Source organism: Streptomyces sp. NPDC055506 (assembly GCF_053643595.1).
Genome location: NZ_JBSHKH010000043.1, coordinates 1 through 56860, shown reverse-complemented (window position 1 = coordinate 56860; position 56860 = coordinate 1). Strand labels below are relative to the sequence as shown.

The window sequence follows — 56860 nt, the reverse complement described above, 5'->3', positions numbered from 1 at the left end:
CGTCGCGTCCCAGGGCGACCATGCTGTCGGGACCCTGGGAGTGGTTCACACGGATGACGTCCTGCTCGATGATGGGCCCCTCGTCGAGGTCCGGGGTGACGTAGTGGGCCGTCGCCCCGACGAGTTTGACGCCGCGCTCGTGCGCCTGGAGATAGGGGCGGGCGCCCTTGAAGCTCGGCAGGAACGAGTGGTGGATGTTGATCGCCCGGCCTTCGAGCTGCTTGCACAGGTCGTTCGACAGGATCTGCATGTAGCGGGCGAGGACCACGAGGTCGATGTCCAGCTCGTCGACGAGCTCCAGCAGCCGGGCCTCCGCCTCGAGCTTCGTCTCCCGGGTCACGGGCACGTGGTGGAACGGGATCCCGTAGCTCTCGGCGAGCGGCTCGAAGTCCCGGTGGTTGGAGACGATCGCCGGCACCTCGATGTTCAGCGCGCCGGTGCGCCGGCGGAAGAGCAGGTCGTTCAGGCAGTGCCCGAACTTCGACACCATGATCAGGGTGCGCGTCGGGGTCGACGCGTCGTACAGCTGCCAGGAGATCCGGTACGCCTCCGCCACCGGGGCGAAGCCGGACTTCAGGTCCTCCAGTGAGGTGCCCGGGTCCGAGACGTCGAAGTGGACCCGCATGAAGAAGAGGTCCTGCAGCCGGTCGTCGAACTGCTGGCTCTCCTGGATGTTCCCGGAGTGCCGGACCAGGAAGCCGGTGACCGCGTGGACGAGACCCGAGCGGTCGGGGCACGACAGGGTGAGGACGAACTCGCGGCCGGTCGTGGGTCCAAGGGACATTGAGCCCTCCCTGAGGGGGTGCGCAATACGCAACAGTCGGACTGATACGCAACATGGTCCTGGCTGTGACGGCCTGTGGTCAAGGTCTTGACAGCGGTTCGGGCGGACTGCACTGTGAGTTGCGTAGCAAGAATCTCGTTGCGCATGAGGCAACCGTCCGCCCGCCAGGGGCGCTTCACTTCGAGGTGAACCATGACTACGACCGGCCTGCCGGAGAGCCTGATCGCGACCCTCCCCGGAGACCACTACACGGCCCCGGAGATCTTCCGCCTGGAGCAGGAGCACATCTTCGAGTCGATGTGGTTCTGCGCGGCACGCTCGTCGGAACTGGCGAAGCCGGGTGCGTTCCGGACGGTGGACGTCGGACGGGAGAGCGTGCTGCTGACCCGCTCGCGGGACGGCTCGGTCAAGGCCTTCTTCAACGTGTGCCGGCACCGGGGCGCGAAGCTGTGCACGCAGGAGTCCGGCGAGGTGAAGCGGGCTTTCCAGTGCCCGTACCACGCCTGGACGTACGACCTCAACGGCAAACTCGTCGCGGCCCCCAACCTCACCAAGATGCCGGACATCGGCCGGACCGAGTACGGACTGGCGAGCGTGGCGGTACGCGAGTGGCTCGGCTATGTGTGGGTGTGCCTGGCCGAGAACCCCCCGTCGTTCGAGGAGTCGGTGATCGCGGACGTGGTCGCGCGCCTGGGCGACGTGGAGTCCGTCGAACGGTACGACGTCGAGACCCTGGAGATCGGCAGGCGGATCGTCTACGACGTCAAGGCCAACTGGAAGCTGATCATCGAGAACTTCATGGAGTGCTACCACTGCGCGACCATCCACCCCGAGCTGACCGAGGTCCTGCCGGAGTTCGCCGACGGCTACGCGGCGCAGTACTACGTGGGACACGGCGCCGAGTTCGGCTCGGAGGTCCAGGGCTTCACCGTCGACGGCTCGGCGGGCCTGGACCGCATTCCGGGTGTCACCGAGGAACAGGACCGCCGGTACTACGCGATCACGGTGCGCCCGCAGGTGTTCATCAACCTCGTCCCGGACCATGTGATCTTCCACCGGATGTTCCCGGTGGCGGTGGACCGCACGATCGTGGAGTGCGACTGGCTGTATTTGAAGGGCGTGGTGGAGAGCGGCCGGGACGTCAGCCGGTCGGTGGAGCTGTTCGACCGCGTCAACCGGCAGGACTTCGACGCCTGTGAGCGCTGCCAGCCGGCGATGAGTTCCCGCCTGTACGCCAAGGGCGGCGTCCTGGTGCCCAGCGAGCACCACATCGGAGAGTTCCACGACTGGGTCCAGGACCGCATCGGCATCCGCGCCGACCTCGCGGCGGAGCACTAGGCGACCTCACAATTTGTGAAGCGCGCCTTGCAGCGCGGTGACGACCCGTCGGGTGTCGTTCTCGGTGGTGCGCCAGTTGCTGAACGCGGCCCGTAGCGCGGGCACACCGTCCAGAACGGTTGGGGTGAGGAAGACCTCGTCGGCGAGTTGACCGGTGAGTGCGGACAGGCGTTCGGCGGTGGGGTCTTCCGCAAGGGTGAAGCAGACGACGTTCAGGCGGACCGGTGCCAGGAGTCGAAGCTCTGGCGTGCTGTCGATGGCGTCGCCCAGAATGTGCGCACAGGCGATGCAGCGTTCGACGATCTCGCGGTGGCCGTCGCGCCCGTACGCGCGCAGGGTGAACCAGGCCGCGATGGCCCGCAGACGGTGGGAGTTCTCCGGAGTGAGGTGGACCGTGTCAGGGGTGTCGCCGAGAGGGCCGAGGTAGGCGGCCGAATTCTGGAAGACCGCTGTCTGCAGATCACGTCGGCGGGTGAACTGCACCGCGCTGTCGTACGGCACATTCAGCCACTTATGCAGGTCGACGCAGATCGAGTCGGCCAGATCGAGGCCGTCGACCAGATGCGAGTATCCCGGGCACAGGGCCGCGAAGGCGCCGAATGCGGCGTCCACGTGCAGCCAGAATCCGTAGCGCTCACGCAACGCGCCGATGGCGCGCAGATCATCGAAGTCAGCGGTGTTGACGGTGCCGGCATTGGCGACGACCACGCATGGCCCATCGGCCTCGTGCTCCCGCAGCGCACGCTCAAGAGCGGCCGGATCGACGGCTTCCCGGTGGGGGAGAGTGTCCACCGGGATCAGGGCCGTGCGCCCCAGGCCGAGAATCGACAGCCCCTTGGACACGCTCGAATGCGCGGCTCCCGACAGCACCCGTACCGCGCCGAGGCCGCCCACGCCGTCCTCGGCAGGTGACACGCCTCTGCGCTCGCCGAGCCATTCCCGTGCTGTGGCAAGGCCGATGGTGTTGGACATGGTGGCACCGCTGACGAACGTTCCGTGATGGTGGTCGGACAGCCCGAACAGGCCGCGCAGCCAGGCGATCGACTCACGCTCCAGGTGCTGTCCCGCTCCGTCCAGTGAGGAGAAGGCGTTCTGGTCCCAGGTCGCGGTCATCCAGTCGCCGGCCAAGGCCGCCGGGGTCGCGCCTCCCGTGACGAACCCGAGGTAGCGCGGCCCCGCACTCGCCGACAGTGCCGGTTCCCAGCGGGCGGCGAACTCGTCGAGCGTCGCCTCCAGACCCACACCCCGCGCGGGCAGCGGTGTGGGTGGCGGGACCGGCACCGAAGGGACGACGTCCCGCTCTTCCAGGTCTGAGAGAAGGGCGGCGGCGTGCCGCTGGACGGCCTCCAGCAGCCTCGGCAGCTCATTTCGGTCTGCGGCGAGTCGCAGGTACACGTTGTCTCCGTTCGTCTCGGCTGACGACGACGGTAGGCAGGCGGCGGGCCGGAGGGCATGGTCCAATCGTGGGAAACTGGACCAGTGCGGATGGGGGACGAGCAGCTGGTGCGGGCCTTGGGGCCCTGGCGAACGCCCGATGCGCCACTGAGCGCGGCGCTGGCCCAAGCAGTCCGGGAAGCGGTCCTCGACGGCCGCGTACGCACGGGCAGCGAGCTGCCCGCCGAACGCCGCCTCGCCACTGCTCTCGGGGTGAGCCGCGGCACGGTGACGGCCGCGCTGGACCGATTGCGTGACAGTGGATGGGTCCGCACCCGGCACGGCAGCGCCAGCACGGTGCGGCTGCCCCCGGCCGCCGCGGAACGCATCGCCCCCGTCTCGGCGACCGGGGAAACCGGCTCCGTCACCGACCTGCGCCGGGCGGTGCCCGCCGCACCGCAGGAGGCCTACCTGGCAGCGACCCGGCGAGCCGTGGAACGAGCAGCCCCGTTGCTGGCCGAGCACGGCGAACCCGGACCCGGTCTTCCCGAGCTGCGTGCCTTGATCGCCGCACGGTACAGCCGTGAGGGTCTGGCCACCCGGCCCGAGCAGATCCTCGTCACCAGCGGGGCACGCGCCGCGCTGACCCTGCTCACCGCACACCTCAAACCCCGCGTGGCCGCCGTCGAGATCCCCACGTTCTTCGACGCGCTGCGGATACTGCGCGGTCCCGGAACGAGGCTGGTCGGCTCGAGGGTCACCACCGACGGCTGGGACCTCGACCAGCTCGAGGCCGCCTTCACCGCCGCCCGAGGCCATCTCGCCTACCTGGTGCCCGACTTCCACAACCCCACCGGCGCGCTCATGCCTCAGCACATCCGGCGAGCCGTCGCCGACCTGGCCGCCCAAAGCCGGGTGACCATCGTCGCGGACGAGACCATGCGCGACCTCGACCTGCGCGACCGGCCGGAGCCCGTGCCTCGGATCCGCGGCGCCGTGCTGATCGGTTCGACCAGTAAGGCGATATGGGCCGGCCTGCGCATCGGCTGGATCCGAGCGACGACCCCACTCATCAGCAGCCTGCGGAGCCACCCCCTCGCCGGCCCACTGTCCGCGCCCCCCATGCAACAGCTCATCGCCGCCGAACTCCTGGGCGACCTGGAAACAGTGCTCCATCGACGGCGCGGCGAACTCCGGAGACAGCGCGACCGCCTCAGCAAGCTGCTCGCCGACGACAACCGTTGGCACTTCACCGTTCCACCCGGCGGACTCGCACTGTGGCTGCACCTCACCGCCACTCCCGCAGACACGATCGTCGAGCGAGTCGGCAAGGGCGGAGTCGAACTCGCACCCGGCCCGCGCTTCGCGGCCGATGCGACTCTCACCCACCACCTGCGCGTCCCCTACACCCCACCCCTCGACGTACTCAACCGGGTCGCCACGGTCCTCGACATGGCCTGCCGCGAGTGAACCGGCGGCCGACTGGCTCACGGAACGCGATCCGCGCGGAACGAGTGCCTTTTCCTACGTTCAACCGACGTTCCGGGAAAGGACGTTCGGGGTACACCGGCATCACCGACGATCCTGGCCCGGGCCCACGGGGGCGAACGCAGGTGTCACGGGGGGAGACGCAGGTGCCCGCGAACAGACCCGCTACCGAAGAGCCGCGGTTAACCGTCACCAGACCCCCGCGCCGACGCCTGCGCGGATTGCTGGCGTCGGCGCTGCCCGTCCCGGTCGTCGGGCTGGTCCTGCTCGTGGCCTCCGGGAACCTGCTGTTGCCGCTGCGGCAGGTGGTCACCATAGAGGCCAAGATGGCCTCGAAGAGGGATTTCTTCCAGGACCCCGTGGTCGAGCGGCTGCTGATGAAGCACGGCTTCCGCGTGCACATCACCAATATGGGCTCGCGTGAGATCGCCAAGCAGGACTACGAGGGATACGACGTCGTCTTCCCCTCCGGCCAGCCGGCCTCCGACCTGATCAGCCGGGAGCGCGCCCGGGCCAACCGCCCGGTGCTCCTGTACCGTCCGTTCGTCAGCCCCATCGTGCTGGCCACCTACCGGGACTACGCCGAGGTGCTCACGGCGGAAGGCGTCGCGAAACGCCTGCCGGGACCGGGCGGCCGGACGCTGTACTACACCCTCGACATGCGGCGGTTCCTCGATCTCGCGCGCGGCAAGAGGAAGGGCGTCCAGCGCGATCCCGAGGACGGCTACCGCTGGGACGAGATCGACCGCGACGACCACGTCCGCAACGGCAACAAGATCCTTGCCCAGACCTCGGACATCTGCGAGTCCAACTCCGCCGGCACCTACCTCGGGCTCGTGGCCTTCGTCGAGCACGGGAACGACGCACCGGACAGCGAGGCCGAGGCCGAGCAATTGGCCCGGAGGATCAAGCCGCTCCTCGTCGAGCAGGGCTTGCCGTCCTCCGAACGGGCCGAAACGTATCTGTCCCCCGACGGGCAGAGCATCGCCCCTGTCTCGGTGATCTACGAGCACCAGTTCCTCGCCCATCAGATCGGGTACGCGGCCGAAAAGGGCGCGACCGATGACGAGCGCGTCCTGCTCTACCCGTCCACACGCTTCGTCACCGAACCCCAGCTCGTCGCGCTGACCGGCGACGGCGCCCGGCTCGGTGAACTGGTCAGCGAGAACAGCGAACTCCAGCAACGCGCCACGGAGTTGGGCTTTCGGACCCGTAACTCCGCCGGCGGTTCGACCAGCGACGACCTCACCCGATTCCTCACCGAGCGGCAGATCCCGGTGCCCACCACCTCCTCCGACGACACCCGGGCGGTCCTGCCCAGCCTGCCCCTGCTGGAGAAGATGATCGAGATCGTCGGCGACTGCCCGGACCGGAAGGGCGGCAAGTGAGACGTGGTGCGGGCCTGCCCGCGCTCTGCCTGGCGCTCGTAGCCGCTTTGCTCACCGCTTGCTCGGGCGGCGACGGCGACGAAACGGTCCGGCTGCGCGTGCTCGCCAGTCCCGATCTCGCCGTACTGGCCCCGCTGCTGAGAGATCTGAAGGACGAGACCGGCATCGACCTGCGCCTGGACCACCGGGCCGACGCCGAGACGAAGACCCCGGACCGCGACAGGTACGACCTCGCGTGGCTGTCCTCCGACCGCTATCTGCGCCTCACGGACAAGAGCGCGATCCGGGGGGTGCAGCGCACCCCCACCATGACGTCCCCCGTCGTCATCGGCCTGAAGCCGGACGTGGCACGGAAGCTTCGCGCCCAGGTGCCAGGCGGCCGGCTCACCTGGGCGGACATCGCGGACGCAGCCGCCACCGGCACCGTCCGCTTCGGCATGGCCGACCCCCGGCACGCCGGCAGCGGGCTCGCCGCCCTCATCGGCGTAGCCACCGCCGCGGCAGGAACCGGAGCCGCGCTGCGCCCCGAGGACGTCTCCTGCGACCGGCTGCGCGGCTTCCGCTCCGGCCAGACCCTCACCGCCGACACCGGCCCCGCCCTCGTCGACTCCTACGCCGGCCACCAGGGCGAGACCAACGCTCTCATCACGTACGAGTCCGATCTGCTCGCCCTCAACGCCACCGACCACGTCGACGACCGACTGGAGGTCGTCCGCCCCGAAGACGGCATGGTCCTGGCGGACTTCCCGCTGCTCCTGCTCAACCCGGCCCACCGCACCGCCTACGACAAGGTCACGCAGTGGCTGCGGCGCGACCCGGTGCAGCGGCAGATCATGCGGCACACTCTGCGCCGCCCCGTGAACACCACGGTCACCCGGGACGCACGGCTGCGCGAACCGGTCGGCAACGCGCTCTTCTACCCCGACCAACCCGCCGTCATAGAAGCCCTGTTGGCGGACTACGGCGACCCCGACCGCCGTGCCACGACCCAGGTGGTCTTCCTGCTCGACTTCTCCGGCTCGATGCGCGGTGCCCGAATGGCCGCCCTGCGCGAGGCCTTCGCCGGACTCAGCGGCGCAGACCCCTCCGCCTCCGGCAAGTTCACCCGCTTCTACCGGGGCGAGCGGCTGACCATCGTCCGGTTCGGCGGCCGGGTACTGGAGGAGAAGACCGTCACCGTCACCGGCCCGAAAGACCTCACGGCCCTCGCCGACACCGTCGCCAGGGGCGGCTACGGCGATGCCACCGCCGTATGGTCCGCCCTCGACCGCGGATACCGCACCGCCGCCCGCGAACTGGCCGCCGACCCCGACCGCTCCGTCTCACTCGTCCTGATGACGGACGGCGAGAACAACGCGGGCCTGCCCCATGCGGAGTTCGTACGCCGTCACAAGGCGCTGCCCGCCGCCGTGCGCGCCGCCGTTCACACCTACCCCGTCCATCTCGGCGAGGCCGACGCAGACGAACTGCGGCGCGCGGCGGCGGGGACGGGCGGACGGATGGTGGAGGCCGCCGGCTCGTCCCTTTCCGAGGCATTCAAGGAGATCCGTGGCTGTCACTGACGCACTGTGGTGGAGCCTTTGGTGGCAGTGGATGACGGTCTGGCTGGTGACGGCCGCCGGCGCGGTGGTGCTCGCGGTGGTCCTGGTGCGCCATGCCCGGGAGCGGCGCAGGCACCTGCGGCGCTGGCAGTCGGCGTACAGCATATGTCTGTACCTTGACGAGCAGGCGGTGATGGACCTCTACGAGCTCGGCAACTACCGGTCCGCACTGGAAGAGGCCGTCGAGCTGCGGACGAAGGTCGACACGAGTGTCGGCTTCTGGAGCCGTGTGCTGACGTGGCTGTTCCGCTTCAGGCTGAAGCGGGACGTCAGCCAGGAGACCTTCCGCAAGTTCGTGCGCAAGGACAAACCGATCAACGTGATCGGCGTGGTCATGGAGGCCTTCGACCGGGCCGACGCCATCGTCCACGCCGACCTGACCACACTGACCGTCGTCCCCAACCGGAACCTCGCCGACAACCTGGCCGACGGCCGTGCCGTGACCCTGAGCCGCATCGGCGAATTCGTCTCGGTCAAAGGGGTGTTCACCGGCGTGCCCGACGTCGCGGAGGGATTCGTCCTGCGGGCCGAGTACGGCGCCGAGCGGCCCCCGGTGTACATGCGTGTCGTGGCCCCCGGGAACGCGCGCCGCTCGATCCCGGCCGGCACTTTCACGGCCCGTTGCCTCGGGAAGATGACCGGCTGGCGCGAGGACACCCGCGAGGTGACGCTGGAGGCGATCGCGATCTTCTGGTGACCGCCCCCGACCGCCCTCCCTATCGAGCGGGGGCCCAGACGCCGGTGGCGGCCGTATCGCGGACGTAGTCGGCGAAGTCCCGGGGCGGTCGGCCGACAGCGCGGTGGACGCCATCACCGAGTCGGGACCTGCGACCGTCGAAGACCTCGCCCATGAGATCGGCCAGCGGCTCCGCGAGCCGCGCCGGTGTCCCCTTCTCCTGGAGAGCGGCGGAGAATCGTTCCCGGCTGATCGCCTGGTAGCGGACCGTGCGCCCGATGGCGTTGCCGATCTCCGCGACGGCTTCGGCGAAGGTCATGAGCCGTGGACCGGTCACGTCGTATGTCTCATGGACGTGGCGGTCTTCGGAGAGAGCCGCGGCCGCGACGTCAGCGATGTCCTCGGCGTCGGTGAACGGCTCCGCCACCTCGCCCGCCGGCAGTGCGACCACGCCTGCCCGCACCGCGCCGGTGAGGACGTCCTCGCTGAAGTTCTGAGAGATGAACCCGGTGCGCACGACGGTCCACTCGGCGCCCGACGCGCGCACTGCCTGCTCGCAGCGCTCCGCCTCGCTCGCACCACGGTCGGCCAGCAGCACCAGCCGCGTAACACCGCAGCGCACCGCTTCGCCGGCGAACGCCCCCACCGCCTCCGCGGCCCCGGGAAACGCGGCATCCGGGTGATAGGCCACGTACACCGACTCCACCCCCTGCAGCGCGGGCGCCCAGGTGGCCCTCTCCTGCCAGTCGAAGGGTGGCGCCCCCTTGCGGGAGCCGACCCGAACCGGCAGATCCCGCGCGGCCAGGCGCTCGACCACACGCCGCCCGGTCTTGCCCGTCCCGGCCAGAACCAGCGTCTTCTTGGTGCTGTTCGTTGTCCTCATGCCGCCAGTACACGCCGTCGGCAGGCAGACGCTGAATAGCTGGAAAGCTCGATTTCGTGCTTGAGCGTCTAACCTGGGGTCCATGGACGCACTGTCCGGCCTCTTGGCCGGCCCCAGAGCCCAGGGCGCCTTCATCCTGCGTTCCGTCCTGAGCCCGCCCTGGTCGGTCCGGGTGGAGGACGCGGCCCCGCTGAGTGTCGTGGCCCTCGCTCACGGCGCGGCCTGGGTCATGCCCGAGGCCGGCGCGGCCAGGTGCCTCAGCCCCGGCAGCGTCGCGCTGATGCGCGGGCCGGCCCCCTACACCTTCGCCGACACTCCCTCCACGCCCGTCCGGACGGTCGTCCGACCGGGCCCCCATCGCACGACACCGTCGGGTCAACACCTGCGCGAGGTCGTTGATCTGGGCCCTCGCACCTGGGGAAACGACGTCCCCCGCGATGCGACCGTGATGGTGATCGGCAAGTACCGGATGACCGGCGAAGTCAGCAACAGACTCCTGCGCGCTCTGCCGCCGGTGCTGGTGCTGCCTCATGACCCTCAGAGCCCCATCGATCCGGTCGGGTTGCTCGCCGAGGAAGTCGTCCGGGAGGAACCTGGCCAGCAGGTCGTCCTGGACAGGCTGCTGGACCTGCTCCTTGTCACCTCGCTCCGAGCGTGGTTCGCGCAGGCCGAGACGGGAGCCCCGGCCTGGTATCGCGCCCTGTCCGACCCTGTCGTGGGCCGGGCGCTGCGCCACTTGCACAGCGATCCCGCGTCGCCCTGGACGGTGAGCGCTCTCGCGTCGCGAGTCGGGGTCTCTCGCGCGACTCTCGCCCGCCGCTTCACAGAACTCGTCGGCCAAGCGCCGATCGCCTACCTCGCCGACTGGCGGCTGGACTTGGCAGCCGACCTGCTCCGGGAACCGGACGTGACGATCGAGGCCGTGGCCCGACAGGTCGGCTACGCGAGCGCCTCCGCCCTCAGCACCGCGTTCAAACGAGAACGCGGGATCACCCCGCGACAGCACCGGGCCCGGTTCCGCACAGGAGGCGGGGGAGAGAAGCAGCCCCCATGAGCAGGACCCTGCTGCCGACTACCGCACCGGGCAGCGGTTCAGACCTTCTCCCGAGTCCACACCCTGCGCACCCGGCTGTCGGTGCCGGCGCGGACCGTGCGCGAGTCTCGGCCGACGTGCGCGTTCATCGCTGACCGCAGCCGGTGGCGCGAGGTGAACCCCGGGGCCGGACCTGCCTTCGCGGACCGCTCCCTTACGTCGGCCTTCCCGCACAGCACGTCCCACACCCGGTCCGGGCACTCCCCGCGCCGCCAGAGGAAGTCGCAGTACGGGATGTGCGCGATCTCCAGGTTCAGCCAGCCGCCCTTGTGCAGTACGCCCTGCCACTCGGACAGGCGGAGCTTCAGGTGGCCGCGCGGCCGGTCGGACTTGTCGACGCTGGTGATGCCGAGCACGCGGACGAAGCCGGGGGTGCGTTCCAGCACGACCACCGGACGCTCCTTGTAGGTGTTGTCGTCGTGGGTGAGCTCGGCTGTCCACACGTCGCCGACGGCCGGTGGCCAGGACGTCACTCCGGGGGGCGCGGGGCGGGCAGGAGGCCCGGTCCTCAGCCAGCGCACCAGGCGGACGACGGCGGCCACCGCGCAGCCGGCGGACAGCCCCACCAGCGACCACCACAGGACGGCGAGCAGCAGCGTCCCGGGGGTGGCGTCGTCCGGGTCGGGGAGGAGCGTGCCGCCGGTGTGGTGGATCCAGTACCCGGTCACGACGGCCAGGAGCGCCTTCCACAGCGCCGTCCGCAGCAGGACCAGCGGAAAGTAGCCGTGGTCCACGATCCGCATCAGACCCAGTACGGCGGCGTTCGTCGCGTAGACCACGGTCATCCCGGCCATGGGCTGCTTGTCGACCCCCGTTTCCAGCGGTGCCATGACGCCCGCCACCACACAGCAGAGGCCCACCGCGCGTGCCGCGACCAGTATTCGGCTCCCTTTGAGCCGCGCGGGCGCCACCATCCGGACCATCGGCCGGGCGACCAGTACGCACAGCACGAGCAACGCGACGCATATCCAGGTGTTCCGGGTATCGGTCAAGCCGACGCGGAGCACCGGGAACATCAGCACCCACATCACCCAGGAACCGAGCCCCACCGCAAGCGGCGCCCCCGCCGAGTATTCGGGTGTCAGCCGCTTCGACCTGAGCCGTGGCTGCTGCACCCCTCCCATCAGCGGTGTGCTCAGGCACACCAGAAGTACCGCCCCCGCCAGAATCGCCTGCACGTTCCCCCCGGCTCTCGTCGCTGGGAGCAGCGTGGCCCCGCGACCGGCGTGCCCGGGGTCGTTTCGCTCTTCCGGACCCGCGCGCGGGGCGGTCTGGTAAGGCGCCCAGCCACGGTCGGCATTCCGCACGGGTCATGGACCGTCGCCCCGCCGACACCTCGCTTCGCGTTCGATCGCCACCATGGCGGCGTCGTCACCCAGGTGCCTCATCGGTGTGTGGGCGAGGAGGTCTTCGCGGAGATGGTGCAGAAGACGTTGAGGCTCACCACAGGGGGCAGCGCGCATGCGCTCGGCCAGTGGATAGAAGGTCCCGGCCTTGTCGCGGGCCTCGCTGACGCCGTCCGTGTACAGCAGGAGGGTGTCGCCGGGTTCGAAGGGAAAGGTCTGTGCGGTGAAGGACGAGTCGGCGAACTCGGTGAGTCCCAGTGGCGGCAGCGGCCTGGCCACCTCGAGCGCGGTGATGCGGCCCTGGTGCAGCAGCAGGGGCGGCGGGTGGCCGCAGTTGATCAGGTGGACGACCGGAGAGTCGTCGGGGATGTCGAGGACTGCGGCGGTGATGAACCCTTCGCTGAGGGCCGTGGTGCCGAACTCGGCCGCTTCCGGGTCGTCCAGGTCCGAGGAGACGGTTCCCTCCAGATGGGCGACCAGGGCGGGAAGGCCGGCCTGCCGGTGGGCGGCGGCGCGGAAGGCGCCGAGGAGGAGGGCGGCGTCCCCGATCGCCTCCATTCCCTTGCCGCGGACGTCTCCGACGATGAACCGGGTCCCCTGTGAGGTGCGCGCCGCGGCGAAGAGGTCGCCGCCGATCTGTGCCTCGGCTTCGGCGGCCAGGTAGGCCGAGGCGATGCGCAGGGGGCCGATCCGGCGCGGCAGCGGTCGCAGCACGACCTGCTGCGCGGCCTCGGCCACCGAGCGCAGCTGGGTCAGTTCCTGCTCGTGCCGCTCGCGCCGGAGGGCGAAGAGCGTGACGAACACCGAGATCAGGACCAAGGCGGAGAGCTGGAGACTGTGATTGAGGTCGGTGAGGCTGGTGCGCACGATCGCGACGACAGCCTGGGCCAGCACCGCCAGGGCGCCGACGCACGCCGTGACCCTCGGTCCCGCGAAGGTCGCGGTGATCGCGGGGGCGGCGGCCAGGAAGGGGCCGAGGTGCACTTCGGGGGGAGCAAGGATGTCGCCCACCGTGACGATGACGATGAGCGCGAGTGGAACCGCCAGCAGAGCCTGAGGCGACTCTCGTGATCGGCGGGGGCTGCCGGGCAGCCGTCGAGGCCCCATGGAACCTGGATACACCTCTTTGCCGCCCGTGGCCGACTCGGCGAAATGTCCGAGTCGTGAGCTCTGCCCATCTGGTTCATAGTGGCCGAAGGGGGGATTGACGCGAGGATCGGGAGTCACGTGGAGATTCACACTTCGTTGCGCAGATCCGTGACCCCTGTGGCACTGATGGCCGCTGCCCTGCTGACAGCGAGTGCGTGTGGTGGTTCCGGCGATGACCTCAGTGCCGGCGAAGGTGCTGTCGAAGGCGACCTGTCCGGCACCATCCGGGTGGACGGCTCCAGCACGGTGGCCCCGCTGTCCACGGCCGCGGCCCAACTGTTCCAAGGGGAGAACCCCGACGTCAGGGTGACTGTGGGCACGTCGGGTACGGGCGGCGGATTCGAGAAGTTCTGTGCGGGCGAGACCGACATCTCCGATGCCTCGCGCCCGATCGAGAGCGACGAGAAGGCGGCCTGCGAGAAGAACGGCATTCAGTACGAGGAACTCCAGATCGCCAACGACGGGCTGTCGATCGTGGTGAACAAGGACAACGACTTCGCCGAGTGCCTGACCGTCGCCCAGTTGAAGAAGATCTGGGAGCCCGGCTCGAAGGTGAACAACTGGAACCAGGTCGACTCCAAGTTCCCGGACGAGAAGCTGGAGCTCTTCGGCCCGGGCACCGATTCGGGCACCTTCGACTACTTCACCGAGGCCGTCAACGGTGAGGAGGGCGCCTCCCGTACGGACTACTCGCCGAGCGAGGACGACAACGTCACCGTGCAGGGCGTGTCCGGCTCCAAGGGCGGCATGGGCTACTTCGGCCTGTCGTACTACGAGGAGAACCAGGACGAGCTGAAACTCGTCGAGGTCGACGACGGAGACGGCTGCGTCGCTCCCACCACCAAGACCGTGCAGAACGGCAGCTACAAGCCGCTCTCGCGGCCGCTGTTCATCTATCCGAAGGCGTCCTCGCTGGACAAGCCGGAGGTCGAGGCGTTTGTCGAGTACTACGTGCAGAACAGTGCGGAGATCGCGGAAAAGGCGCAGTTCGTACCGCTGAACCAAGAGCAGCAGGCCGAGCTGAACAAGAACTGGGACAGTCTGCGGGAGCAGCACGGGGCATGACCTTCACGCGCGGCAGGGGTGCGGCCGCTTCAGGGAGTCCCGGCTTCCTGAAGCGGTCCCAGCCGCGCTATGGCGAGAAGGCCATCAAGGTGCTGCTCGTCGCCGCCTCACTGGTGTCGGTGCTGACCACCGTCGGCATCGTCATCGCCCTCATCCCGCCCGCCACCGACTTCTTCGGCAAGGTGAGCTTCGGCGACTTCATCACCGGGACCACCTGGTCGCCGCTGTTCAAGCCGCCGCACTTCGGCGTACTGCCCCTGGTCACCGGCACTCTGATGGTCACGCTGATCGCGCTGCTGGTCGCCGTGCCGCTGGGCCTGGGCGCGGCGGTCTACCTGAGCGAGTACGCCAGACCCCGGGTCCGCCTGGTCTTCAAGCCGATCCTGGAGGTACTCGCCGGTATCCCCACCGTCGTGTACGGGTTCTTCGCACTGCAGGCCGTCACCCCGCTGTTGCAGGACATCTGGCCGGCCGGCGAGGGGCCCCAGGTCTTCAACGCGCTCTCGGCGGGCTTCGTCATGGGCATCATGATCATCCCGACGATCGCGTCGCTTTCCGAGGACGCCATGAACGCCGTACCGAACGACCTGCGCGATGGCGCCTTCGCCCTTGGATCGTCCCGAATGCAGGTCTCCACCCGGGTCGTCTTCCCAGCCGCACTGTCCGGCATCATCGCCGCGATCGTGCTCGGTGTCTCGCGCGCGATCGGCGAGACGCTGATCGTCGCCATCGCCGCGGGCGGCCGGCCCAACCTGTCCTTCAACCCGCTCGAAGGCATGCAGACGATGACCGCGTTCATCGCCGCGGCCGGCATCGGCGACCTGCCGACCGGCTCCATCGGCTACCAGACGATCTTCGCGGTGGGCTCGCTGCTGTTCGCGATGACGCTGGTGATGAATCTCGTCAGCATTCGCCTGGTGCGCAAGTACCGGGAGGTGTACGAGTGATGGACACGCGCGTCCTCGACGAGGGGCCGGAAGCCGACGTCCCGGAGGTGCGCCGGCTCAAGGGCGACGGCACTCCATGGCGGGAGCGGTTCTTCCAGCTGAGCCTGTGGGCCTCACTCGCCGTCGGTGTCGTCTTCCTCGGCTCCCTGCTCGTCTACGTCGTGGTGGAGGCGTGGCCCCGCCTGGACTCGCGGATCCTCACGAACTTCCCCGACATCATCGACCCGACACAGGCCGGCGCCCAGTCGGCGATCACGGGCACCATCTGGGTCATCGCCTTCACCGCGCTCTACTGCCTGCCCGTCGGCATCCTCACCGCCATCTACCTGGAGGAATACGCCGCCCCCGGACGTTGGTGGAACCGCGCGATCGAGATCAACATCCAGAACCTGGCAGCGGTACCGTCGATCGTCTACGGCATCCTCGGGCTCGGCATCATCTCCCGCGGACTCGGATTCGGGCAGACGGTGCTCACCGCCTCGCTCACGCTGTCGCTGCTGGTCCTGCCCACCGTGATCATCGCCGCCCGGGAGGCGATCCGCGCCGTACCGCAGTCCATCCGCGAGGCTTCCCTGGCGCTGGGTGCCACCCAGTGGCAGACCATCTGGCGCCAGGTACTGCCCGCCGCCGTGCCCGGCATGGCGACCGGTTCGATCCTCGCCCTGTCCCGCGCCATCGGTGAGGCGGCGCCGCTGCTGCTGCTCGGCGGGTTGACGTTCATCACCTTCAACCCCAGCGGCCCGGACAGCGCCTTCACGGTGCTGCCGATCCAGATCTTCAACTGGATCAGCCAGTCCCGTGCCGAATTCGTCTCCCTCGCGGCCGCGGCGATCGTGATCCTCCTGGTGATCCTGCTGGTCATGAACTCACTGGCCATCTGGCTCCGCAACCACTACTCCCACCGCTGGTGACGCGCCATGACCCCTCAGCCCCCTCGCCGCCTCCACCGCCTTCGGCGGCGGATCCGTCGGCCCGCGCAGCCCTCCGCGGCTTCCCGCCCCGACGCCCCCGACTCCTCCACGAGCGGCGGTCAGGTCTCCTTTCGCGATGTCCCGCCGCTGGCGACCCCGGTCTTCGAGGTGGGCAGCCTGTCGGTGTTCTACGGCGACCATGAGGCCGTCCGCGACGTCAACATGACCATCGTCGACCGTCAGATCACGGCGATGATCGGCCCCTCCGGCTGCGGAAAGTCCACCATGATCCGCTGCTTCAACCGGATGAACGACCTCATCCCCACGGCCCGGGTGACCGGCAAGATCCGCTACCACAACGAGAACCTGTACGGGAAGGACGTCGACCCCATCGAGGTGCGCCGCCGCATCGGCATGGTCTTCCAGAAACCGAACCCCTTCCCCAAGTCGATCTACGACAACATCGCGTACGGGCCGCGCGTGGGTGGCTTCAAGGGCAACCTCGACGATCTGGTCGAGGAGACCCTCACCCACGCGGCGCTGTGGGACGAGGTCAAGGACAAGCTCAAGACCTCCGCGCTGGCACTGTCCGGCGGCCAGCAGCAGCGGCTGTGCATCGCCCGCACCATCGCGGTCGAACCCGAGGTGATCCTCATGGACGAGCCCTGCTCGGCCCTGGACCCCATCGCCACCGCGAAGATCGAGGATCTCATGGAACACCTGGCCCAGGAGTTCACGATCGTCGTCGTCACGCACAACATGCAGCAGGCCGCCCGCGTCTCGGACCGCACCGCCTTCTTCACGGCGGAAGTCGACGACAACGGCGAACGGCACGGCCGGCTCGTCGAGTACGACGAGACAGAGCGGATCTTCTCCACCCCCTCCGACCAACGCACCGAGGACTACATCTCCGGGCGCTTCGGCTGATGCCCGCGGCCCGTTCCGACATCCGCCGTTCGGGCTTTGGCGCACATCACGTGAAGGAGTGCCCGTCAGCGCGGATAGATCGCTGCCTCGGCTGCCGCCTTGATCCGTGCACCGAAGTTCGCGGCGTCCTTGCGGGCGGCGGCTAGAGCCAGTCCGACGAGGAGCTTGCCGAAGCCGTGGCCCTCCAGGACGTTGAAAATACGCACCTGTGTCCTGTCACCGGCCAGAGGCTCCAGGTCGTAGCCGCCTTCGTCGGCCGTCACGCTGTTCTTCGACACCTCGGCCCACCGGATCCTCACCGGGGCTTCGAGCTCGGTGATGCGGAACTCCCTGGCTGTCTTCATCCCGGCATCCTTGACCGTGCTGCGGAAGACCGTCCCCACGGCGGTCGGGGTATCCGGAACCCGCTCGATCTTGAGCACGCGGGGGCTGAACTGCGGATCGTTGCGTCCGTCGGCGAGATAGTCGAAGACCGCCTCGACCGGTCGATCGATCTCGATGGTCGCTTCGAACTGTCCTGACATGAGCCCTCCTCGATCGCCTGAGCCGTAGCGTGCCCGCGACTCTCTCCGGAGGATGCCCGCCCGGCCGCCGGCCCGTGCGGTTCTGCTCCGTACACACCCGAAGGGCCCAACCGGGCTCACCTCACCGCGTCTTCCGGTAACGGACGACTCCGATTCCCACCGCCGGGCCGATGAGGATGGCCGCCGGTGTTCCCAGGGCTTGTGCGGCGTCGGAGCCGCCCAGGAACAGGACGACGGCGATCACGGCATAGAGGGCGACAAAGGCAAGGACAAAGCTGACCCAGGGGTTGGTTGTCCGTCCGCCTTCAGAATTCATGCTCCCGTCCTTTCTGAAAAGGTGGGCAGGCCCGGTCCCTGCCCACCTGGTGATATCGGATCGACCGTCTACGACAGCCACGCCTCCACAAGACCAGCGGTTGACGGGGTCGCCTTCGGCGTAGAGGTAGGGGTTCTTCTCCTGTTCGGAGGGGTCGGGGCTGGTGCAGCGGCCGATGTCGGGGTCGTAGTAGCGGGCGGAGCAGTGGTACAGGCCGGTGGGGTCCTGATAGCCGCCGGCGAACCGGTAGGGCTGCGGGGCCTTCTCGGTGGTCGGGCCGCGCTCGACGCCGCGGGGGCTGTAGGCGTAGGTGTTCACCTTGGTGCCGGTCTCGTCGGCGAGTGCGATGACGGAGCTGATGGCGTCGGTGAGTTAGTAGTACGACTTGCCCTCGGTCGTCATGGAGTTCAAGGTGCCCCCGGGTCCCCGGTTGAATCCCATGTCCACGCCCGCGGTGGTCCTGGCGGACAGGCCGAGAGGGCCGTTGTGGAAGAGGGTGTCGCCGAGCTTGATCCGCTCGCTCTGGTCGGTGGAGCCGTACTGTCCGGCGTAGGTCTTGCCGCCCGACGGTGATCGATGTCAGCTGGTTGTGGTCGGACCAGGTCCCGCCGGTGCGGGTGCCCTCGGGGGTCGATGCGCCGGCGGTCTCGTTGCCGTTCTTGTCGTAGGACCAGTTGGCGGTGGAGCCGTTCTTGGCGGTGATCTGCTGGGCGTCGTTGATGCTGTACGTGGTGCCGCGCGGGCGGCCCTGCTCGACGCCCTGGCTGGTGAGGTTGCCGGCTTGGTCGTAGCAGTACTGCCAGGAGAATCGCACTTTCATTCAAGCCGGAATGGGTCCAACCGCTTAGAGGGGGCGGAGGCATGCTCCCGGTTTCCGTCGCCCGGGTCGGGGCCCGCGTGCGGCGTGTGGTGCCAGGCGAGTCAGTTGCGCACAGCTATAGACATCCGATCTCTTCCCCAGTGACGATGTTCGCGCCCTCGAAGGGTGTCGATGTAGCTGTCACTTCCTCCGTGAAAGAGCCGATGAATGGGCCGGGAGATCTCGCCGTGATCAATGAATCCCAACCGCAGCGACGAAGCGTTCTCGAGGCCGGCGGTGGTCTGGCCCTCGCGCCTCTGTTTGCTCAAGTGGCCGGTGGAACGCCCGTGGGGCAGGCCGTTGCCGCCGGGGCCGAGGGGGCGGCGGCTGCCCGGTGGCCGGTTTTGTCGCGCGAGGCGCTGACCTATTCCGTACCCGCGCAGGACTGGCAGTCGCAGGCACTGCCGATCGGCAACGGCCGGCTCGGTGCCATGCTCTTCGCCGATCCCCACGAGGAGCGTATCCAGTTCAACGAACAGAGCCTGTGGGGCGGTGTCAACAACTACGACAACGCCCTCGCGGGCAAACCGGACAGCGAATTCGACACCGGCATGACCGGCTTCGGCTCGTACCGGAACTTCGGCGATGTCGTCGTCACCTTCGCTCGCCGTGCGAGCCCGAAGGTCACGGCCCCGGGCGGCCCGTACAGCAGTTCCTCCTCGGAGGGCGTCGACAAGACGTACGACGGTGACTCGAGCACCAAGTGGTGCATCGATGGGCCGGGTTCGAAGGTGCGGTGGCAGGTCGAGCTCCCCGACCCCGTCGTGGTCGCGTCCTACCGTCTGACGAGTGCCAATGACGTGCCGCAGCGCGACCCGCAGGAGTGGACGTTCTCCGGTTCCGCCGACGGCGTCACCTGGACCCCGCTCGACAGACGCACGCTGGAAGCGCCCTTCGAAAGCCGCTTCCAGACGAAGGAGTTCACCTGTGCCGACCCCGCGGCCTACCGGTTCTACCGGTTCGACTTCGTCCCGAGGGCAGGCGTCAGCCACTTCCAGGTGAGCGAGATCGGCCTGTCCGGTGTCGACCTCGGCGCGGGCGGCGTCCTGTACCTGTCGTCGCCGAGCGGGCACTCCGGGGGCTCCGGCGGCACCACGGACATCTCGAGTTCGGTGGACGGCGACCCGGCCACGGTCTGGCGGATCGACGCCCCCGCACCAGCGGTCGTATGGCAGGCCGAGTTGCCCCGCGCGGTCGTCGTCACCTCGTACGCGCTGACGGCGGCACCGGACCGTCCGAAGGACGACCCCCGGCGATGGCGGCTGGAGGGGTCGCAGGACGGGACCGCCTGGACGACCCTCGACACCCGGAACCCCGGAGCGCCCTTCGCCGGCCGCGGTGAGACCCGGACCTTCCGGATCGCCAACAGCACGGCCTACCGCGTCTACCGGCTCACCCTGACCCCCGGCGCGTCGTCCACCGGCTTCCAGATCGCCGAGATCGCGCTGGAAGGCAAGGGCTTCGACACGCGCACCCAGCGGACGGTCGTCGATTACCGGCGCACCCTCGACTTCGTCAAGGGACTGCACGTGACCCGCTTCGGCGCACCGGGACGGCGCGTCCTGCGGGAGGCTTTCGCCAGCCGGTCCGCGGACGTCATGGTCTTCCGCTACACGTCGGACCGCGCCCAGGGACTATCCGGAGCGATATCGCTGACGTCCGCACAGGACGACACTCCGACGACCGTCGACGCCGCCGCCCGCCGGATCGCCTTCAGCGGTGTCATGGGCAATGGCCTCAAGCACGCGTGCACCGTCCAGGCCGTGCACACCGACGGCGACCTCCGCGCGGACGGATCGGTACTCCGCTTCAGCGGCTGCACCACCCTGACCCTGCTCCTGGACGCCCGCACCGACTACAGGCTCGACGCCGCAGCCGGGTGGCGCGGACCCGATCCGGGGATCGGCATCGCCAGGGCGCTCGGCAAGGCCGCCTCCCGGCCCTACGGCGAGCTGCGCGAGAGGCACATCGCCGAGACGCGCACCCTCATGAAGCGTGTCTCGGTCGACTGGGGCAGCTCCGACGCCGCAGTCCTCGCTCTGCCGGCCGACGTCCGGCTGGCGCGCTATGCGGCGGGCCGTCAGGACCCCACACTCGAGCAGACGATGTTCGACTACGGCCGCTATCTGCTGGTCAGCTCCTCGCGCCCGGGCGGCCTGCCCGCCAACCTCCAGGGCCTCTGGAACGACAGCAATCAGCCGGCCTGGGCCTCCGACTACCACACCAACATCAACGTCCAGATGAACTACTGGGGAGCCGAGACGACGAACCTGCCGGAGTGCCATGAGGCACTCGTCCGGTTCATCGAACAGGTGGCGGTGCCCAGCCGCGTGGCGACCCGCAACGCCTTCGGCAAGGACACGCGTGGCTGGACCGCCCGCACCAGCCAGAGCGTCTTCGGCGGCAACGCGTGGGAGTGGAACACCGTCGCGAGTGCCTGGTACGCGCAACACCTGTACGAGCACTGGGCGTTCACCCAGGACCTGGACTACCTCCGTACCCTCGCCCACCCGATGATCAAGGAGATCTGCCAGTTCTGGGAGGACCATCTCAAGGAACGCGAGGACGGACTCCTCGTCGCCCCGAACGGCTGGTCACCCGAGCACGGGCCGCGCGAGGACGGCGTCATGTACGACCAGCAGATCATCTGGGACCTGTTCCAGAACTACCTCGACTGCGAGGCGGTGCTCAAGGCGGACCCCGCCTACCGGGACAAGGTCGCGGACCTGCAGGCACGCCTCGCCCCGAACAAGATAGGCAAATGGGGCCAGTTGCAGGAGTGGCAGGAGGACATCGACAGCCCCACCGACATCCACCGCCACACCTCGCACCTCTTCGCCGTCTACCCGGGCCGCCAGATCACCCCGAGAACGCCCGAGTTCGCGGCCGCCGCCCTCGTCTCCCTCAAGGCGCGATGCGGCGAGAAGGAAGGCGTGCCCTTCACGGCCGCGACGGTGTCGGGCGACAGCCGCCGCTCCTGGACCTGGCCCTGGCGGGCGGCTCTCTTCGCCCGCCTGGGCGACGGGCATCGCGCCCAGATCATGCTGCGCGGACTGCTGACCTACAACACGCTGCCCAACCTGTTCTGCGACCACCCGCCCTTCCAGATGGACGGAAACTTCGGCATCTCGGGCGCTGTGGCGGAGATGCTCCTGCAGAGCCACGACGGCGTCATCCACCTGCTGCCCGCCCTGCCGGACGACTGGAAGCCCAAGGGCTCCTTCACCGGACTCCGGGCCCGTGGCGGCTACGAGGTCAGCTGCGAGTGGCGCGACGGGAAGGTCACGTCGTACAGCGTCACGGCCGACCGAGCGCGGAACCAGAGGAAGGTCACCGTGCGGGTGAACGGCATCGACAGGAAGGTCAAGCCGGGCAAGCCCTGAGCGAACCGCGGGACGCGGGGGCCGTGAAATCCGGCCCCCGCTCCCCTTGTGCCCGGCCGCCGGTCAGGGAGTGCCGGGCGTTTCGCCTACGGCGCGTCCACCACCGTGCCGTCGAGCATCGGGCCCTCCACTTCGCCCCGCTCGTCCTCCCAGATGGACAGCCGCATCCGCAGTGCCTCCTCCGGCTCGCTCACCCCGTCCACGACGGTGGGTACGCTCAGCTCCGTGCTCAGCCCTCCCGCGGGTACGGTGATGTCCGGGTAGAAGACCTCCACCTCGGACAGCGGCCGGGCCGGGCTCGGTGACTCCCCGGTGTTCTGTTCGAACCATTGCGGGTCGACGTCGGTGCTGGACAGCTCCGCGCCGCCGTCGACCTTCGCGAACGCGGCCCCGAGCCAGAGATCCGTGTCGGCGACCGCGGACTGCTCGATCCGCCACTTCATGCTCTGGCCCTCGGTGACCCGCCCCGCGAGCGGTGTCGCCTTGAACGTGGGCATCGGGTCGTCGTCCCTCACGGTCAGGCCGCCGAGGTGGTTGCCGATCACGGCGCCCCGGACGGCCTTCGCGAACACGTTGTGCGTCGAGCCGTAGCTGAAGCGGGTGTTGCCGCGCACCTCGACAGGGACGTCGACACTGCTGCCGGCGCGCACCGTCACCAACCGTGACGTGACCTCACCGTTCCCGGGGTCCGCGACAAAGAGCCTGACCTGACCGCTGCCCTGCCCGGAGAGCCGCACCGGCACCTTGAGGGTCCGGACTCCGGAGTCGCCCTCGTCGGCCGTCAACACGCCGATGTCCACGCGGGGCAGCGCGACCGGCCGTACCGCCGCCATGCCGGGGCGCCAGCCCCAGGCGTCCATCAGCCACGCCCGTCCCGATCCGCTGCGCGGGGTCAGTACCAGGGACTTCACCCGCTTCAGGTCCAGCCCGGCCGCCGTCGCCGCGGTCAGCGGTACGCGGACCTCCTGCCCCCAGTACGAGGCCGTCCGGTCGGAGCCGGGCAGTCCGTCGAGGCGGACGGCACCCAGCTTCGCCTGCCGGCCCGCGGAGTCCGTGAGGGACACGTCCATACGGGTGCCGGTGGTGTTCGGCGGCACGATGACCCGCAGGGCCAGCGCCTCGGCTCCGCTCAGTGAGACCGGCCGCCCGGGCCGCACCTGTACCGCCGAACCCGGCGCCGACCAGTCGAACGCCACTGCGTCGCGGCCCGGTTCCCGCTCCGTCTCCCACTCGGCGAAGTGCGGTGACCTGCCGGGGCTCTCGGGGTCCAGGCAGGCGGTGGCGGGGTCGGTGTCCACCTGCGCGCAGAGCCGGCCGCCGTCCACCGTGACCGGGGCGTCCGGCAGGAACGCGGCGGTGCGCCGGGCACCGACGGCATGCGTCAGGACCCGCGCGGGGCCCGCGGACGCCGCGCGGACACCCGAGCCGTCCAGCAGCGGCCGGACCCGGTCGTCGCCCGCGACGAACAGCCGGGCCGCGGCGGCTATGTACGTCGAACCGGCGGCCTGCTGCCGCTCGGCCGTCAGCCGGGTCGCGGTGCCCGGCGTGCACACCGGGTCCGGCGGCGTCTCCTCGTCGTGCCAGAAGTCGTCGTTCGCCGGTGCCTCGGCCTGTCCCGGGGTCCACTCGGTGTTGAAGTAGTTGTGGTTGGCGCCGACCATGTAGACCGCGCTGTGCAGGGCGGCACCACGGCTCACGCCGCGAGTCCCGTCCACGTAGATCTCGCCCTGCAGGTCGGACACGTCACCGTCGCAGCCCGGCAGGATCGTCATGGACGGCACATCAGGAGCCGGGTTCTGCCCGAACACCGTGGGGCCGATGAGGACGGTCCCACGGATCTTCCAGCGCGCCGGACCCCGGTAGCCGTCCTTGTCCGCGGGGGGCTTGGCGAGGCTGTCCATCGCAGCCCGGTTCACGCCCTCGCCACCGCGCGAGTGACCGACCAGGAGCACGCGCGACAGGTCGGCCCGCGCGGCCTTCCGTACGATCTCCGGTGCCTTGGTCCGCCCGGCGCCCGACCAGTCGGCCCAGCGGGCGAGGTGCTGCCGTACCAGGGAGGAGCGGGCCTGGGCTCCGGCGTCCTGCGCCGCGTAGTCCTGCCCGTTGATGCCGTTGGCGGATATGGACACCGTCACATACCCCTGGGACGCCAGGAGTTTCTGGTCGTGCAGATAGCCGCGGTGGCTCGGTATCGGCTTCGAGCCGGTGGGGCAGGGCCACGCGCCGAGTGCCTCACCGTCCGCGCCCCCGGCGAAGCAGGTGGCGTGGCGGCCGTGCAGGAAGAGGGCCAGCGGCCGCATGCCCTGTGCCCCGGCGGGTGCGGTGACGGTGGCGCGCATCTCCACCGGGACGGGGAAGTCGGGCAGTTTCACCGACTTCAGCGTGTACTCGCCGCTGACCGTGCGGTACGGGCCGGGGACACCGGGGTCCACGGGGTTGGCCGGCGGCAGGGCCGACGGCTCCACCGGCTTCATCTGCTTCTTGGCGGACCGGCGCTTCGCCTCGGCCTTGACGCCGGCCTCGTCGAGACGCCGCCCCGCGGCCCGCACCTGCAGGTCCTTCGGGGCCCCGAGCGTGACACCTTCGAGGTCGAGGCGGAACGTGTGCCCGTCCTTGCCGGGCACGGGCCGGCCCAGGAGCCGGTCCCCGGAGTAGAACTCGACGGCGGCGTCACCCATGGGTACGGGTCTGTCCGAACGCCAGGTCAGCCGCTGACCGGATCTCTTACCGGTGATCTGCCAGCCGGCCGGAAGCCCGCGGCCGGCGCCGGGGCCGGAGTCGGCGGATGGGGTGGAAGGGGTGGACGGGGTGGGGTCGGCGGCCGGTTGGGCGTGCGCCAGTCCTGGCGACCCCACCACCACCGCGAACAAGGCCGCAGCGGCGACCCATGTGCGCCGGGCATGGTTCAACGTGCTTCTCCTCCGGATGGGCTCCTGCGCCCGGGACACCACAGGTGTTCCAGGTGTCCCGGGCGCCTCTTTCGTTCCTTAGGAGAAGATGAGAAAGAAGTGTTGCAAGGTTGCTCGGAATTGATCGTCTACGGCGTCAAAGCCAGCCATTGGCAAAGGAGTTGCCCGGGCTCGCAGGCCAGGTGAGGAACACCGGTCAGGACAGGAGCTCGATGTATCCGTCGGTTCCGTGCACACGGATCCGCTGCCCGTCCCGGATCAGCCGGATGGCCCGCTCCACGCCCACGACGGCAGGCAAGCCGTACTCCCGGGCGATCACCGCGCCATGGGTCATCAAGCCGCCCACCTCCGTCACCAGGCCCGCGATTCCGACGAACAGCGGCGACCAGCTGGGGTCGGTGAAGGCCGTGACCAGGATGTCGCCCGCTTCGAGATCGGCGTCCGCCATGTCGAGGACGACGCGAGCCCGCCCCTCGATGGTCCCGGCGGAAACCGGGAGGCCGATCAGGGCACCGTCCGGTACGTCGTCGCGCCGGTACGCCCCGGAGAGGGCCTCACCGTCCGAGGTGAGCACCCGGGGCGGTGTGAGCGCGTGGTACGACCGGAACGCCTCCTTGCGCCGCTGGACGAGCTGGTCGTCCACCCGCTGTGAGCGCACCACATCGTGGAGCTCCTGGAACGTGAGGTAGAAGATGTCCTCCTCCTCGGGAAGCACGCCGGCCCGCACAAGACGCCCGGCCTCCTCCAGCAGGGCCCGCTTGTAGACGAAGGAGCGGCTGACGATGCCGTACTTCGGGTACTCCCGGTACCCGATGAATGTTCTGACGCGGTCGATCATCCGCTTGGCCTCGTCGGCCTTCCGCTCCCCGTCCGGCAGGGCCCGCAGGCGCGACAGCACGTCCTGTTCCTTCTCCCAGGCCTTCCGCCGACCTTCCTCGAAACGCCGCTCGGCAGCGCCCGGCTCGAAGTTCCTGACGTTGTCGAGGATCACGGGCACGAGCGTGCTGGGGCGCTCGCGCCAGCGCGGCCTCGTGATGTCGATCTCGCCGACGCAGCGCATGCCGTACCGCTCGAGGTAGGCCTCGATGGCGTCGCGCGCTTCGGTCCCGCCCGCGAGCTTCGGCAGCTCGTCCAGGAAGTCCTCGTCCTCGACGTCCTTCAGGAACGCCACCAGCTCCGGATACGGGCGGATCACGTCCGCGACGTCGAGCAGCTCCAGTCCCATCTCCGAGGTGATGTTGTCGGGGGCGGACAGGGTGAGCGTGTCAGCCGCGTTCTTCTCGCCCAGCCACTCCCGCAGCGTGTCGTTGAGCCACCACGTGGCCTCCATCCCGGCCATGATCGCCTGCATGCTCAGCGGATCACTGAGGACTCGCTTGTGCTCCTCGAAGGCCTCCAGCAGGAAGTCGAACAGCGCCGGTCCGGTCTTCGTCCGAATGGCGTCCTCCAGGGCGGCTACGGATGCCTCGCTGCGCTCGATGAGCTCGGTGACGACGGCCGGATCGGTCTCGATCGGGGCGGGCGCCCCTCCGGCCGGCGGCGCGCCGGGAGTCGCGTCCGGGAGCGACGGGACGAAGTCGTCGCGGTCGAGGACGGTCTCCAGGGCGTCCCGGGTCAGCGGATCGCCTTTCCCGATGACGTCCAGGAGCCCGGCACGGCTCGCGGGCAAGGCCAGGCGCCGGGTGACGTCGACGAACAGCCTCCCGCCGGCCTCGTGCATCGGCACCATGGCCATCAGCTGCCACATGGAGAGCCCCAGGGGCTTCATGGGGTCGGTCATCATCTGCTGATGGCCGACGGACACATAGACGTGATTCTCCTGGTCGCCGGTCTCCGGGACGGGGAACAGCGTCGTGATCGGCCGGCTCTGCACGATCTGGAAGTCGTCGTCGACCAGGCACCATTCGATGTCCTGCGGGCGGCCGAAGTGCGCCTCGATCCGCCGCCCGAACTCCACGAGCCGCACGGCCTGCGCATCCGTCAGCGCCGGCTGCTCCTGCCGCCGCGAGTCGATCGCCACTTCCCGCGTGCCGCCGTCCGGCAGGGCGTGCACGGCCCGCTCCTTGGCGGCGATCGCCCTGGCGACGACTTCGCCGTCCCGCACCTTGAAGACGTCCGGGTTCACCACGCCGGAGACCAGGGCCTCGCCGAGGCCGAAGCCGGCGTCCACGGTGGCGACCTTCCGGTTGCCCGTGACGGGGTCGGCCGTGAACAGAATGCCGGCCGCGTCCGGGAAGACCATCCGCTGCACGACCACGGCCATGTGGACCGTACGGTGATCGATGCCGTTGCGCTGACGGTAGGTCACGGCCCGCTCGGTGAACAGCGAGGCCCAGCACCGGCTGATGTGCTGGAGGATCGCCGTCGGCCCCACGACATTCAGGTACGTGTCCTGCTGGCCGGCGAAGGAGGCCGTCGGCAGGTCCTCCGCCGTCGCGCTGGAGCGGACGGCGTAGGCGGCCTGCTCGCCGAGCCGGGTGAGCGGGCGGGTGATCGCCGCCGCGAGATCGTCCGGGAGGGCGATCCCTTCGATGGCCCGGCGAATCTCCGCGCTGAGTGTGCGGATCGCGTCCCGGTCGTCCGGGTTCAGACGCGACAGCTCGTCGATCCGATCGTCGATCGACGGGGCTTCCGCCATGATCCGCCGGAAGGCGTCCGTCGTCACGCAGTAGCCGGCCGGAACGCTGATGCCTTCGATCCGTGACAGCCCGCCCAGGTGTGCGCCCTTGCCTCCGACGACCGAGACCTGTGTCTCTTCGACCTCTTGAAGATCCCACACATACTGTCGAGCCTCATGCGTCGACAACACGCGCATACCGTGCCCCCATATCCCCAGGTTGTGGCCTCGGCCGGAGATTCTGCGCCATCACCCGGGTCTTGCCGCAAGCCCCCCGGTGCGCTATAAGTTGAGAGTGGCAAGGAGAGATCTCCTTGCCTTTGTTTGTTGTCGTGGAGAGCATCCAGAACGGCGAAGCCCCGCGCGCCGACCCATGGCCCGCACGCTTCGCCGACCGTGGGTACCCGAGGGTCCGCCGGATCGGCGCCGGCGTCGAGGGCGTCGTGTACCGGCTGGACGAGGGCCGGGTCGCCAAGGTGTGGAGCGGTCGGCCGCCGGCCGGATTCGAGCTCACCCGCCAGGTGTACGCGGACATCGCGCGGCACGCGCTGCCGTTCGCCACCCCGGAGATCTTCGACGTCGAGGAGCACGCGGGTGTCCTGGTGACGTACGAGCGTGAGCTGCCCGGTGTCGCGATGCGGGAGGACTCCGCGCACAGCGACTACGAGCGCGAGCTGCCCAGCCGGTACAGCGACGGGCTCCTTGCCGTTCTGCGTGGCCTGGCCTCCGTGCCCGGCACCGACGCCATGCGCCGGTTGACCGTCCAGGGCGACGACCGTCCGCTGTGGCGGGATCACGACCGCTTCCAGAACGCGCTCGCGGCCCTGGTCGCCCGGGCCGCAGCCCGGCACGGTGCCGCCCTGGCTGTCCACGTGCCGGACTTCGACGGGGGAGTCGAACGCACCCAAGAGGCACTGCGGTCGCTCCCCGACGCCCCGGTGAGCGCGATCCACGGCGACCTCGTCCCGCCCAACATCCACGTCGACGCGGCCGGCCGGCCCGTCGCCGTGCTGGACTTCGGCTTCTACACGACCGCGGGCGACCCGGCCTTCGAAGCCGCCGTCACCGCAGCCGTCTGGAACATGCACGGGCCGCACGCCGAGGAGCACACCGCGGAACTCACCCGGCTCTTCGCACACGAGCTCGGGCACGCGCCGGCGACCCTCACCGCCTACCAGGCCGCATACGCCCTCACCACGTACGACCTCTTCGGCCTTGACGACAGCGACGGGCACTTCCGGTGGTGCGCCGAACAGCTGCGCCGCAACGCCGTGTTCAGCGCGTAGCGCGGCGGCCCTCCTGCACGATGGGGGCCGCCTCTACCGCGCCTCCCCTGAGCCTCGACAGCTACGGCACGTCACCCATTCCGACCTGTAACCGTCCTTCATCACGGAGTACTCCCGGGTCAACGTCCTGCCCCTGCCCCGGCAGTCGAGACAGGCTCCGGCCGGGACCTCTCGCGTGTATTCATAGATCGTCCAGACGACGCCCACCACGATGATGAGAACGAGCCAACCATCCATGACTCCTGCGTAGGCGGGCCCGCGCCGGTCGCCAAGCTGCCGACCCACGGCGCCAGGCGCGTTTGACGGGCGCGCGGAAGCAGTCACCGCAAGATTTCACTGGGCGGCCACGCCGTCGGCCAGTACCGTGCGAGGCATGCCGGAGGGGGGTGGGCTGGTGCGTCCGGTGTTGTTGCTGGATGTGGACGGACCGCTGAATCCGTATGCCGCGAAGCCGCACCGACGGCCTGAGGGTTACGAGACGCACCGGCTGCTGACGCCTCGTTGGGTGGCCGCCGAGCGGCGCCGACTGACTGAGTGGGGGCTTCCGAACAGGCCGGTGAAACCGTTGCGTGTGTGGCTCAACCCGAGTCACGGCGCGGCCCTGGAGGCGCTTCCCTTCGACCTGGTGTGGGCGACGACGTGGGAGGAGGAGGCCAATGGTTTCATCGCCCCGGTGCTGGGACTGCCCGAGTTGCCCTTCATCGTTTGGTCCTCGGCGCGGGGCCGGTGCGGTGACGGTGTGTTCTGGAAGACGCCGGAGATCGTCGCGTGGGCGCGGGGCCGGGCGTTTGCCTGGATCGACGATGAGATCACGGAGGCGGATCGCGCCTGGGTGAAGGAGCACCACGACGGTCCCGCGCTGCTGCACCGGGTCGATCCCCGACGCGGCCTCGCCGAAGGCGACTTCGCCGTGGTGAGGACCTGGGGCGCCGGTTCGGATTGACGGATTCATCCTCGTCCCCACTGGGCAATGGGCCAGAGAATGTCATGAGCACGACTGCCTTTCCCCACAAGGAGGTCGATCATGCACGTCCGTTCGCTGACCGGCGGCCTGGCTGCCGCTTTGGTGATGTCCTTCTCCCTGGCCGGCGGCCAGGCCGTGGCCGCTTCACCCGACGCGGAGGGTGCTCCCCTCGCCGCCCGTGTCCTCCTCTACGACGCCAGCGGTTCCGCGGAGTTCAGGAGCGCGGTGGACCGGGGCGCGGCCATCTGGAACGAGAGTGTCGACACCGTCGAGCTGCGGCCGTCCGCCGCCGGGCAACGCGCGAACATACGGGTGCTCGCGGACAACGGCTGGCCGCGCGCCCTGCCCACCACCCTGGGCAACGGAACCGTCTACATCGGGCGGCAGGCCGTGAACCAGGGCTACAACACGATTCGCATCTCCGCCCATGAACTCGGGCACATCCTGGGCCTGCCCGATCGCAAGCCCGGACCGTGCTCGAGCCTGATGTCCGGCTCCACCGCGGGCACCGCGTGCACGAACCCGTATCCGAACGCGGCGGAGAAGACAGAGGTCGAGGGGAACTTCGGCGGCGCGCTCGTCGGGACCGCCCCGGCGGCACATGCCGAGGTGATCGTGGACTGACTCGTGCCGCACCACACCTGAGGAACGCCCGCCCGCGCACCGGGCGGGCGTTCGCGTCAGACGGTCAGTTCCAGTGCGCTGCCGATCGGCAGCCGGCGCAACCGTGCGCGGATGTCGGCGGGGGACCGTGCGAGTTCCCTCTCGACGGCCCGTCGGCCTCGTGGAAGTGTCCACAGTGCCCCGCGGCGCTGGCCTTCGCAGCGCAGGACGCGAGCCCCGGGCAGCAGGGCGCGCCCGGCGGTGGGAGCTCGGACGGCTGGACCGCCGGGCCCGACGTCTTGCGCGAGGACGTGCTCCAGCCGGAGGAGTAGCGGTGGCCTTCGGGGGCGCCCCTCGAAGGTGTCGTCTACCTGGCGTGCTCGAGCGCCCAGTCGAGTGCCTGGTCGGCGACCTCCTCCCAGCCGGGCGCCGCGGGCAGCAGATGGGGCATGCCCGGGAACTCCCGCACCTCGGTGACCGTGTTCGACTTGTAGTGCCGGGCGTTGGACTGCTGCACCTTGGGCGGCATCAGGTGGTCCTTCTCGCCCGAGATGAACAGCAGCGGCGCACGGGCGTCGTTGTGGTAGTCGACGTACGTGCTCTGGTGACCGGGGCGCAGGGTGGCCAGGGCGCTGTCCCAGAAGATGCCGCCGGAGGCGGGGATCGCGTACCGCTCGTACAGCGCCTTCGACTCCTCCTCGGAGAAGGTGTTGGCGAAGGCGTAGTGCCACTGCTCGGCGGTCAGACCGACCGCGCGATGCCGGTTGGCCGGGTTCTTCAGGACCGGGAAGGCCGCCTTGATCTGCGTCAGCGGCACGACGGCGACGCCCTCCGTGGGCGCCGAGCACATCGCCACCCCCGCCGCACCGAGGCCGCGGTCGAGCAGAAGCTGGACGAACACGCCGCCGGCGGAGTGGCCGATCAGAACGGGTGGCTTGTCCAGGGCCCGGACCTCCTGTTCCAGGCTCCCGAGGATCTCCTCGACCGTGACCTTCTCGATGGGCGTGGTGTCGGTGTTGAGGGACTCGACCTCCGCCTCGAAGCCGGGGTAGGCGGGCGCGAGGACACGAAAGCCGCGCTTCTTGTAATGCTCGATCCAGTGCTCCCAGCTGCGAGGGGTCACCCAGAAGCCGTGGATGAGGACGATTGTGTCCGGGGTGCTCATGACTGCTGTTCCTTCCTGGTGGGCTCAGCGGGTGGCGCGGTACGCGGCCTCGATCTGCCGCACGACCGCGTCCGGCCGGGACATCATCACGACGTGCGAGGCACCCTTCACTTCTACGGTCCTGCTCCCGGCCCGACCGGCCATGAACCGCTGAAGGGCGGGCGGAATGACACGATCGGCTCCGGCGACGATGTACGTGGGCGTGGCCCCGGGCGGCGTTGGTGGTGATCGCGCCGCCGTAGGAGTGGCCGACGAGGATCACCGGACCGGCTTTCCGGAATCATCGAGTGGTTCCTTCCGGAGTCAGGCGTGAGGAGCCGACAGTGAGGAGTGAGGAGCCGGAGGTGAGGAGTCAGGCGCCGAGGAAGTCGAGCAGGTCGGCGCCGAGTTGCTCCTTGTGCGTGTCCGTGATGCCGTGCGGAGCACCCGGGTAGACCTTGAGCGTCGCGTTCTTGATGCGCGCCGCCGACGCCTTGCCGCCCACCTCGAATGGCACCACCTGGTCGTCGTCGCCGTGGATGACGAGCGTGGGGACGTCGATGGCGTCCAGGTCCCCGCGGAAGTCGGTGGCGGAGAACGCGGCGACGCACTCGTAGGCGTTCCTGTGCCCGGCCTGCAGGCCCTGGCGCCAGAACGCGTCACGGATGCCCTGGGAGACATCGGCCCCGGGGCGGTTGTTGCCGAAGAACGGCCCGTCGGCCAGATCCCGGTACAGCTGTGACCGGTCGGCCAGCGAACCGGCCCGGATCGCGTCGAACACCTCGGCCGGCACCCCGCCCGGGTTGTCGTCGGTCTTGAGCATCAGCGGCGGTACGGCGGAGACCAGGACGACCTGGGCGACGCGGGCGGTGCCGTGCCGGCCGACGTAGCGGGCGACCTCGCCGCCGCCCGTCGAGAACCCGACCAGAGTGACGTCGCGCAGGTCGAGTGTGTCGATGAGGGCGGCCAGATCGTCGGCGTAGGTGTTCATCTCGTTGCCGTTCCAGGTCTGCTCGGAACGTCCGTGTCCGCGTCGGTCGTGCGCGATCGCGCGGTACCCGTGGGTGGCGAGGAGCAGCTGCTGGGCTTCCCAGCTGTCGGCGTTCAGCGGCCAGCCGTGGCTGAGCACGACCGGGCGGCCCTCACCCCAGTCCTTGTAGTGGATGTGCGCTCCGTCGGCTGCGGTGACGAACGGCATGGGAACACTCCCGGTGACAGGGGATCTTCCGGCTCATCGATCATTGGCTCTGCGGAACGTGAAGCAATGGTGAAGGGGAGCATCGCACGGGCGCCGGTCACCGGCTTTGCCCTGTGTGCCGGAGCCTTGTCCCTCTGTGCCACGACGCTCCCGGGCAGCGCGCCGCACTTCGGATCGCGTACCGGAGCCGCCGAGTCAGGTGTCCGATGAACACACCTTTGTCGCGAGTGGCCCGTACGCCGCAGACTGCTCCTCGGGGAGCAGCGGCGGCAGGCCGCTACCGCAGCCTGGGAGGCGCCGTGCTGGTTCTCGACACCGACGGCTTACCAGTCGCCGACCGCTACGAGGCTCTGCGCACCGTGGTGGCCCGGGAGGGCGGAGTCGACATGGTCGAGGAGAACGAGCCCGCGGCGACTATGCGGAAGAGGATCGAGGTCTGGCACATCGGTCCCCTCACCCTCTTCGACACCCGCGGCACGGGCGCGCGTTTCGTGCGCTCCTACCGGAAGGCACGCCGCGAACTGGTGGACACCGTCTCGATCATGACGCAGGCCGAAGGGTTCGGGACGGGCGACTTCGGCTGCGACGGATACCAGCGGCGGCTGGGGCCGGACGGCGTCGGCCTGACCCCCCACATGATCGCGTCACACGAGTACGGATGGTCGGGCACCGGCCGCTCCGTGGCCTTCACGGTCGACATCGCCCACCTCGCCCTGCCCGTCGACACGGTGCGGGCCGCCATCCCCCTGCTGCACCACAGCCCCGTCGAACCGCTGCTGGTGCAGCACATCCGCGGGCTGCGCCGGCACGCGGACCGGTTCAGCGCCGGCCCCGAGGCGGAAGCCCTCGCCGCCGCGACCGTGCACCTCACCCGGGCGCTGATCGTCTCGGCCGCAGGCGACGACCCCACGCGCCGGGAGGTGGCGCAGGAGACCCTCTTCACGCGGGTCCTCGCCTACCTCCGCGCACACCTCACCGAGCCGGATCTCACGCCGCAGCGCGTCGCCCGGGCGCACGGCATCTCCGTGCGCACCCTCTACCGGCTGTGCGAGGAGGGCGGACTGAGCCTCGAGAAGTGGATCATCCGCCGTCGACTCGAGGGCGCACGCGAGGACCTGGCCGCAGCGGAACAGGCTCATCGCACCGTGGAAGCCATCGCCCGCTCCTGGGGGTTCACCCATCCCGCCCACTTCTCCCGCCGCTTTCGCGAGACCTACGGCACCAGCCCCAGCGCATGGCGAAGGCACTCCCTGGACGACCTGTCCCGCCGTGCGGCGCCTCCACCGTGATCAGCGTCCGGTAGGCGGCGGTGCCCGGGGGTTCGCCGACCGGGCGGTCCTCCGCCTCCACCCAGGCGTGGGCGGCGAAGGGCGAGGTGCGTACGCCGGAGCACCAGGTGGGCCAGTGGCCGTGCAGCCGGCACAGCAGGACGGTGGCCAGGGAGCGGGGGAGGCAGTAGCGGCCCGCGCACAGGACGCTGACGGCGGTCACGTCCTGCCGGGCCCGGAGGGCTTCGTCGTAGCGGGCGGGCCGGGCGCCGCGGCGGGCCAGCCGCAGGGCGGTGCGGATGCGGCGGGGCGGCAGCAGCGCGATGAGCCGGGCGGCCGCGACGGCGGTGCGGGCGGCGATGCGGCGGCCCACCGGCGGCCGGACCCCGCCGGTGTCCAGGACCTGGCTCACCGGGCGGTCACCAGCGCTTCCTTGAGGAGGTGGCCGAGGAGGGCGGTGACGTCGGCGGCGGCCCGCTCGCGGGTCACCGGGCGGGTCGCGGCCAGGCGGTCGGCCACCTGATCCGGTGCGGCGCCGTCGAGGAGTGCCTTGACGACGAGTGCGCCGGTGCCGTTGAGCTGCCAGTATCGGCCGGTGCGCTCGTCGAGCAGCACCATGCCGTCGCCGGTGGCGCAGGCGGTGACATCAGGGCGAAGTCGGTGCAACGTCCTTCTCCTGTGCGTCGTGTCGGGCATCGTGGTGTTCCAGGTCGCGCAGCCAGCCCTCCGCGCCGAGGGTGGCCTCCAGCTCCGGGGCCCCGCCGGTGAGCAGTTGGGGCGAGAGCAGGGCCCGGCGCAGCTGATCGGCGTCGGCCACTCCCGCGGCCACCAGCCGGGAGTCCTCGGCCCAGGCGGCCAGGGTGGGCCGGTGCCGCCGCAGGCCCTCCCGCCATTCTGGCCCGCAGTGATCCTTGCTGGTCCGGCGCAGGATGTGGTCGGGTACCAGGCCGTTCATGGCGGCGGCGAGCAGCGGCTTGTACGACCAGGGAGTCGCCGCCTCGTGCGGCCGGGCGGCCAGGGCGGCGTCGATGACGGCGTCGTCACAGAACGGCGCATCGGCCGGCAGGCCCGCGAGCGCGGCGCGGTGGGTGAGGTGCCCGGCGGCCTGGCCCGCCTGCCGCGCCGTCCGGATCCAGGCGTGCCGACCTCGGTCACGGTGCAGGGGCTCGGCCCGGTGCGCCGCCGCGCGCAGCTGCTCACGGCACAGCTCGACCGCCTGTGCGCTCGCCCACGCCGGGAGCCGCGGGCCCGGGCCCCAGCCCAGCGATGTCGGTGCCGTCGGCGAGAGCAACTGCTCCGCGGCCTGGGTGAGCCACGACGCGTACGAGCGGCCCTCCAGCAGAGCGCGCACGGTCGCCCCGAGCGGCCATCGGTGCCGCGCGCGACGCCCGGCGGCATGCCGAAGCCCGGCCGCCGGCGAGTGCCGCAGCAGCCCGTGCAGATAGGCGGGCGGCGGCTGGACGACATGGTCCCCGCCGTGTCCCGACAGCCGCCGTCCGGCGCCGTGCGCGAGCATGGCTTCGGCCAAGGCCTGCTGTTGTGCCCGGTCGCGGAGCGCGGCCGTCGGTTCGTCGGTGGGCTCGCCGCGCTCGTCGAGCCCGCTGAAGTGGCCCGGCAGACCGGCGGAGGGGAACACCAGATGCTCGAGGCCGGGCAGCCGGCCCGCGGCATGCTCCGCGTAGGCGCGGTCCTGGTTGGTGGGCGCGCTCCAGTCCAGGGTGACCGCGACCAGCCGCGCGCCCGCCTCGGCGGCCAGGAAGCACAGCGAGGTGGAGTCCATGCCGCCGGACAGATCCGCGCCCACCACCTCACCGGGGCGGACCCGCAGCGCGACCGCCCGGCGCAGTGCCTCCCCGAGACCGGCAGCGGCCTCGGCCAGCGGCAGCTCGGCCACGGGCGGCTGCCACCAACTGCGCGTACGCACCCGGCCGTCCGGTCCCGACTCCAGGGCCTGTCCCGGCTGTACGCCGTGGACGCCGCGCCACAGAGCGCCCCCGGCGAGCGGGTGCGGGACGCTTCCACCGGCCAGGCGCAGGGCCAGCTGCGCGGTGTCCAGTTCGGCTCCGGTCAGCCGGGCGAGTGTCAGGGAGCGGTCGGCACACACCGTGCCGCCTTCCACCTCCGCCCGGTACACCCTCCGCTGCCCCGAGTGACTGCCCCTCACGTAGGTGTGCCCGGCGACCGAGGCGATGACATGGAAACAGCCGTGGCCGCCCGCCAGCGCCGCCTCGATGTGTGCCGGATCGCCGATCCGCCGGGCCCGTACGGCCAGCTGCGCGGGGTCGAGCGAGCAGGTCCCGGCCACGGCCAGCCGTACCGCGCCGGCGGTGCAGACGGTCATCTCCTCGCCGGTCCAGCGGCCGGCCAGCCACGGTCGGCCGGAGGGATGCGGCACGAACCGGAGCACGTCCGGGCGGGCGCTGTCCCGCAGTCGGGCCATGACGCGGGGGTGGAGGTCCCGGTCGGGGAGAACGACGAACCAGCAGCCCTGGGCGGAGCGCATGGGCCTCTCCAAGAGGGGGTGGGTGACTACGGAGGGGTGGGTGACGGGGCGGACCGGGTACCGGCCCGCGGCGTGAGGGCCGCGGGCCGGTAGCAGGGTGTGGTCACTCGTCGTGGTAGAAGAACTCGCCTTCGGGCTCCCCGCCTCCCTCGCCCTGGGTGAGGTCGGCGTAGGCCCCGGCCTCGGCCAGCAGCGGCGGCTCGTAGAAGTCCACGGTCTCCAGGGTCATGAGCACTTCGTTCACAGCGGTCACCTCCGGTCGCGGGGCGGAATTCCCGCCCCCGGACAAGCAGTTACGCATTCCGGAACCGGGCGAGGCCAGGGGAACCCGGACAAACCCGTCGTGTGAGGGATGAGAGACCGACGCCTGGCGTGTGCCGGGGAGGTGCACCGGCGCGCGGCTGAACTCCCGAACGCGCCGCCGCCCTTCACTCGGCCCGGAGGTGTCAGGAGAGGCCCGACGCCCGGAACACCGCGTTGCCCGTCTCGTCGTCGATGCGGTGGCCGAGCCGGTCCAGGACATCCGCGCCATGGCGCAGCGTGCCACGCTCCAGGGAGCGGCGGACGCCCGTGTCGAGCTCGTGCCAGAGCATGGGGTTGGCCGCGAGGATCCGGGGGTCGAGTTCCAGGCGGTGGCCGTAGACGTCCCGCAGGACCAGGTGGGACGAGACGCCGTCGTACTGACGTACGGATGTCAGCGCGTCCGTACGGACGACGATCCGGCGCCAAGGGGTGCGTACCGCCAGCCAGCCGGGACCCGCGCTGACCTGCGGCGGCAGCAGGACGCCCAACACCGTGGCCGACAGGACGCCCCAGAGCAGGGCACGGAGAAGTGTCAGGCTTCCCCCGTCCCAGTCGACGAGAAGGCACATGGCGCAGAACACCAGGGCGCAGCTCACCGCGAGCCACGCACCGTCACGCCAGTGCCGGTCGCCGACCGGGGCTGCCGGTGAGCTCCGTTCCATGCCCTGAAGGTAGGCGCCCGTAGGGGCTCTGGGGTCCCTGCTGACGGGGTTCTGGCGCCGCCCGGGCGAAGATTGACGGATTTCTGACGCGCCCGGCGTGGTCTGTCGATCCGCCGACCGGCTGCCTATGCTTCATGACGTTCCGGAACTCAGACCTCCGTACCGTCGATCGGAAGGGCTCCATGGAGAGGCTCCGCAGCGCGCAGTGGTACGAGGGACAGGACCGCAACGCCCACATACACCGGGCCTGGATGCGACGCGGAGTGCCGGACGACGCCTTCACCGGCCGGCCTCAGATCGCGATCGCCAACACCGCCTCGGACCTGACTCCCTGCAACGCGCACCTGAACGAGGTCGCGGCGTCGGTCCGCAACGGCGTGTACGAGGCGGGTGGCATCCCGCTGGACCTGCCCGTGGTGTCGCTGGGGGAGACGCAGGTGCGGCCCACCGCCATGCTGTGGCGGAACATGGCGGCGATGGCCACGGAGGAGATGCTCAGGGCCAACCCCATCGACGGCGTGGTCCTGCTCGGCGGCTGCGACAAGACGATCCCGTCGCTGCTGATGGCCGCGGCCTCGGTGGACCTGCCCGCGGTCGTGGTGCCCGGCGGCCCGATGCTCAACGGCACCTTCCGCGGCGGCCTGCTGGGCTGCGGCACCGGTGTGTGGAAGCTGTCGGAGGAGGTCCGCGCGGGCACGCTGTCCCAGGAGCAGTTCACCCGCTCCGAGTCGGCGATGATCCGCAGCCGCGGCCACTGCAACACGATGGGCACGGCCTCGACGATGGCCCTGGTGGCGGAGGCGCTGGGCACGGTCGTGCCGGGTACCGCGGGCATCCCGGCCCCCGACAGCCGGCTGCTGGAGGCCGCGCACCACACCGGCCGGCTGGCGGTGGACATGGTGGGCGCCGACCGGCGACCCGCGACGTTCCTGACGGAGGCGTCCTTCCGGAACGCGATCGTGGCGCTGGCCGCGATCGGCGGCTCGACCAACGCCGTCGTCCATCTCCTTGCCATCGCGGGCCGGTTGGGTATCGACCTGACGCTCGACGACTTCGACCGCATCGGCTCCCGGGTGCCGGTCCTGGTGGACCTCCAGCCGGCCGGGCGTTTCCTCATGGAGGACTTCCACCGCGCCGGCGGGCTGCTCGCCGTCCTGCGCGAGGTGCGCGACCTGCTGGCTCCCGAGGCGCTGACCGTCACCGGCAGGCCCTTGGCCGACTTCCTCGACGACGCCGAGATCTGGGACGGCGAGGTCATCCGCACCCGCGCCGAACCACTGGTCGCCGAGGGCGGCATCGCCGTCCTGCGCGGCAACCTCGCCCCCGACGGCGCCCTCGTCAAACCGGCCGCCGCCTCCCCGCACCTGCTCAGGCACCGGGGCCGGGCCGTCGTCTTCGACAGCGTCGAGGACTTCCATGCCCGGATCGACGACCCCGGGCTCGACGTCGACGCCGACTCCGTCCTCGTCCTGCGCGGCTGCGGCCCCAAGGGCTACCCGGGCATGCCCGAGGTGTCGAACATGCCCCTGCCGAAGAAGCTGCTGGAACAGGGAGTTCGTGACATGGTCCGTGTCTGCGACGGCCGGATGAGCGGCACGGCGTACGGCACGGTCGTCCTGCACGTGGCCCCCGAGGCCGCGGCCGGCGGCCCGCTCGCCCTCGTGCGGACCGGCGACTTCATCACCCTCGACGTCGCGGCCCGCCGTATCGACGTCGACGTCCCCGCGGACGAACTCGCCGGCAGAAGCCCCGGCAAGGCCACCGTCACCGGCTTCGCCAACCCCCGGCGCGGCTGGGAACGCCTCTACGTCGACCACGTCCTGCAGGCCGACACCGGCGCCGATCTCGACTTCCTCGTGGGCTCCAGCGGCTCCGAGGTGACCCGCGAGTCGCACTGACACCGGGTCACCTCGGGAACATCACCAGGTCACGGGCAACTCGGTGACACCACCGGTGAGGGTCGTGCGCACCTCCAGCTCGTCCAGCTCCTTGGCGAGCCGCAGCCCGGGCAGCCGGCGCGCCAGGGTGGCGAACACGATGCGCAGTTCGACACGGGCCAGGCTCGCGCCGATGCAGAAGTGCACGCCGTGGCCGAAACCGAGGTGGTTGCGTTCGGGGCGGTCGGGGTCGAAGGTCTCGGCGTGGGTGTAGACGGAGGAGTCGCGGTTGGCGGCGTTGATCGACAGGACGACGGCGTCGCCGCGCCGGATGGTGACACCGGCGACGTCGACATCGGTGTGGGCGTACCGCAGCAGGCCGAGGTCGCCGGGCGCGCCCAGCCGCATGATCTCCTCGACGGTGGCGTTGACCCGGCCCTCGGGATCGGCGGTCAGCGTCCGCCACTGGTCGAGGCGTGTGAGCAGGAAGAGCGTGCCGAGGCCGATTCGGTTGACCGTGGTCTCGTGCCCGGCGAACAGCAGCCCGACGCAGAGCTGGATCATGTCGGCGTAGTCGTAGTCCGCGTCGGTGCTCTGCGCGTGGACCAGGTCCGAGATCACGTCCTCGCCCGGCTGCGCGCGCTTCGTCTCGGCGAGTCCCGTCATGTACTCGTTGAATTCGTCCCGCGCCTGGTGGGCCGCGTCTCCGATGGCGTAGTTGGACATGCGCTCCGACAGCGAGGCGAAGCGCTCGCGGTCGCTCTCCGGCACGCCCAGCAGCCGGCAGATGACCGCGACCGGCAGCGGGAAGGCCAGCCCGGACTGCAGGTCGACGACCCCGCCGGGGGCGGCGGCGTGCTCGGTGATCAGCCGGTCGACGCAGTCGTCGACCAGGCGCTGGACGTGATCGGTCAGCATCCGCATCCGCTTGGCCGAGAACGCCGGGGTCAGCAGCCGGCGCATCCGTGTGTGGTCGGCCTCCTCGGTGTCGTAGTTGCCGGTGGGTCCGTCCAGTACGGCGGCGGACGTCAGGCGTGAGGCACGTTCCGGTTCGGGGTGGGAGCGGCCGAGACGCTTGTCGCTGAGCAGGTCGCGGACCTCCTCGAAGCGGGTGACCAGCCAGGCGGGATCCCCGGCCGGGGTGGTGACCGGCGTGACGGGCGCCTCCCGGCGCAGCACGTCGTACAGCGGCGCGAGGTCGAGGACGTTCGGCCTGGGGAAGGGAAGTTGCTGACGCTCGGCGGTAACGCTCACGGCGCTCCTCCTGTGATCTCCGAATGCGATCTTCGAGCCGCCCCGACCGTAGCAGTTTGTTGGCAGTAACTGTCATTAAAGATTCGGTCAGTCCTCCCACGGCGCGGGACGTGTTTAGATCGCCTGATGGAGGACTTCGTGGCGGACAGCGGGCGGGTGCCCCGCCGGGGGCGGCCGCCGGTGAGCGACGAGCAGCGCGGGCGGCAACGCCTGGACATCTCCCGCCACGCCGTCCGGCTGTTCGCCGAGCAGGGTGTGGCCGCCACGTCCGGCGAGCAGATCGCCAAAGCCGCCGGGGTCTCCGAGCGCACGCTGTGGCGCTGCTTTCCCACCAAGGAGAGCTGCGTCGAGCCGCTGCTCACACAGATGATCGACGCCTTCCGGACGGTGCTGCACGCCTGGCCGCCCGAACTCGGCCTGATCGAGCATCTGCGTTCGGCCTACCAGCCCGTGATCGACTCGTCGTCCGGCGCGGATGTCGAGGCGGTTCTCGCGGTGGTCCGGATGACCCACGGCGAACCCGCGCTGCGTGCCGCCTATCTGGTGCTCCGGGAGCGTGCGGAGGAGACGTTCACCGAGGTGCTCGCCGAACGCATGGGCATGCGGCCCGACACGTTCGATGTCCGTGTGCAGGCCGGCGTGATGAGCGCCGTGCTCAAGGTCGCGGCCGACGATTTCGCCCGTGAGACAGCCGGCCGACGCATCACCCCGGAAGCGCTGGAACTCCATCGCGACCACCTCGCCGACGCACTCGGGTTGGTCACCCGGGGGCTCTCGGGGCGGTAGGGCCGCGTCCTAGCGAGCCGGGTCGCCGTCGTACTCGCGGCGGGCCCGGTCGACCTTGTCCAGATTGCCGGCCGCCCACTCGGAGAGATGCGCGAAGAGCGGGGCGAGGCTGCGGCCGAGTTCGCTGATCTCGTACTCGACGCGAGGGGGGACCTCCGGGTGGTACGTGCGCACGACCAGCCCGTCGCGCTCCAGTTGCCGCAGCCGCTGGGTCAGCACCTTCGGGGTGATGCGGGCGATGCGCCGTTGCAGTTCCACGAAGCGCTGCCGGCCGTGTGCGTGCAAAGTCCACAGGACAGGTGTGGTCCACCGGCTGAAGACGATGTCGACGACGGGCGAGATCGGGCAGGCGAGCACCGGTTCGGTCGTCTCGGACGCGGTCGGTGCGGCGTCGTCGGCCATGCGCTTCCCCCTCGGACAGTCACTTTCCTGTAGGTACCTACTTTACTTCTGGTGTTAGCGTCCCCGTGTCCCGCCCGGATTTCCTGTCGGGCGATGTCAACCACATGGAAAACAAGGGGAGTTACTCATGATCGTAGTGACGGGGGCGACCGGCAACGTGGGCGGTTCGCTCGTACGGACGCTCGTGGCGGCCGGTGAGCGGGTGACCGCGACGTCCCGGAACATCACCGGCGCGGACGTCCCGGAGGGCCTTCCGCATCGCAGGGCCGACCTGACCGATGCCGAGAGCCTTCGCCCGCTTCTCGACGGCGCCGACGCGCTGTTCCTGCAGAACGGCGGCGCCGGCGCCCACCTGCTGGATCCCCGGCACATCCTGGACGTCGCCAAGGCCGGGGGAGTCGAGCGGGTCGTGCTGCTGTCCTCGCAAGGAGTCGCCACGCGGCCGGAGTCGGCCTCGCACGGTGGAACGGCACGCGCCATCGAGGACGCCGTGCGGCAGTCGGGCCTGGACTGGACCGTCCTGCGCCCCGGCGGATTCCACTCCAACATGTTCGCCTGGGCCGAGTCGGTACGTACCCGAAGGACCGTCGCCGCGCCGTTCGCCGACGTCGGCCTGCCCACGGTCGATCCGGGCGACATCGCCGAGCTGGCCGTCGTGACGCTGCGCGAGAGCGGACACGCCGGCCAGACATACGAGTTGACCGGACCCGCGCTCAGCACGCCGAGGCAACGAGCCGAGGCGATCGCGGACGCGCTCGGCGAACCGGTCCGCTTCGTCGAGCAGACCCGTGCGGAAGCCCGGGCCCAGATGCTCCGGTTCATGCCCGAGTCCGTGATCGAGACGACGCTGGCCATCCTCGGCGAACCCACCCCCGCCGAACAGCGGATCAGCCCCGACATCGAACGGATCCTCGGCCGCGCACCCCGCACCTTCGAGGCGTGGGCCCGACAGTACGTCGCGGCTTTCCGGTAGAGCCGAGGGACCGCGCTCCGGCGCCGTCGCGGACCGAGAGTCCCTCTCAGGAGAGGGTCGTGACGACCGCGGCGGCGCCGGCGGTGGAGAAGGACGCGGCGGTCTGGATCACCGCGCTGTGCACCGCAGCGGCCCCCCAGTTGCCCTGTTCGATCTCCTTCGCGCGAGTCGCGACCGTACCCGACCACCTCGGCTCGCGCAGTTCGGCCTCGTGTCCGGCGTCCGCGGCAGGCAAGCTCGTCCAGAGGCCGGAACCGATCGTGACCAGCAGTGACTGGACCTGCCGGGGACGGGCGAGCTCGCGGCCACCATCGAACGCCTCCAGCGCGTCCGTGTCGAACTCGGCCTGATCCTGCGCCAGTCGCTGCCCACCGGCCTGCCGCCCGAGTTCGCCCCGGCCGCCCGGGCAGGGATGTCCGAGTCCGACCGGTCCCTGTTCATGGTGATGACGCGGGTCCTCGGCCCGGCCGCTCAGCAGGCTTGGGCGCAGATGATGGGGAACCAGACCGACGGCCCCGTGAGGGTCGGGAGGCCCTGAGAGACCTGTACACCCCCGCACAGCCCGGCACGGACGCCGAGGCCTGACAGCCGTCATCAGACAGGGAGGACGAAAGGAGGGTGCGCGCCGTTGAGGAAGTAGTCCCCGACGTCACGGAGCCGGTGGGCGACGGGCTCGTACAGGGTGTGGGTACGGGCATTGCGCCAGAAGCGGTCGAAGCCGAGTCGCGCGGACGCGGAGCGGACACCGATGATGTCGAGGGCGCGGGCGGTGGACTCCTGCACGGCCTTGGACGCGGCGGCTTCGGCCATGGCCACGAGGACGGAGATCTCCGCGTACTCCTCGTAGCCCAGGTCCTCGCCGCGGGCCAGCCCGTCGTGCAAGGCATCGCGCGCCTGGTCGGCGAGCGCGGACGCGGAGCGGGTGAGCACGGTGAGTTCCCCGTAGGCGGTCAGCACCTGCGGGTCCTGCGGCGAGCCGACCGGCCAGTCCGGGTGCCAGTGGGAGTGGCCGGTCCTGCTGTACTCACGGGCTTCGGCGAGCACGCCCTCGGCCATGCCGAGCCGGAGCTGCACCGAAAGAAGACGCCCGACCGGGGACACCAGAGCGGTGAGAGGCGACAGGACTTCCTCGTCGGCGGCCAGCGAGCCCAGCACATCGTCGGCGGAGACGGGTACGGCGTCGAACTCCGCGCTTCCGCCCGCCGCGAGCCGCTGCCCGAAGGGGTCGGCGTCGCCGTCGATCACCACGCCCTGAAGGGCGGGATCCACCACGACGGCGAGTGGCTCGCCGGTGTCGGCCCGTACGGCCCGCACGGCGAGGCGGTCGGCGACCAGGACGCCGGCGGCATAGCTCTGCCGGCCGTTCAGCACATACCCCTGCGCGTTCCGGGCGAGTGACAGAGCCGGTTCCTGCCGCGCCAGACCACCGCCCCAGCACCACTGCTCCGCCGCGGAGCGCCGCTCAAGCCGGGCGGCGAGAGCGGGGTCGGTGAAGAACCGGGCGCTCCACGACATGAAGTAGTGACAGCCGAGCAGTTGGCCGATCGCACCGTCGGCCGCCGCGACCTCCCGGACCACGGCGTACGCCGTCGGCCAGTCCGCGCCGCCGCCCCCGAGCCCTGCGGGTATCAGGAGCGTCAGCAGGCCCGACTCGCGCAGCCGGGACACCTCGTCGAACGGGGGCTTGCCGGCCTGGTCCCTGGCCACCGCGTCCGTGGCCAGGTCGTCCGCCGTCTCACGGGCCACATGCAACCAGTGCGTACGTCCGGGCCCGGTCTGCTCGGACTCCGAGCCCGGGCCGGTCGACGCAGGGGCTGGGCCCATGGCAGAGGTCTCCTCAACTTGTGTGGGGCATGCATCATCCTGCGCAGCGGCCCGAGGCGCCGTCAATACTTTCCTAGTAATTCTATAGGGAATGTAGGGAACGTGGGGAGCGGCGATATCCGGCCAGCCGGGCCCTCAGCCTCTGCACGGGTGTGGGCGGCAGGGCCCGCGCCGCGCCGCGCGCGTAGTGGCGCTCGACATAGAACTGCCCCACGCTGAGCACGGTGGTGGCGGCGATGTACCAGAGCGTGGCGACCATCAGCAGCGGGATGACCTGGTAGGTCTGGTTGTAGACCAGTTGCGCCGAGTACAGCAGGTCGTGCACGGCCAGCACGCTGACGATGCTCGTGCCCTTCAGGGTGCCGATCAGCATGTTGCCCGCGGTCGGCACGATGGAGCGCATCGCCTGCGGCACCACGATCCGGCGCAGTGTGCGGGCCCTGCCGATGCCGAGGGCCTGGGCCGCCTCCGTCTGGCCGGCGTCCACCGAGAGGATGCCGCCGCGCACCACCTCCGCGGCATAGGCGGCCTCGTGCAGCGTCAGGCCGATGACGGCGGTGAGCGCCGGGCCGAGCAGGTTCACCGTCTTGACGGTGACGAACTGCGGGCCGAACGGGATGCCGAGTCCGAGCGTCGGGTAGAGGGCGCCGATGTTGAACCAGAACAGCAACTGCACCAGCAGCGGGGTGGACCGGAAGACCCACACGAAGCCCCAGCTCAGCGTGGCCAGCACGGGGTTGTCGGACAGCCGCATCACGGCCAGCGGAATGCCGAGCAGAAAGCCCAGCACCATCACCACGCCGGTCAGCCACAGGGTGAGGAGCAGCCCGTCGAGCACGGCACCACTGGTGAAGTACAGGCCGACCACGTCCCACTGGAAGGCGCGGTTGCGGACGACGGAGTTGACCACCATCGCGAAGAGCAGCAGCGCGACGGCCGCGGACAGCAGGCGGCCCACGCGCCGGCGCGGCACGATCCGTGGGAGATCGTCGTCGGGCTCCCGGCCCGGAATCCGGCCGGAGGACGCTGTCGGAGGCCCTGCGGACGCGGCAGGTGCGGAATCGGTGAGATCGGGCAGCGAGGCCATCGGAGGGATCTCCAGGGAGGGAGGCGCGGCATGGGTACGGGACCGGAGTCCGGCTTCGGCGTCATCACGCTCGCCGCGTCCCTCAACGCGGTGCGCCCGATCGTATGGGTCCGGCACACACAGGTGTCAACCACACACAGGAACCGTTCAACTCCCGTCCGACATCCGAGCCGTGGTTGACGAAAAGCAATGTGTCCTGCTCAAGTAGTCGCATGAATGCCGGACAGCGCCTGGTCAGCCGGGTCCACATCGACTTCGGTCGAGTGTGGTCCGCGGCGTGTTGCGCCTGACACGGCAGCGGGCCGTCTGACCGGCCCTTCCCTCCCTCGGTGTCCCCGTCGCGGGCCGAGTCTCTCTTCTGACGCGCGCTGCCGTCGCCCCCACCCCGCCCGGGGCCCGTACCCCGGCGTCATCACACCTGTTCACCACCTGGTTCCCCACGCCCTGAGGCGCCGTCACACCCGGCCGCGCGGGGCTGCCCCGCCGTGCCTCCGTCCGAACTCGGCGCGGCAACAGAGGACTTGAGGAAAGGCCTTACCCATGCCCGTGGAGTTCCTCGGCATCGCCGCCACCAACGACGGTTCCGAAACCAACCCGCGCTCCGGCGCTGCCTTCGACAAGGAGTACACGCTCAGGCTCGCCCGAGCGCACGAGGACCACGACTGGGACCGGGTGCTGTTCGCCTACGGCTCCGGATCGCCCGACCCGGCTCCGGCCGCCGCCTACATCGCGAGCAGGCTGGACCGGCTCCAGATCCTCCTCGCGCACCGGCCCAACGTCTCGTATCCGACGTTCGCCGCGAAGACCTTCGCCACCCTCGACCAGATCAGCGACGGCCGGCTGACCGTGCACTTCATCACGGGCGGCAACGACCACGAGCAGGGCCGCGAGGGCGACACTCTCACCAAGGACGAGCGTTACGCCCGCACCCGCGAGTACATCCGGATCGTCAAGAAGATCTGGACCACGCACGAGCCCTTCGACCACGAGGGCGAGCACTACCGCTTCCACGACTTCGTCAGCGACGTCTTCCCGGTCCAGCAGCCGCGCCCGAACGTCTCCTTCGGCGGCTCGTCACCGGCCGCGTACGCCGCCGGCGGCGCCGAGGCCGACGTCTACTGCCTCTGGGGCGAGCCGCTGGCGAAGACCGCCGAGCAGATCGAGACGGTGAAGGCGGCGGCGAAGGCGGCGGGCCGCACCGATGTGCCGCGTATCCAGGTGGCCTTCCGCCCGATCATCGCCCCGACCGAGGAACTGGCCTGGGAGAAGGCCCACCGCACGGTCGGCGCGATCAAGGCCCGCAAGGAGCGGGGCGAGGCCATCACCAAGCGCCACAACGGACTCGCCCACCCCCAGGCTGCAACACCTCAAAACGTCGGCTCACAGCGGCTGATCGCCATCGCCGAGGTGGGGGAGCGCTACGACCGCGCCCTGTGGACCCCGACGGCCGCCGCGACCGGCGGCGCGGGCAACTCCAACGCCCTGGTCGGCACCCCGGAGACGGTCGCGCAGGCCCTCCTGGACTACTACGACCTCGGCGTCGACATCCTCTCCGCCCGCGGCTACGACCTGCTGGGCGACGCCATCGACTTCGGACGGCACGTGATCCCCATCGTCCGCGAGGAGGTCGCCAAGCGCGACGCCGAGCGAGCCGCCCGCGGGACACAGACCCTGACGGCGGTGAACGGATGACCTCCGCACCGGAACTGACGTTTATTCACGTCCCCGTCTCTGACTCCCGCGTCGAGCCACTCCTGCGCGAACTCGGCCACGAGTACTCCAGACGCTACGGCGGGGACGCGCACGCCGAGATGGCCCGCTATCCCGACGAGGAGTTCACCGAACCGCACGGCGGCCTGCTCATCCTGCTCCTGGAGCGCGGCGAGCCCGTCGCGGGCGGCGCCTTCCGCCGGTACGACACGACCACGGCCGAGCTGAAGCGGATCTGGAGCCACTCCGCCCACCGGCGGCGCGGTCTGGCCCGGCGCGTCGTCGCCGAGCTGGAGCGCGAGGCGGCCGTCCAGGGCTATCGCCGCATCTACCTCACCACGGGCCCGCGCCAGCCCGAGGCCCGCGACCTCTACCTGGCCACCGGCTACACACCGCTGTTCGACACCGAGGCCGACCCGGAGACCATCGGCCCGCTGCCGTTCGAGAAACACCTCGGAGAGGCCCTCAAGCCGTGACCATCCGCACGATCAGAACCCGTCTGCGCGGCACCGCCGCGCTCGCCCTGCTGCCCCTCCTGGCACTGACCGCCTGCGGCTCCGGCGGCACCCCCGGCACCAGCCCGGCGGGCGCACAGGCTTCCCCCGCGCCGTCCGACGACCCGGTCGCCGCCGTACGCAAGACGGACTCCGTCGCCGCCCTGCTGCCCGCCGACGTCCGCAAGGCGGGCACCCTGCGCATCGGCAGCTCCGTCGGGTTCCCGCCCGGGGCCTACTACCCGAACGGCCCCGACAAGGCCCCCGCGGGCCAGGACATCGACATCGCCGACGCGGTGGCCAAGGTCCTCGGCGTGAAAACGGCGCGGCAGGACGCCTCCTTCGAGACGATCCTGCCCGCCCTCGGCAGCGGCAAGTACGACGTCGGCACCGGCAACTTCGGTGTCACGACGGAGCGCCTGAAGACCGTCGACTTCGTCACCTACATCAACGACGGCCAGGGCTTCGCCGTGAAGAAGGGCAACACCACACTCAAGAAGAAGGTCACCGACCTGAAGCAGCTGTGCGGCCTGACCATCGGCACGGGCGCCGGCACCACCTTCGAGACGACCCTCACCGCGCAGAAGGACGTCTGCGCGAAGGCCGGCAAGAAGCCGTACGAGGTGAAGGTCTACTCGGAGAACGCCGCGACCCTCACCGCGCTCCAGCAGGGCCGCATCGACGTGATCATGTCGACCATCAACGGCCTGCGCTACCAGGCGGCCCAGCCCGCCGCGCAGACCACCTTCCTCGGCGAGTACCACCGCCTCGACGTCGGCTTCGCCTTCGCCAAGAACTCCCCGCTCACCAAGGCCTTCCAGGCCGCCGTCGACGCACTCATCAAGGACGGCACCTACGCCCGGATCCTCAAGAAGTGGGGCACCTCCGCCTCCGCGATCGACGCGTCGCAGATCAACCCGCCCGAGCACAGGTGACCCCATGAGCAGCGACACCATCACAGAACCGGCCCCCAGGCTGGTCGAAGACCCGGCCGAACTGAAGGTCGTCCCCACCCGCCACTACGCCCGCTGGGCCGCAGGCGCCGCCGTGATCGTGCTGATCGCCCAGTTCGTCCACGGCCTGGTCACGAACCCGGTCTGGGAGTGGAACGTCTTCCGCGACTACGTCTTCTCGGAGACGATCGTCGAGGCGGTGTGGGTCACCCTCCAGCTCACCGCCTACGCCACCGTCCTCGGCTTCCTCCTCGGCACCGTGATCGCCTTCATGCGACTGTCGCGCAGCCCGCTGCTCTCGACCGTCGCCTGGACCTACATCTGGATCTTCCGGTCGATCCCGATGATCGTCCAGCTGGTGTTCTGGTTCAACCTCAGCGCCCTGTACAAGGAGCTGGGCCTCGGCATCCCCTTCGGCCCGGTGTTCTGGTCCGTCGACAGCAACACCCTCATCGGTACCATCGGCGCCGCCGTCATCGGGCTGACCCTGCATCAGGCGGCCTACGCCGCCGAGATCGTCCGCGGCGGCGTCCTCGCCGTCGACCAGGGACAGCTCGAAGCGGCTGCCGCCCTCGGCATCCCCCGGCTGCGGCAGATCCGCCGGATCGTCCTGCCGCAGGCCATGCGCGCCATCCTGCCCACCGCCGGCAACGAGATCATCGGCCTGCTCAAAGGCACCTCGGTGGTCTACGTGATGTCCATCGGCGAGCTCTTCTACCAAGTGCAGGTGATCTACGGCCGCAACGGCCGGGTGATCCCGCTGCTGCTCGTCGCCACCGCCTGGTACGTCGTCCTGACCTCCCTGCTGTCGGTCGCCCAGTACTACATCGAGCGCCGCTATGCCCGGGGCGCCGACCGCACCCCGCCGCCCACCCCGATCCAGCGCGCCCGGCGCTTCGTGACGAAGGAGAGCTCATGACCGCCGTCATGGTCGACGTCCACGGCGTCCACAAGAGCTTCGGCCCCTTGGAGGTGCTGCGCGGCGTCGACCTCGAGGTCCGCGCCGGCGAGGTCACCGTGATCCTCGGCCCGTCCGGCTCCGGCAAGTCCACGCTGCTGCGCACCATCAACCATCTGGAGAAGGTCAACCGCGGCTGGGTCAGCATCGACGGCGAGCTCATCGGCTACCGCCGCTCCGGCAACAAGCTGCACGAGCTGAAGGAGAAGGAGGTTCTGAAGCAGCGGACCAACATCGGGTTCGTCTTCCAGAACTTCAACCTCTTCCCGCACTTGACCGTGCTGGAGAACCTCGTCGAGGCCCCCGTCTCCGCGCTCGGCCGCCCGCGCAAGGAGGCGGAGGAGACCGCCCGCCGGCTGCTGGAACGGGTCGGGCTCGCCGACAAGACCGATGCCTATCCACGGCAGTTGTCCGGCGGACAGCAGCAGCGCGTCGCCATCGCCCGCGCACTCGCCCTCGAACCCAAGGTGCTGCTCTTCGACGAACCCACCTCGGCGCTCGACCCCGAACTGGTCGGCGAGGTCCTCGACGTCATCAAGGACCTCGGCCGCACCGGCACCACCATGATCGTCGTGACCCATGAGATCGGCTTCGCCCGCGAGGTGGCCGACACGGTGGTCTTCATGGACGGCGGTGTCGTCGTGGAACAGGGCCCGCCCTCCGCCGTCCTCGACGCCCCGCAGCACGAGCGCACCCGCGCCTTCCTCTCCAAGGTCCTCTGACCACCAACCCGTTACCCACGCAAGGAGCACCACCGTGGCCACCCTCGCCGCCCGCCGCACCACCGCAGCAACGCTCGGACTCGCCACCGCCCTCGTCCTCGCCGGCTGCGCCAACCCCACCGACGGCGGCACCACCGAGGTCGCGGCCAAGCACGGCAGCAAGACGAAGATCAACATCAGCCCCGACCAGAAGCGCGTCACGACCGGAAAGGTCGACTCCATCGCGGCGGAAGTCCCGGAGAAGATCCGCAAGAGAGGCACGCTGGAACTCGTCTCCTCGTCCGGCTCCGCCGCGCCGCTGACCTTCTACGCCACCGACAACAAGACCGTCATCGGCGTCGAGCCCGACCTCGCCCATCTGGTCGCGAACGTGCTGGGCCTCAAGCCCCACATCAACACCGTGTCGTGGGAGAACATCTTCGTCGGCCTCGACAGCGCCAAGTACGACGCGGGCCTCAGCAACATCACCGTCACCGAGGAACGCAAGGAGAAGTACGACTTCGCCACCTACCGCGAGGACAACCTGGGGTTCGCGGCGAAGAAGGGCAGCGGCCTGAAGATCACCGGGCCGAAGGACGTGGCGGGCAAGACCGTCGCCGTCAGCAGTGGCACCAACCAGGAGAAGCTGCTGGTCGAGTGGTCGGCACAGAACAAGAAGGCCGGCCGAGAGCCGGTGGACATCAAGTACTACCAGAACGAGAGCGACACCTACCTCGCCCTCCAGTCCGGCCGGATCGACCTCTACCTCGGCCCCAACCCGACCGCCGCCTACCACGCGGCCACCAGCGGCAGGACGGAGGTCGTCGGCACCTACTCCGGGGCCGGGGCGGGCCTCCAGGGCCTCATCGCGGCCACCACCAAGAAGAACAGCGGGCTCGCCAAGCCGCTCGCCAACGCGATCAACCACATCATCGACAACGGCACCTACGCGAAGGTGCTGAAGCGCTGGGGCCTGTCCGACGAGGCCGTGACCAAGTCGGAGATCAACCCGCCCGGCCTGCCGAAGGACGGCAGCTAGCCGCCACGTCCCGAGACCGCCCGCGACCACCAGACCGCTGAGGAGCACCCGACCATGTCCGGCATCCCTCTCGGGGTCCTCGACCTCGTCCCGATCCCGTCCGGCTCCACCGCCGCCGAGGCGCTGCGGAACACCATCGACCTCGCCCGGCGGACCGAGCAGTTCGGCTACAGCCGCTACTGGTTCGCCGAGCACCACCTCAACCCGGGCGTGGCCGGGACCTCACCCGCCGTCGTACTGGCCCTGACCGCCTCCGCGACCTCCACCATCAGGATCGGCTCCGGGGCGGTGCAACTCGGCCACCGCACCGCCCTGTCCACCGTCGAGGAGTTCGGCCTGATCGACGCCCTGCACCCGGGGCGACTCGACCTGGGCCTCGGCCGCTCGGGCGGCCGTCCCCCCGGACAGACGGCAGAGGCCCGCCCGACCACGACCCCGGTGGTCGACGGGCGCACCCCCAACGGCCTGCAGATCCCGCCCCGGTTCTCCTTCGAGCACCTGCGCGGCTCACCGCGCCTCAAGCTCCAGCAGCGGTTGCTGCAGCAGCCGGGCGCCGGTCACCAGGACTACGGCGAACAGGTCGACGACATCCTCGCGCTGCTGCGCGGCGACTACCGCTCGCCGGACGGCCTCGAAGCACACGCCGTCCCCGGTGAGGGCGCCGACGTGCAGGTGTGGATCCTCGGCAGCAGCGGCGGGGAGAGCGCCGACGTGGCGGGCCGCAACGGCCTGCGCTTCGCGGCCAACTACCACGTCAGCCCCGCCACCGTGCTGGAGGCGGCCGAGGGCTACCGGGCCGCCTTCCAGCCGTCCGACCATCTCGACAAGCCCTTCGTCAGCGTCTCCGCCGATGTCGTCGTCGCCGATGACGACGAGACCGCCCGCGAACTGGCCGCCGGCTACGGCCCGTGGGTGCGCAGCATCCGTACCGCCGAGGGCGCGATCCCCTTCCCGACCCCCGAGGAGGCCCGCGCGCACGCCTGGACGGAGCAGGACCGGGCCCTGGTCGCCGACCGCGTCGACACCCAGTTCGTCGGCTCGCCGGGGCGCGTCGCCGACCAGCTCGAACAACTCCAGGAGGCCACCGGCGCCGACGAGCTGATCATCACCACGATCACGCACGACCACGCCGACCGCGTGCGTTCGTACCGACTCCTCGCGGAGGAATGGCAACGGCGGTGAGCAGGTCGCGACCCGGCCCTCGTCCTGCGTTTCCGCAGGACGAGGCACGGGCGCGAACCCGTGTTACAGCGTGTCCGCCGCGCCGTGCGGGCTCTTCGCGGCCAGGGCCAGGCCCTCGGTCCGCGAGTAGGCGGCGTGTAGGCGCCGACGTTCGTCAGGCCGCCCTCGTCGACGAGGCGCTTGAGGGTGACCGGGGAGAACACCACGTTGTGCGGGTGCATCCCGATGGCGACCCGGACGTCGTGCTCCCGGGCTCATCCGGGGCCGGAAGGCCGACGACTTCCGCCGGCGCGACACCTCGGCACGACGCCGGATGCGGTCACGACCTGACCGCATCCCGTGCGACGGTGACCGGGCAAACGGCCCGGACCTTCGAACCACGGGTCGGCACACGACTCGAAGGCCGAGGTGCTTCCTTGACCGTTCTCGACACCCGGGCGCTCAACCGCGCCACCCTCGCGCGGCAGTTGCTCCTCGACCGCGCCGATCTGCCGGTGCTCGACGCCGTCGCGCATCTGTGCGGTCTCCAGGCGCAGGAGCCACAGGAGCCGTACATCGGGCTCTGGTCCCGGCTGCGGGCCTTCGAGCCCACGGTGCTGTCGGATCTGCTGACCGGGCGGCGCGTGGTGCGGACCCACCTCATGCGCCGCACCGTCCACCTCGTCACCGCCGACGACGTCCTGGCCTGGCGGTCCCGGCACGACGGCATGCTGCGCCAGCGGGTGCTCGGCACCTACCGCAGGGAACTGGAGGGAGTGGACCTCGGCGAACTCGCGGAGGCCGGGCGGAAGGTCATGGCCGACGGTGAACCCCGCGCGATGGGCGAACTCGCGCGGGCCGTCGAGGGCCGCTGGCCGGCGGCGGGGCCCCGGCCGCTCGGCGAAATGCTGATCGCCGGCCTGCTCCCGACCGTGCAGCTGCCGCCACGCGGGCTGTGGCGCACCACCGGGGGAGCGCGCTACGAGCTGGTCTCCTCCTGGCTGGGACGCGAGATCGACCCACCGGCCCCCGACGGCTCCGACCCCGTGGGGCAGACACTGGTACGGCGCTATCTCGCCGCGTTCGGCCCCGCCGCCTCGGCCGACCTGCGCGCCTGGTGCGGCCTGGCCGGACTGCCCGCCGCCGTCTCCGCCGTGCGCGAGGAACTGGTCTCCTTCCGCGACGAGCGCGGCCGGGAACTGCTGGACCTCCCCGACGCTCCGCGCCCCGACCCCGACACCCCCGCACCGGTGCGGTTCCTGCCGGCCTTCGACAACGCCATCCTCGGCTACCACGACCGCGGCCGGATCATCGACGACGCCCATCGCGGCCTGTCGGTCGCCGGTGCCCGTGTCGTCCTGGTCGACGGCCGGGTCGCCGCGACCTGGAGCCTCGAGGCGGACACCGTCCTGATCACCCCGCTGGGACACTTCACCCGGGCCGAGCGCACCGCCGTCGACGAGGAGGGACGGGCGATGGCGTCCTTCCTCTCCGGCGGCGACAGTGACCGCGTGCGGATCGCCCCGTCCTCCGGCTGAGCCCCGCGCCGACAGGGGCACCGATCAGGCGCACACTGGAAGGGTGCTGCCGGTGCTCACGAGGGGGTGTCGGCCGATGGAAGCGTCAGAGCGTACGACCATGCGGTGGTGGCGGTGGCGACGCAACGCGCTCAAGCGGCGCGTCGATGTCGTCGAAGCCTGGGTCGTGCTCGCCGGCTGGGTGCTCGCCCTGTTGGGCGGGGTTCTCGCGGGGCTGATGGCGGCGGGTGCGGTCGAGCAGGCCGTCGAACGGCAACGGGCCGGTAGCCATCAGGTCTCGGCGGTCGTCGTCAAGGACGCGCCTGGCCCGTCACCGGCCCGCGCGGCGAGCGACCACCGGGTGTGGGGCGAGGTGCGGTGGACCACGCCGGACGGTTCGACACACAAGGACGAGGCACGGGTGCCGCCCCGGGCTCCCGCCGGGAGCACGGTCCCCGTGTGGGTGAACAACAGCGGTGACATCACGACCCCACCGGTGTCCGAAGGCGAGGCCTGGCTCCACACGACCATGGGCGGCGCGCTGGCCGGAGCCCTGGCGGGCGGGGCGGTGCTGGGAGCCTCCTGGCTGATCCGGCTCTCCCTGGACCGGCGGCGCATGGCGCAGTGGGACGCGGAGTGGGAGCGGATCGACGCGCGGCGGGGGTGGAAGACGGGCTGACCGGGCGGTGGCTGGCCGGGACTCACCGGGAGCAGCGGTGGCCTGCCGGCGCCACCGGGAGCCGGTGCGGACGAGGCCGTGAGGCTGACGGCGTGCCGGAGCCGCACGCGGCGTGCTGCCGGTGGGGACTGGCTGGGCCCATGCCCGGGGGAGCCGGACGGCGGCGTGCCCCCGGGCGGGCTGGATCAGGGCGGTATCGCGGACTCTCACCGCAGCACCGCCGGTGTGCCTCGCGCGGGTCGCGCGTCAGGTGCGGCCGACCGGGTCCTGGCCCTCGAGGCTCTCGTGAGCGCCGGGGGCTACAGGCGCCGTCCCGCCGCGTGACGCGGCCCTCCTCCGGCGCACCCGTCCGGTCAGCAGCGTGGCCACCGGCTCGGTCCAGCGGGCCGTCAGTGGGCCGAGGAGGACCAGGATGAGGACGTATGCCGTGGCCAGGGGGCCCAGGGACGGCTCGATGCCGGCCGTGACGGCGAGTCCCGCGATGACGATGGAGAACTCGCCGCGGGCCACGAGCGTGCCGCCGGCCCGCCAGCGGCCCTTGGGCCCGATCCCGGCCCGGCGCGCGGCCCAGTAGCCGGTGGCGATCTTCGTCACGGTGGTGACGGCCGCCAGGGCGAGGGCGGGCAGCAGGACGGGCGGGATGCTGGCGGGGTCGGTGTGCAGGCCGAAGAAGACGAAGAACACCGCGGCGAACAGATCCCGCAGCGGCGCGAGCAGGCTCGTCGCACCCTCGGCGACCTCGCCCGACAGCGCGATGCCGACCAGGAAGGCACCCACGGCCGCGGACACCTGGAGCTGCTGGGCGAGCCCGGCGACCACGAGGGTGACGCCGAGCACCACCAACAGCAGCTTCTCGGGGTCGTCGCTGGAGACGAAGCGGGAGACATGGCGGCCGTAGCGCACCGCCAGGACGAGGACGACCGTGGCCACGCCCAGGGCGATGGCCAGTGTGACGGCGCCCGCGGCCAGGCCCACCCCGGCCAGCAGGGCCGTGACGATGGGCAGGTAGACCGCCATGGAGAGGTCCTCGAGGACCAGGATGCTCAGGATGGCCGGGGTCTCCCGGTTGCCGAGCCGCCCCAGATCACCGAGCACCTTGGCGATGACACCGGAGGAGGACACCCAGGTGACGCCGGCCAGCACCACGGCGGCGACCGGGCCCCAGCCGAGCAGCAGGGCCAGTGCCGCCCCGGGCAGGGCGTTGAGGACGGCGTCGACGAACCCGGCCTGATAGTGGGTTCTGAGGTTGGAGACCAGGTCGGCGGCCGTGTACTCAAGGCCCAGCATGAGCAGCAGCAGGATGACGCCGATCTCCGCGCCGATGGCGACGAAGTCCTCGCTGGCGCCCAGCGGCAGCAGCCCGCCCTTGCCGAACGCGAGCCCGGCCAGCAGGTAGAGGGGGATCGGCGAGAAGCGCAGACGCCCGGCGAGCCGGCCGAGCAGCCCGAGCCCGAGGATGAGACAGCCGAACTCGATCAGGAAGACGGCGGAGGAGTGCATGGCGGGTCACTCCCGCCCGAGTATCTCGGCGGCCGCCTCCACGCCCTCGCGGGTCCCGATGACGATGAGGGTGTCCCCGCCGGCGAGCCGGAAGTCCGGCGCGGGGGAGGGGATCGCCTCGGCCCGGCGCAGCACCGCCACGATGGACGCGCCGGTGTCGGTGCGGATCCGGGACTCGCCCAGCAGCCGGCCGTTCCAGTGCGAGGAGCCGGACAGTTCGATGCGCTCGGCGACGAGCCCCAGGTCGGTGGTGGACAGCAGGTTCGGCGTGTGGTGCGCGGGCATCAGCGCGTCGATGAGTGTCGCCGCCTCCTCCGTCGTCAGGCGCACCGAGAGGTCGCAGGCGTCCGGGTCGTCCCTGCGATAGGCGCTGATCGTCCGGTGGCCGTCGCGGTGGGCGACCACCGAGAGCCGGCGGCTGTCCCGTGTCGTCAGG

Annotated in this window: 50 protein-coding genes and 1 pseudogene (1 of these 51 cut by a window edge); 27 read left to right on the top strand and 24 right to left on the bottom strand. The window is 70.4% G+C overall.

The window, feature by feature from the left end; genetic code table 11:
- A protein-coding gene (purU, locus tag ACWIF2_RS18545; protein WP_454361580.1) for a formyltetrahydrofolate deformylase crosses the window boundary here: on the bottom strand, positions 1-784 show its 5' portion. The gene continues 89 nt to the left of window position 1, outside the view; only the first 784 of its 873 coding nucleotides appear in the window; it begins with the start codon at positions 782-784; its stop codon lies off the left edge, out of view.
- Positions 785-976: 192 nt separating this feature from the next.
- Between purU and ACWIF2_RS18540 the strand changes: the two genes are divergently transcribed.
- Positions 977-2122 carry an aromatic ring-hydroxylating oxygenase subunit alpha gene (locus tag ACWIF2_RS18540; RefSeq protein ID WP_454361579.1) on the top strand — a complete coding sequence of 382 codons (1146 nt, stop codon included), beginning with the start codon at positions 977-979 and terminating at the stop codon, positions 2120-2122.
- A gap of 6 nt (positions 2123-2128) precedes the next feature.
- Here the strand turns inward: ACWIF2_RS18540 and ACWIF2_RS18535 are convergent, their stop codons facing one another.
- On the bottom strand, positions 2129-3517 hold the full coding sequence (locus tag ACWIF2_RS18535) for a pyridoxal phosphate-dependent decarboxylase family protein (protein ID WP_454361578.1): 1389 nt from the start codon (positions 3515-3517) through the stop codon (positions 2129-2131).
- A 90-nt stretch (positions 3518-3607) separates the two neighbouring features.
- Here ACWIF2_RS18535 and ACWIF2_RS18530 point away from each other — a divergent pair, with 90 nt between their 5' ends.
- From ACWIF2_RS18530 to ACWIF2_RS18515, 4 genes are all read left to right on the top strand, one after another.
- Positions 3608-4966 (top strand): aminotransferase-like domain-containing protein, encoded by a 1359-nt coding sequence (locus tag ACWIF2_RS18530; RefSeq protein WP_454361577.1) that lies wholly within the window; start codon positions 3608-3610, stop codon positions 4964-4966.
- Positions 4967-5205: 239 nt separating this feature from the next.
- Positions 5206-6372 carry a hypothetical protein gene (locus ACWIF2_RS18525; RefSeq protein WP_454361576.1) on the top strand — a complete coding sequence of 389 codons (1167 nt, stop codon included), beginning with the start codon at positions 5206-5208 and terminating at the stop codon, positions 6370-6372.
- Complete coding sequence (locus ACWIF2_RS18520) at positions 6369-7934, top strand: substrate-binding domain-containing protein (RefSeq protein ID WP_454361575.1); 1566 nt, start codon at positions 6369-6371, stop codon at positions 7932-7934. The genes ACWIF2_RS18525 and ACWIF2_RS18520 overlap by 4 nt, the downstream gene beginning before the upstream one ends.
- Positions 7921-8670, top strand: coding sequence for a hypothetical protein (locus tag ACWIF2_RS18515; RefSeq protein ID WP_454361574.1), 750 nt, complete (start codon positions 7921-7923; stop codon positions 8668-8670). The genes ACWIF2_RS18520 and ACWIF2_RS18515 overlap by 14 nt, the downstream gene beginning before the upstream one ends.
- Positions 8671-8689: 19 nt before the next feature.
- On the opposite strand, the gene ACWIF2_RS18510 is transcribed toward ACWIF2_RS18515, so the two are convergent.
- Entirely contained in the window at positions 8690-9532 is an 843-nt protein-coding gene (locus ACWIF2_RS18510) for an NmrA family NAD(P)-binding protein (protein ID WP_454361573.1), read from the bottom strand.
- A gap of 82 nt (positions 9533-9614) precedes the next feature.
- Here ACWIF2_RS18510 and ACWIF2_RS18505 point away from each other — a divergent pair, with 82 nt between their 5' ends.
- A complete protein-coding gene (locus tag ACWIF2_RS18505) occupies positions 9615-10586 on the top strand; it encodes a cupin domain-containing protein (RefSeq protein ID WP_454361572.1) in 972 nt (323 codons plus the stop codon).
- Positions 10587-10624: 38 nt separating this feature from the next.
- Here the strand turns inward: ACWIF2_RS18505 and ACWIF2_RS18500 are convergent, their stop codons facing one another.
- Positions 10625-11803, bottom strand: coding sequence for a hypothetical protein (locus tag ACWIF2_RS18500; protein ID WP_454361571.1), 1179 nt, complete (start codon positions 11801-11803; stop codon positions 10625-10627).
- A 132-nt stretch (positions 11804-11935) separates the two neighbouring features.
- The gene (locus ACWIF2_RS18495) at positions 11936-13078 is read right to left on the bottom strand and encodes a PP2C family protein-serine/threonine phosphatase (RefSeq protein WP_454361570.1); all 1143 of its coding nucleotides are present in this window, start codon (positions 13076-13078) and stop codon (positions 11936-11938) included.
- 150 nt (positions 13079-13228) lie between these two features.
- On the opposite strand from ACWIF2_RS18495, the gene ACWIF2_RS18490 reads away from it, so the two are divergent.
- Genes ACWIF2_RS18490 through pstB form a run of 4 tightly spaced genes read left to right on the top strand, consistent with a single transcriptional unit; the run spans position 13229 to position 16970 of the window.
- Positions 13229-14185 carry a PstS family phosphate ABC transporter substrate-binding protein gene (locus ACWIF2_RS18490; protein WP_454361569.1) on the top strand — a complete coding sequence of 319 codons (957 nt, stop codon included), beginning with the start codon at positions 13229-13231 and terminating at the stop codon, positions 14183-14185.
- Complete coding sequence (gene pstC / locus ACWIF2_RS18485) at positions 14182-15132, top strand: phosphate ABC transporter permease subunit PstC (RefSeq protein ID WP_454361568.1); 951 nt, start codon at positions 14182-14184, stop codon at positions 15130-15132. Before ACWIF2_RS18490 ends, pstC begins: the two co-directional genes overlap by 4 nt.
- Entirely contained in the window at positions 15132-16043 is a 912-nt protein-coding gene (gene pstA / locus ACWIF2_RS18480) for a phosphate ABC transporter permease PstA (RefSeq protein WP_454361567.1), read from the top strand. Before pstC ends, pstA begins: the two co-directional genes overlap by 1 nt.
- A gap of 6 nt (positions 16044-16049) precedes the next feature.
- The gene (gene pstB, locus ACWIF2_RS18475) at positions 16050-16970 is read left to right on the top strand and encodes a phosphate ABC transporter ATP-binding protein PstB (RefSeq protein WP_454361566.1); all 921 of its coding nucleotides are present in this window, start codon (positions 16050-16052) and stop codon (positions 16968-16970) included.
- Positions 16971-17035: 65 nt separating this feature from the next.
- Here the strand turns inward: pstB and ACWIF2_RS18470 are convergent, their stop codons facing one another.
- Together ACWIF2_RS18470 and ACWIF2_RS18465 are read right to left on the bottom strand one after the other, a co-directional pair.
- Complete coding sequence (locus ACWIF2_RS18470) at positions 17036-17494, bottom strand: SRPBCC family protein (RefSeq protein ID WP_454361565.1); 459 nt, start codon at positions 17492-17494, stop codon at positions 17036-17038.
- 121 nt (positions 17495-17615) lie between these two features.
- A pseudogene (locus ACWIF2_RS18465) lies at positions 17616-18615 on the bottom strand (RHS repeat-associated core domain-containing protein); the annotation flags it as partial.
- 341 nt (positions 18616-18956) lie between these two features.
- Between ACWIF2_RS18465 and ACWIF2_RS18460 the strand changes: the two are divergent.
- A complete protein-coding gene (locus ACWIF2_RS18460; protein ID WP_454361564.1) occupies positions 18957-22052 on the top strand; it encodes a glycosyl hydrolase family 95 catalytic domain-containing protein in 3096 nt (1031 codons plus the stop codon).
- Positions 22053-22138: 86 nt separating this feature from the next.
- On the opposite strand, the gene ACWIF2_RS18455 is transcribed toward ACWIF2_RS18460, so the two are convergent.
- Complete coding sequence (locus ACWIF2_RS18455; RefSeq protein ID WP_454361563.1) at positions 22139-24730, bottom strand: hypothetical protein; 2592 nt, start codon at positions 24728-24730, stop codon at positions 22139-22141.
- A 427-nt stretch (positions 24731-25157) separates the two neighbouring features.
- Positions 25158-27776 (bottom strand): rifamycin-inactivating phosphotransferase, encoded by a 2619-nt coding sequence (rph, locus tag ACWIF2_RS18450; RefSeq protein ID WP_454361562.1) that lies wholly within the window; start codon positions 27774-27776, stop codon positions 25158-25160.
- 116 nt (positions 27777-27892) lie between these two features.
- On the opposite strand from rph, the gene ACWIF2_RS18445 reads away from it, so the two are divergent.
- The 3 genes from ACWIF2_RS18445 to ACWIF2_RS18435 all read left to right on the top strand — a co-directional run bounded on the left by ACWIF2_RS18445 (position 27893) and on the right by ACWIF2_RS18435 (position 30452).
- The gene (locus tag ACWIF2_RS18445) at positions 27893-28864 is read left to right on the top strand and encodes a phosphotransferase family protein (RefSeq protein ID WP_454361561.1); all 972 of its coding nucleotides are present in this window, start codon (positions 27893-27895) and stop codon (positions 28862-28864) included.
- 373 nt (positions 28865-29237) lie between these two features.
- Positions 29238-29807: an HAD domain-containing protein gene (locus ACWIF2_RS18440; RefSeq protein WP_454361560.1), complete on the top strand. Its 570-nt coding sequence runs from the start codon at positions 29238-29240 to the stop codon at positions 29805-29807.
- 81 nt (positions 29808-29888) lie between these two features.
- Positions 29889-30452 (top strand): snapalysin family zinc-dependent metalloprotease, encoded by a 564-nt coding sequence (locus ACWIF2_RS18435; protein ID WP_454361559.1) that lies wholly within the window; start codon positions 29889-29891, stop codon positions 30450-30452.
- A 346-nt stretch (positions 30453-30798) separates the two neighbouring features.
- On the opposite strand, the gene ACWIF2_RS18430 is transcribed toward ACWIF2_RS18435, so the two are convergent.
- The 3 genes from ACWIF2_RS18430 to ACWIF2_RS18420 form a co-directional block, all read right to left on the bottom strand.
- Positions 30799-31596, bottom strand: a complete 798-nt coding sequence (locus tag ACWIF2_RS18430; RefSeq protein ID WP_454361558.1) for an alpha/beta hydrolase — start codon at positions 31594-31596, stop codon at positions 30799-30801.
- Between the two features lie 24 nt (positions 31597-31620).
- Complete coding sequence (locus ACWIF2_RS18425; RefSeq protein ID WP_454361586.1) at positions 31621-31788, bottom strand: alpha/beta fold hydrolase; 168 nt, start codon at positions 31786-31788, stop codon at positions 31621-31623.
- 160 nt (positions 31789-31948) lie between these two features.
- Positions 31949-32773: an alpha/beta fold hydrolase gene (locus ACWIF2_RS18420; RefSeq protein WP_454361557.1), complete on the bottom strand. Its 825-nt coding sequence runs from the start codon at positions 32771-32773 to the stop codon at positions 31949-31951.
- 299 nt (positions 32774-33072) lie between these two features.
- On the opposite strand from ACWIF2_RS18420, the gene ACWIF2_RS18415 reads away from it, so the two are divergent.
- Positions 33073-34062, top strand: coding sequence for a helix-turn-helix domain-containing protein (locus tag ACWIF2_RS18415; RefSeq protein ID WP_454361556.1), 990 nt, complete (start codon positions 33073-33075; stop codon positions 34060-34062).
- On the opposite strand, the gene ACWIF2_RS18410 is transcribed toward ACWIF2_RS18415, so the two are convergent.
- From ACWIF2_RS18410 to ACWIF2_RS18390, 5 genes are all read right to left on the bottom strand, one after another.
- Complete coding sequence (locus tag ACWIF2_RS18410; protein ID WP_454361555.1) at positions 33947-34453, bottom strand: lasso peptide biosynthesis B2 protein; 507 nt, start codon at positions 34451-34453, stop codon at positions 33947-33949. The two genes, ACWIF2_RS18415 and ACWIF2_RS18410, sit on opposite strands and share 116 nt — an antisense overlap.
- Positions 34450-34707 (bottom strand): lasso peptide biosynthesis PqqD family chaperone, encoded by a 258-nt coding sequence (locus ACWIF2_RS18405; RefSeq protein ID WP_454361554.1) that lies wholly within the window; start codon positions 34705-34707, stop codon positions 34450-34452. The genes ACWIF2_RS18410 and ACWIF2_RS18405 overlap by 4 nt, the downstream gene beginning before the upstream one ends.
- A complete protein-coding gene (locus ACWIF2_RS18400; RefSeq protein ID WP_454361553.1) occupies positions 34688-36544 on the bottom strand; it encodes an asparagine synthase-related protein in 1857 nt (618 codons plus the stop codon). Before ACWIF2_RS18400 ends, ACWIF2_RS18405 begins: the two co-directional genes overlap by 20 nt.
- A gap of 103 nt (positions 36545-36647) precedes the next feature.
- Complete coding sequence (locus ACWIF2_RS18395) at positions 36648-36788, bottom strand: lasso RiPP family leader peptide-containing protein (protein ID WP_454361552.1); 141 nt, start codon at positions 36786-36788, stop codon at positions 36648-36650.
- 202 nt (positions 36789-36990) lie between these two features.
- Positions 36991-37509 (bottom strand): hypothetical protein, encoded by a 519-nt coding sequence (locus tag ACWIF2_RS18390; RefSeq protein WP_454361551.1) that lies wholly within the window; start codon positions 37507-37509, stop codon positions 36991-36993.
- A 182-nt stretch (positions 37510-37691) separates the two neighbouring features.
- Between ACWIF2_RS18390 and ACWIF2_RS18385 the strand changes: the two genes are divergently transcribed.
- On the top strand, positions 37692-39407 hold the full coding sequence (locus tag ACWIF2_RS18385) for an IlvD/Edd family dehydratase (RefSeq protein WP_454361550.1): 1716 nt from the start codon (positions 37692-37694) through the stop codon (positions 39405-39407).
- Between the two features lie 21 nt (positions 39408-39428).
- Here ACWIF2_RS18385 and ACWIF2_RS18380 read toward each other — a convergent pair whose 3' ends face one another.
- Positions 39429-40640, bottom strand: coding sequence for a cytochrome P450 (locus tag ACWIF2_RS18380; RefSeq protein ID WP_454361549.1), 1212 nt, complete (start codon positions 40638-40640; stop codon positions 39429-39431).
- Positions 40641-40766: 126 nt separating this feature from the next.
- Here ACWIF2_RS18380 and ACWIF2_RS18375 point away from each other — a divergent pair, with 126 nt between their 5' ends.
- Positions 40767-41426, top strand: a complete 660-nt coding sequence (locus ACWIF2_RS18375; RefSeq protein WP_454361548.1) for a TetR/AcrR family transcriptional regulator — start codon at positions 40767-40769, stop codon at positions 41424-41426.
- 9 nt (positions 41427-41435) lie between these two features.
- On the opposite strand, the gene ACWIF2_RS18370 is transcribed toward ACWIF2_RS18375, so the two are convergent.
- Positions 41436-41828, bottom strand: a complete 393-nt coding sequence (locus ACWIF2_RS18370) for a winged helix-turn-helix transcriptional regulator (protein ID WP_382488391.1) — start codon at positions 41826-41828, stop codon at positions 41436-41438.
- A gap of 127 nt (positions 41829-41955) precedes the next feature.
- Between ACWIF2_RS18370 and ACWIF2_RS18365 the strand changes: the two genes are divergently transcribed.
- The gene (locus ACWIF2_RS18365) at positions 41956-42801 is read left to right on the top strand and encodes an SDR family oxidoreductase (RefSeq protein WP_454361547.1); all 846 of its coding nucleotides are present in this window, start codon (positions 41956-41958) and stop codon (positions 42799-42801) included.
- A 46-nt stretch (positions 42802-42847) separates the two neighbouring features.
- On the opposite strand, the gene ACWIF2_RS18360 is transcribed toward ACWIF2_RS18365, so the two are convergent.
- From ACWIF2_RS18360 to ACWIF2_RS18350, 3 genes are all read right to left on the bottom strand, one after another.
- A complete protein-coding gene (locus ACWIF2_RS18360; protein WP_454361546.1) occupies positions 42848-43036 on the bottom strand; it encodes a hypothetical protein in 189 nt (62 codons plus the stop codon).
- A gap of 359 nt (positions 43037-43395) precedes the next feature.
- A complete protein-coding gene (locus ACWIF2_RS18355; protein ID WP_454361545.1) occupies positions 43396-44625 on the bottom strand; it encodes an acyl-CoA dehydrogenase family protein in 1230 nt (409 codons plus the stop codon).
- A gap of 82 nt (positions 44626-44707) precedes the next feature.
- Positions 44708-45712, bottom strand: a complete 1005-nt coding sequence (locus tag ACWIF2_RS18350; protein ID WP_454361544.1) for an amino acid ABC transporter permease — start codon at positions 45710-45712, stop codon at positions 44708-44710.
- 540 nt (positions 45713-46252) lie between these two features.
- Between ACWIF2_RS18350 and ACWIF2_RS18345 the strand changes: the two genes are divergently transcribed.
- The 9 genes from ACWIF2_RS18345 (at position 46253) to ACWIF2_RS18305 (ending at position 54924) form a co-directional block, all read left to right on the top strand.
- On the top strand, positions 46253-47404 hold the full coding sequence (locus ACWIF2_RS18345; protein ID WP_454361543.1) for an LLM class flavin-dependent oxidoreductase: 1152 nt from the start codon (positions 46253-46255) through the stop codon (positions 47402-47404).
- Positions 47401-47898 (top strand): GNAT family N-acetyltransferase, encoded by a 498-nt coding sequence (locus tag ACWIF2_RS18340; RefSeq protein ID WP_454361542.1) that lies wholly within the window; start codon positions 47401-47403, stop codon positions 47896-47898. The genes ACWIF2_RS18345 and ACWIF2_RS18340 overlap by 4 nt, the downstream gene beginning before the upstream one ends.
- Positions 47899-47900: 2 nt before the next feature.
- A complete protein-coding gene (locus tag ACWIF2_RS18335) occupies positions 47901-48851 on the top strand; it encodes an ABC transporter substrate-binding protein (RefSeq protein WP_454361585.1) in 951 nt (316 codons plus the stop codon).
- Between the two features lie 4 nt (positions 48852-48855).
- Complete coding sequence (locus ACWIF2_RS18330) at positions 48856-49788, top strand: amino acid ABC transporter permease (RefSeq protein WP_454361541.1); 933 nt, start codon at positions 48856-48858, stop codon at positions 49786-49788.
- The gene (locus ACWIF2_RS18325; RefSeq protein ID WP_454361540.1) at positions 49785-50549 is read left to right on the top strand and encodes an amino acid ABC transporter ATP-binding protein; all 765 of its coding nucleotides are present in this window, start codon (positions 49785-49787) and stop codon (positions 50547-50549) included. The genes ACWIF2_RS18330 and ACWIF2_RS18325 overlap by 4 nt, the downstream gene beginning before the upstream one ends.
- A gap of 34 nt (positions 50550-50583) precedes the next feature.
- Positions 50584-51567, top strand: a complete 984-nt coding sequence (locus ACWIF2_RS18320; protein ID WP_454361539.1) for an ABC transporter substrate-binding protein — start codon at positions 50584-50586, stop codon at positions 51565-51567.
- Positions 51568-51621: 54 nt separating this feature from the next.
- The gene (locus ACWIF2_RS18315) at positions 51622-52749 is read left to right on the top strand and encodes an LLM class flavin-dependent oxidoreductase (RefSeq protein ID WP_454361538.1); all 1128 of its coding nucleotides are present in this window, start codon (positions 51622-51624) and stop codon (positions 52747-52749) included.
- A 416-nt stretch (positions 52750-53165) separates the two neighbouring features.
- Positions 53166-54266, top strand: coding sequence for a winged helix DNA-binding domain-containing protein (locus ACWIF2_RS18310; RefSeq protein ID WP_454361537.1), 1101 nt, complete (start codon positions 53166-53168; stop codon positions 54264-54266).
- 76 nt (positions 54267-54342) lie between these two features.
- A complete protein-coding gene (locus ACWIF2_RS18305) occupies positions 54343-54924 on the top strand; it encodes an Rv1733c family protein (protein ID WP_454361536.1) in 582 nt (193 codons plus the stop codon).
- Between the two features lie 246 nt (positions 54925-55170).
- Here ACWIF2_RS18305 and ACWIF2_RS18300 read toward each other — a convergent pair whose 3' ends face one another.
- Both ACWIF2_RS18300 and ACWIF2_RS18295 read right to left on the bottom strand, forming a co-directional pair.
- Positions 55171-56424: a cation:proton antiporter gene (locus ACWIF2_RS18300; protein ID WP_454361535.1), complete on the bottom strand. Its 1254-nt coding sequence runs from the start codon at positions 56422-56424 to the stop codon at positions 55171-55173.
- Positions 56425-56430: 6 nt separating this feature from the next.
- On the bottom strand, positions 56431-56859 hold the full coding sequence (locus ACWIF2_RS18295; RefSeq protein ID WP_454361534.1) for a cation:proton antiporter regulatory subunit: 429 nt from the start codon (positions 56857-56859) through the stop codon (positions 56431-56433).
- Between the last annotated feature and the right edge of the window lies 1 nt (position 56860).

Excerpts from the sequence above, each read along its gene's own strand:
- ACWIF2_RS18340 (WP_454361542.1), top strand. The coding sequence starts at position 47,401 with ATGACCTCCGCACCGGAACTGACGTTTATTCACGTCCCCGTCTCTGAC.
- ACWIF2_RS18540 (WP_454361579.1), top strand. The coding sequence starts at position 977 with ATGACTACGACCGGCCTGCCGGAGAGCCTGATCGCGACCCTCCCCGGA.
- ACWIF2_RS18325 (WP_454361540.1), top strand. The coding sequence starts at position 49,785 with ATGACCGCCGTCATGGTCGACGTCCACGGCGTCCACAAGAGCTTCGGC.
- pstA (WP_454361567.1), top strand. The coding sequence starts at position 15,132 with ATGGACACGCGCGTCCTCGACGAGGGGCCGGAAGCCGACGTCCCGGAG.
- ACWIF2_RS18400 (WP_454361553.1), bottom strand. The coding sequence starts at position 36,544 with ATGCGCTCCGCCCAGGGCTGCTGGTTCGTCGTTCTCCCCGACCGGGAC.
- ACWIF2_RS18370 (WP_382488391.1), bottom strand. The coding sequence starts at position 41,828 with ATGGCCGACGACGCCGCACCGACCGCGTCCGAGACGACCGAACCGGTG.
- ACWIF2_RS18420 (WP_454361557.1), bottom strand. The coding sequence starts at position 32,773 with ATGCCGTTCGTCACCGCAGCCGACGGAGCGCACATCCACTACAAGGAC.
- ACWIF2_RS18510 (WP_454361573.1), bottom strand. The coding sequence starts at position 9,532 with ATGAGGACAACGAACAGCACCAAGAAGACGCTGGTTCTGGCCGGGACG.
- ACWIF2_RS18330 (WP_454361541.1), top strand. The coding sequence starts at position 48,856 with ATGAGCAGCGACACCATCACAGAACCGGCCCCCAGGCTGGTCGAAGAC.
- ACWIF2_RS18470 (WP_454361565.1), bottom strand. The coding sequence starts at position 17,494 with ATGTCAGGACAGTTCGAAGCGACCATCGAGATCGATCGACCGGTCGAG.
- ACWIF2_RS18365 (WP_454361547.1), top strand. The coding sequence starts at position 41,956 with ATGATCGTAGTGACGGGGGCGACCGGCAACGTGGGCGGTTCGCTCGTA.
- ACWIF2_RS18455 (WP_454361563.1), bottom strand. The coding sequence starts at position 24,730 with ATGGGTGACGCCGCCGTCGAGTTCTACTCCGGGGACCGGCTCCTGGGC.
- ACWIF2_RS18530 (WP_454361577.1), top strand. The coding sequence starts at position 3,608 with ATGGGGGACGAGCAGCTGGTGCGGGCCTTGGGGCCCTGGCGAACGCCC.
- ACWIF2_RS18345 (WP_454361543.1), top strand. The coding sequence starts at position 46,253 with ATGCCCGTGGAGTTCCTCGGCATCGCCGCCACCAACGACGGTTCCGAA.
- ACWIF2_RS18435 (WP_454361559.1), top strand. The coding sequence starts at position 29,889 with ATGCACGTCCGTTCGCTGACCGGCGGCCTGGCTGCCGCTTTGGTGATG.
- pstC (WP_454361568.1), top strand. The coding sequence starts at position 14,182 with ATGACCTTCACGCGCGGCAGGGGTGCGGCCGCTTCAGGGAGTCCCGGC.
- ACWIF2_RS18385 (WP_454361550.1), top strand. The coding sequence starts at position 37,692 with ATGGAGAGGCTCCGCAGCGCGCAGTGGTACGAGGGACAGGACCGCAAC.
- ACWIF2_RS18440 (WP_454361560.1), top strand. The coding sequence starts at position 29,238 with ATGCCGGAGGGGGGTGGGCTGGTGCGTCCGGTGTTGTTGCTGGATGTG.
- ACWIF2_RS18350 (WP_454361544.1), bottom strand. The coding sequence starts at position 45,712 with ATGGCCTCGCTGCCCGATCTCACCGATTCCGCACCTGCCGCGTCCGCA.
- ACWIF2_RS18355 (WP_454361545.1), bottom strand. The coding sequence starts at position 44,625 with ATGGGCCCAGCCCCTGCGTCGACCGGCCCGGGCTCGGAGTCCGAGCAG.
- ACWIF2_RS18300 (WP_454361535.1), bottom strand. The coding sequence starts at position 56,424 with ATGCACTCCTCCGCCGTCTTCCTGATCGAGTTCGGCTGTCTCATCCTC.
- ACWIF2_RS18495 (WP_454361570.1), bottom strand. The coding sequence starts at position 13,078 with ATGGGGCCTCGACGGCTGCCCGGCAGCCCCCGCCGATCACGAGAGTCG.
- ACWIF2_RS18375 (WP_454361548.1), top strand. The coding sequence starts at position 40,767 with ATGGAGGACTTCGTGGCGGACAGCGGGCGGGTGCCCCGCCGGGGGCGG.
- rph (WP_454361562.1), bottom strand. The coding sequence starts at position 27,776 with ATGCGCGTGTTGTCGACGCATGAGGCTCGACAGTATGTGTGGGATCTT.
- pstB (WP_454361566.1), top strand. The coding sequence starts at position 16,050 with ATGACCCCTCAGCCCCCTCGCCGCCTCCACCGCCTTCGGCGGCGGATC.
- ACWIF2_RS18390 (WP_454361551.1), bottom strand. The coding sequence starts at position 37,509 with ATGGAACGGAGCTCACCGGCAGCCCCGGTCGGCGACCGGCACTGGCGT.
- ACWIF2_RS18315 (WP_454361538.1), top strand. The coding sequence starts at position 51,622 with ATGTCCGGCATCCCTCTCGGGGTCCTCGACCTCGTCCCGATCCCGTCC.
- ACWIF2_RS18305 (WP_454361536.1), top strand. The coding sequence starts at position 54,343 with ATGGAAGCGTCAGAGCGTACGACCATGCGGTGGTGGCGGTGGCGACGC.
- ACWIF2_RS18505 (WP_454361572.1), top strand. The coding sequence starts at position 9,615 with ATGGACGCACTGTCCGGCCTCTTGGCCGGCCCCAGAGCCCAGGGCGCC.
- ACWIF2_RS18430 (WP_454361558.1), bottom strand. The coding sequence starts at position 31,596 with ATGAGCACCCCGGACACAATCGTCCTCATCCACGGCTTCTGGGTGACC.